The sequence below is a fragment of the Ruegeria sp. CE8 genome (assembly GCF_056537465.1).
Genome location: NZ_JBQFRP010000010.1, coordinates 173,015 through 218,749, shown reverse-complemented (window position 1 = coordinate 218,749; position 45,735 = coordinate 173,015). Strand labels below are relative to the sequence as shown.

Annotated in this window: 41 protein-coding genes and 2 pseudogenes (1 of these 43 running past the window's edge); 23 read left to right on the top strand and 20 right to left on the bottom strand. The window is 56.8% G+C overall.

The features are described 5' to 3' along the window. Positions 1–121 (top strand): annotated as a pseudogene (locus ACR0AA_RS16735) (transposase); the annotation flags it as partial. 149 nt (positions 122–270) lie between these two features. Here ACR0AA_RS16735 and ACR0AA_RS16730 read toward each other — a convergent pair. Further along, positions 271–609 carry an acyl-CoA thioesterase gene (locus ACR0AA_RS16730; protein WP_480756470.1) on the bottom strand — a complete coding sequence of 113 codons (339 nt, stop codon included), beginning with the start codon at positions 607–609 and terminating at the stop codon, positions 271–273. A gap of 162 nt (positions 610–771) precedes the next feature. After that, positions 772–2,721, bottom strand: a complete 1,950-nt coding sequence (locus ACR0AA_RS16725) for a 3-hydroxyacyl-CoA dehydrogenase NAD-binding domain-containing protein (RefSeq protein ID WP_480666215.1) — start codon at positions 2,719–2,721, stop codon at positions 772–774. A gap of 248 nt (positions 2,722–2,969) precedes the next feature. Between ACR0AA_RS16725 and ACR0AA_RS16720 the strand changes: the two genes are divergently transcribed. The 10 genes from ACR0AA_RS16720 to ACR0AA_RS16675 all read left to right on the top strand — a co-directional run bounded on the left by ACR0AA_RS16720 (position 2,970) and on the right by ACR0AA_RS16675 (position 16,573). Next, complete coding sequence (locus ACR0AA_RS16720) at positions 2,970–4,514, top strand: class I adenylate-forming enzyme family protein (RefSeq protein WP_480666216.1); 1,545 nt, start codon at positions 2,970–2,972, stop codon at positions 4,512–4,514. A gap of 2 nt (positions 4,515–4,516) precedes the next feature. Beyond that, positions 4,517–5,734: an acyl-CoA dehydrogenase family protein gene (locus tag ACR0AA_RS16715; protein WP_480666217.1), complete on the top strand. Its 1,218-nt coding sequence runs from the start codon at positions 4,517–4,519 to the stop codon at positions 5,732–5,734. Continuing rightward, complete coding sequence (locus ACR0AA_RS16710; protein WP_480666218.1) at positions 5,731–6,903, top strand: CaiB/BaiF CoA transferase family protein; 1,173 nt, start codon at positions 5,731–5,733, stop codon at positions 6,901–6,903. The genes ACR0AA_RS16715 and ACR0AA_RS16710 overlap by 4 nt, the downstream gene beginning before the upstream one ends. Next, complete coding sequence (gene pcaF / locus ACR0AA_RS16705) at positions 6,903–8,108, top strand: 3-oxoadipyl-CoA thiolase (protein WP_480756469.1); 1,206 nt, start codon at positions 6,903–6,905, stop codon at positions 8,106–8,108. Before ACR0AA_RS16710 ends, pcaF begins: the two co-directional genes overlap by 1 nt. A 174-nt stretch (positions 8,109–8,282) precedes the next feature. Further along, positions 8,283–9,239 carry a tripartite tricarboxylate transporter substrate binding protein gene (locus ACR0AA_RS16700; protein ID WP_480666220.1) on the top strand — a complete coding sequence of 319 codons (957 nt, stop codon included), beginning with the start codon at positions 8,283–8,285 and terminating at the stop codon, positions 9,237–9,239. After that, the gene (locus ACR0AA_RS16695; RefSeq protein ID WP_480666221.1) at positions 9,236–9,757 is read left to right on the top strand and encodes a tripartite tricarboxylate transporter TctB family protein; all 522 of its coding nucleotides are present in this window, start codon (positions 9,236–9,238) and stop codon (positions 9,755–9,757) included. The genes ACR0AA_RS16700 and ACR0AA_RS16695 overlap by 4 nt, the downstream gene beginning before the upstream one ends. A gap of 13 nt (positions 9,758–9,770) precedes the next feature. Then, positions 9,771–11,285 (top strand): tripartite tricarboxylate transporter permease, encoded by a 1,515-nt coding sequence (locus tag ACR0AA_RS16690; protein WP_480666222.1) that lies wholly within the window; start codon positions 9,771–9,773, stop codon positions 11,283–11,285. A gap of 61 nt (positions 11,286–11,346) precedes the next feature. Next, entirely contained in the window at positions 11,347–14,238 is a 2,892-nt protein-coding gene (locus ACR0AA_RS16685) for an FAD-binding and (Fe-S)-binding domain-containing protein (RefSeq protein WP_480666223.1), read from the top strand. Further along, complete coding sequence (locus tag ACR0AA_RS16680) at positions 14,235–15,695, top strand: sulfatase family protein (RefSeq protein WP_480756468.1); 1,461 nt, start codon at positions 14,235–14,237, stop codon at positions 15,693–15,695. The genes ACR0AA_RS16685 and ACR0AA_RS16680 overlap by 4 nt, the downstream gene beginning before the upstream one ends. Continuing rightward, entirely contained in the window at positions 15,692–16,573 is an 882-nt protein-coding gene (locus ACR0AA_RS16675; protein ID WP_480666225.1) for an amidohydrolase family protein, read from the top strand. Before ACR0AA_RS16680 ends, ACR0AA_RS16675 begins: the two co-directional genes overlap by 4 nt. Here the strand turns inward: ACR0AA_RS16675 and ACR0AA_RS16670 are convergent. Together ACR0AA_RS16670 and ACR0AA_RS16665 are read right to left on the bottom strand one after the other, a co-directional pair. Next, the gene (locus ACR0AA_RS16670) at positions 16,561–17,520 is read right to left on the bottom strand and encodes a LysR substrate-binding domain-containing protein (protein ID WP_480666226.1); all 960 of its coding nucleotides are present in this window, start codon (positions 17,518–17,520) and stop codon (positions 16,561–16,563) included. The genes ACR0AA_RS16675 and ACR0AA_RS16670 overlap by 13 nt on opposite strands. 73 nt (positions 17,521–17,593) lie before the next feature. Continuing rightward, complete coding sequence (locus ACR0AA_RS16665) at positions 17,594–17,980, bottom strand: hypothetical protein (RefSeq protein ID WP_480666227.1); 387 nt, start codon at positions 17,978–17,980, stop codon at positions 17,594–17,596. A 556-nt stretch (positions 17,981–18,536) separates the two neighbouring features. On the opposite strand from ACR0AA_RS16665, the gene ACR0AA_RS16660 reads away from it, so the two are divergent. Continuing rightward, a complete protein-coding gene (locus ACR0AA_RS16660; protein ID WP_480756467.1) occupies positions 18,537–19,457 on the top strand; it encodes an ABC transporter transmembrane domain-containing protein in 921 nt (306 codons plus the stop codon). Between the two features lie 316 nt (positions 19,458–19,773). Here ACR0AA_RS16660 and ACR0AA_RS16655 read toward each other — a convergent pair whose 3' ends face one another. Together ACR0AA_RS16655 and ACR0AA_RS16650 are read right to left on the bottom strand one after the other, a co-directional pair. Continuing rightward, the gene (locus ACR0AA_RS16655) at positions 19,774–20,163 is read right to left on the bottom strand and encodes an ectoine synthase (protein WP_480756466.1); all 390 of its coding nucleotides are present in this window, start codon (positions 20,161–20,163) and stop codon (positions 19,774–19,776) included. Between the two features lie 466 nt (positions 20,164–20,629). Further along, positions 20,630–20,932, bottom strand: a complete 303-nt coding sequence (locus ACR0AA_RS16650) for an SDR family NAD(P)-dependent oxidoreductase (protein WP_480666231.1) — start codon at positions 20,930–20,932, stop codon at positions 20,630–20,632. A gap of 118 nt (positions 20,933–21,050) precedes the next feature. Here ACR0AA_RS16650 and ACR0AA_RS16645 point away from each other — a divergent pair, with 118 nt between their 5' ends. Beyond that, positions 21,051–21,929, top strand: coding sequence for a LysR substrate-binding domain-containing protein (locus ACR0AA_RS16645; RefSeq protein WP_480666232.1), 879 nt, complete (start codon positions 21,051–21,053; stop codon positions 21,927–21,929). 563 nt (positions 21,930–22,492) lie between these two features. Then, positions 22,493–23,284 (top strand): inositol monophosphatase family protein, encoded by a 792-nt coding sequence (locus ACR0AA_RS16640; RefSeq protein ID WP_480666233.1) that lies wholly within the window; start codon positions 22,493–22,495, stop codon positions 23,282–23,284. A gap of 3 nt (positions 23,285–23,287) precedes the next feature. Here the strand turns inward: ACR0AA_RS16640 and ACR0AA_RS16635 are convergent, their stop codons facing one another. The 5 genes from ACR0AA_RS16635 to ACR0AA_RS16615 are packed head-to-tail and all read right to left on the bottom strand — an operon-like array spanning position 23,288 to position 28,686. Further along, positions 23,288–23,854: a histidine phosphatase family protein gene (locus ACR0AA_RS16635; protein WP_480756465.1), complete on the bottom strand. Its 567-nt coding sequence runs from the start codon at positions 23,852–23,854 to the stop codon at positions 23,288–23,290. After that, the gene (locus tag ACR0AA_RS16630) at positions 23,855–24,925 is read right to left on the bottom strand and encodes an ABC transporter ATP-binding protein (RefSeq protein ID WP_480666235.1); all 1,071 of its coding nucleotides are present in this window, start codon (positions 24,923–24,925) and stop codon (positions 23,855–23,857) included. After that, positions 24,922–27,138 (bottom strand): ABC transporter permease, encoded by a 2,217-nt coding sequence (locus ACR0AA_RS16625; RefSeq protein ID WP_480756464.1) that lies wholly within the window; start codon positions 27,136–27,138, stop codon positions 24,922–24,924. The genes ACR0AA_RS16630 and ACR0AA_RS16625 overlap by 4 nt, the downstream gene beginning before the upstream one ends. After that, positions 27,139–28,164, bottom strand: a complete 1,026-nt coding sequence (locus tag ACR0AA_RS16620) for an ABC transporter substrate-binding protein (RefSeq protein WP_170774139.1) — start codon at positions 28,162–28,164, stop codon at positions 27,139–27,141. A 57-nt stretch (positions 28,165–28,221) separates the two neighbouring features. After that, entirely contained in the window at positions 28,222–28,686 is a 465-nt protein-coding gene (locus ACR0AA_RS16615) for an NUDIX hydrolase (RefSeq protein ID WP_480756463.1), read from the bottom strand. A 245-nt stretch (positions 28,687–28,931) separates the two neighbouring features. On the opposite strand from ACR0AA_RS16615, the gene ACR0AA_RS16610 reads away from it, so the two are divergent. From ACR0AA_RS16610 to ACR0AA_RS16585, 6 genes are all read left to right on the top strand, one after another. After that, positions 28,932–29,741: a DeoR/GlpR family DNA-binding transcription regulator gene (locus ACR0AA_RS16610; protein WP_480594731.1), complete on the top strand. Its 810-nt coding sequence runs from the start codon at positions 28,932–28,934 to the stop codon at positions 29,739–29,741. A 61-nt stretch (positions 29,742–29,802) separates the two neighbouring features. Beyond that, positions 29,803–30,777 (top strand): phosphate/phosphite/phosphonate ABC transporter substrate-binding protein, encoded by a 975-nt coding sequence (gene phnD, locus ACR0AA_RS16605; RefSeq protein WP_480594730.1) that lies wholly within the window; start codon positions 29,803–29,805, stop codon positions 30,775–30,777. 57 nt (positions 30,778–30,834) lie between these two features. Continuing rightward, positions 30,835–31,629, top strand: coding sequence for a phosphonate ABC transporter ATP-binding protein (phnC, locus tag ACR0AA_RS16600; protein WP_480666238.1), 795 nt, complete (start codon positions 30,835–30,837; stop codon positions 31,627–31,629). Then, entirely contained in the window at positions 31,626–32,441 is an 816-nt protein-coding gene (phnE, locus tag ACR0AA_RS16595) for a phosphonate ABC transporter, permease protein PhnE (RefSeq protein WP_480594728.1), read from the top strand. The genes phnC and phnE (ACR0AA_RS16595) overlap by 4 nt, the downstream gene beginning before the upstream one ends. Next, a complete protein-coding gene (gene phnE / locus ACR0AA_RS16590) occupies positions 32,441–33,256 on the top strand; it encodes a phosphonate ABC transporter, permease protein PhnE (RefSeq protein WP_480642013.1) in 816 nt (271 codons plus the stop codon). Before phnE (ACR0AA_RS16595) ends, phnE (ACR0AA_RS16590) begins: the two co-directional genes overlap by 1 nt. Next, complete coding sequence (locus ACR0AA_RS16585) at positions 33,220–34,158, top strand: HAD-IIA family hydrolase (RefSeq protein ID WP_480756462.1); 939 nt, start codon at positions 33,220–33,222, stop codon at positions 34,156–34,158. The genes phnE (ACR0AA_RS16590) and ACR0AA_RS16585 overlap by 37 nt, the downstream gene beginning before the upstream one ends. Before the next feature lie 339 nt (positions 34,159–34,497). Here ACR0AA_RS16585 and ACR0AA_RS16580 read toward each other — a convergent pair whose 3' ends face one another. From ACR0AA_RS16580 to ACR0AA_RS16550, 7 genes are all read right to left on the bottom strand, one after another. Beyond that, complete coding sequence (locus ACR0AA_RS16580) at positions 34,498–35,946, bottom strand: NAD-dependent succinate-semialdehyde dehydrogenase (protein WP_480666240.1); 1,449 nt, start codon at positions 35,944–35,946, stop codon at positions 34,498–34,500. A 70-nt stretch (positions 35,947–36,016) separates the two neighbouring features. Then, positions 36,017–37,687 carry a BCCT family transporter gene (locus tag ACR0AA_RS16575; protein ID WP_480666241.1) on the bottom strand — a complete coding sequence of 557 codons (1,671 nt, stop codon included), beginning with the start codon at positions 37,685–37,687 and terminating at the stop codon, positions 36,017–36,019. 66 nt (positions 37,688–37,753) lie between these two features. Further along, entirely contained in the window at positions 37,754–39,217 is a 1,464-nt protein-coding gene (locus ACR0AA_RS16570) for an aldehyde dehydrogenase (RefSeq protein ID WP_480666242.1), read from the bottom strand. A 14-nt stretch (positions 39,218–39,231) separates the two neighbouring features. Beyond that, complete coding sequence (locus ACR0AA_RS16565; protein WP_480666243.1) at positions 39,232–40,269, bottom strand: LLM class flavin-dependent oxidoreductase; 1,038 nt, start codon at positions 40,267–40,269, stop codon at positions 39,232–39,234. Between the two features lie 6 nt (positions 40,270–40,275). Continuing rightward, on the bottom strand, positions 40,276–41,211 hold the full coding sequence (locus ACR0AA_RS16560) for a flavin reductase (RefSeq protein ID WP_480666244.1): 936 nt from the start codon (positions 41,209–41,211) through the stop codon (positions 40,276–40,278). Further along, the gene (locus ACR0AA_RS16555; RefSeq protein WP_480666245.1) at positions 41,208–42,035 is read right to left on the bottom strand and encodes an alpha/beta fold hydrolase; all 828 of its coding nucleotides are present in this window, start codon (positions 42,033–42,035) and stop codon (positions 41,208–41,210) included. Before ACR0AA_RS16555 ends, ACR0AA_RS16560 begins: the two co-directional genes overlap by 4 nt. After that, positions 42,007–42,609 carry an amino acid synthesis family protein gene (locus tag ACR0AA_RS16550; RefSeq protein WP_480666246.1) on the bottom strand — a complete coding sequence of 201 codons (603 nt, stop codon included), beginning with the start codon at positions 42,607–42,609 and terminating at the stop codon, positions 42,007–42,009. Before ACR0AA_RS16550 ends, ACR0AA_RS16555 begins: the two co-directional genes overlap by 29 nt. A 103-nt stretch (positions 42,610–42,712) precedes the next feature. On the opposite strand from ACR0AA_RS16550, the gene ACR0AA_RS16545 reads away from it, so the two are divergent. Next, positions 42,713–43,405 (top strand): GntR family transcriptional regulator, encoded by a 693-nt coding sequence (locus ACR0AA_RS16545; RefSeq protein ID WP_480666247.1) that lies wholly within the window; start codon positions 42,713–42,715, stop codon positions 43,403–43,405. After that, positions 43,398–43,691: a DUF1330 domain-containing protein gene (locus ACR0AA_RS16540; RefSeq protein WP_480666248.1), complete on the top strand. Its 294-nt coding sequence runs from the start codon at positions 43,398–43,400 to the stop codon at positions 43,689–43,691. The genes ACR0AA_RS16545 and ACR0AA_RS16540 overlap by 8 nt, the downstream gene beginning before the upstream one ends. A 180-nt stretch (positions 43,692–43,871) precedes the next feature. Here the strand turns inward: ACR0AA_RS16540 and ACR0AA_RS16535 are convergent. Both ACR0AA_RS16535 and ACR0AA_RS16530 read right to left on the bottom strand, forming a co-directional pair. Continuing rightward, positions 43,872–44,609 (bottom strand): annotated as a pseudogene (locus tag ACR0AA_RS16535) (IS5 family transposase); the annotation flags it as partial. 62 nt (positions 44,610–44,671) lie between these two features. Then, entirely contained in the window at positions 44,672–45,544 is an 873-nt protein-coding gene (locus ACR0AA_RS16530; protein ID WP_480756461.1) for a LysR substrate-binding domain-containing protein, read from the bottom strand. 176 nt (positions 45,545–45,720) lie between these two features. On the opposite strand from ACR0AA_RS16530, the gene ACR0AA_RS16525 reads away from it, so the two are divergent. Then, positions 45,721–45,735: the 5' portion of a GcvT family protein gene (locus tag ACR0AA_RS16525; RefSeq protein ID WP_480756460.1), read on the top strand. 2,439 nt of this gene lie beyond the right edge of the window; the window shows 15 of its 2,454 coding nt (coding positions 1–15); it begins with the start codon at positions 45,721–45,723; the stop codon falls past the right edge of the window.

Sequence of the window (45,735 nt, the reverse complement as noted above, 5' to 3'; positions counted from 1 at the left end):
CCGGATCGAGATCATGTTTGGCAGGCTCAAGGATTGGCGCCGTGTGGCAACCCGGTACGACAGGTGCCCGAAGGTCTTCCTCGCAGCAATCGCCCTCGCAGCTCTCGTCATCTATTGGCTATGTGTCCTGACCCTAGCGACGTGCTTCACGGTTGCCACTCGCCAGTATTTCAGCGCGCGTTTAAATCATCTGCAATCGTCCGACTCGGTGATCTCTTGCGTGGCAAACCCTTAAGCGCAAGAACAACCGACACTCTTGGGCACACAAGTTTACTGGTCATCGAAAACCGGTCGCGGCGAACCTTCTTTGTCCAGCGCAACAAATACGAAATCCGCATCCGTCACTTTCTCGGCCTTCCCCGAGTATCTTGGCCTTGCCCAAGCGTCCACGTGAATCCGCATCGAAGTCCGCCCTACCGCTTGTAGTGTCGCGTAAAGCGTGACTTCGTCGCCGACTTTGACCGGCCTGAGAAACTTCATGGCTTCGACGGCCACCGTGGCACCACGCCCTTGCGACACCCGACCCGCTATGTTGCCCGCCGCCAGATCCATTTGAGACATAAGCCATCCCCCGAAGATATCGCCCGAAGGATTGGTATCTGCCGGCATGGCTATCGTGCGGATAACCAGCACGCCTTCGTCTTGCTGCCTGCCATGAGTCGCGAGGTCTAGCCCCCGCGCCAGAGCCGCTTCATAATCATCATTCATGTCTGACCTCTCCCGTTTCGGCACTTGGGCCAAGCATTATTGATCTATCACATGACCCGAAGGCTAACCGCTGCAGTGATGCATCGGGCCGCCTTTATAGCGCGGAAAGCCGTAGCCATTGACAAAAACCACATCGATGTCTCCGGGTTTCTCGGCGATACCTTCGCGCAAAATGGCGGTGCCTTCCTGATGCAGGGCGTGTATGCAACGCTCGGCAATATCGTGGTCAGATTGCACGCGATGCGCAATCCCGGCCTTTTCGGCGACGCTTTGAATCAGCGACTTAACGTCCTCGTCCAGTGTGACGTCACCCCCGTCGTAGCGGTAGAATCCGGCCTGTGTTTTACGGCCTTTGCGTCCCATTTCGACCAGCTGGTCATGCACCTGAAACGCGTGCGGATGCACTGCGCCCTCAGGCAGCGATTTACGCATCAGATAGCCGATATCAATCCCCGAAAGGTCCAGCACCTGAAAAGGCCCCATCGCCATACCGAGCCGGCGCAGCGCGGCGTCCACCACCTCGGGGGAGCCGCATTCCAGCATGAGAAGACCCGCCTCGCGCTGATAAGCCTGATACATGCGGTTGCCGATGAACCCGTGGCACACCCCGGCGATGACGCCAATTTTGCCCAGCTTTTTCATGACTGCAGCCAAAGTAGCCGTGACTTCGGGGGCCGTGCGGTCGGTACGAATGACCTCGACCAGTTTCATGATCTGCGCCGGGCTGAAGAAATGCAGACCCGCCACCCGGTCCGGGCGCGCTGTGGCCGATGCGATCTCGTTAATGTCCAGATACGAAGTGTTCGTGGCCAGAATGGCAGTCGGGTGGCAGACCTGATCCAGCCGTTCGAAGATCTTCTTTTTGATCGCCATATCCTCGACGGCGGCTTCGATCACCAGATCGGTATGTGCCAAATCTTGGTAGTCTGTGGTGAGGGTGACTTTTGCCAGAATGATCTCGGCCTGCGCGCGATCCAGTTTGCCGCGTTTGACGGCCTGTTCCAGGTTGTCACGAACACGCTCGATTCCGGCCTGAGCGGCTTCATCCGATATTTCGACCAACGTGACCGGGATGTTTTGCGACGCGAAGACTTGCGCGATCCCTGCCCCCATGGTGCCCGCGCCGATAACGGCCACACTATTGACTTCGGCGGCCTGCGACAGGTCCAGACCTTCGACCTTGTGGGTTGCACGCTCGGCAAAGAAGATATGGCGCAGAGCGGTGGATTGCGAGCTTTTGCGCAACTCCAGCGACAGGGCGCGTTCGGCATCAAGTCCGGCCCGAAAATCCGTGCCCGTGGCCGCCTGAACCGCATCGATGACGGCCAGAGGCGCGTCCAGCCCGCGTTTGCGCTTGCCACACATGGCGCGCCATTGATCGAAAACACCGGGATCAAAGCTGTCGGGAGCAATGGGCCGCTTCAGCTTGAAAGGGGTCGGGTCCATCCCTGTCAACGTTGCCGCAAAACTCAATGCGTCATGTTCGAGATCGTCGGCAATTGCATTGATCAAGCCGCTTTCCAGTGCTTTTTGCGCGCTGACCGGTTTGCCCTCAACCGCCATTTCCAGCGCGGGTTCGACCCCGATCAGGCGCGGCAGTCGCTGCGTGCCACCCGCGCCGGGGACAAAGCCCAGATTGACCTCGGGCAGGCCCAATCGCGCGTCCGCCGTCGCGATCCGATGCGAACAGGCCAGCGCAATTTCCAGCCCACCGCCAAGCGCCTGACCATGGATCGCTGCGACAACCGGCTTGGGGCAGGATTCGATGAACAGCACCAGATCGTTCAGGTGCGGCGGCACCGGCGGCTTACCCAATTCCGAGGCATCTGCCCCCGCCATAAAGGTTCGGCCAGCACAGATCAGCACCACTACGGCAACCTGGGGATCGGTCGAGACAGCCTGAAACGCATCCCACAACCCCTGACGCACAGCCTGCGAAATGGCGTTGACCGGTGGAGCATCCACCCGGATCAGCGCAACCTGTTCCGTTCGCGTCACTTTTACGGCGCTCATGCCTTGTCCTCCGGCTTGTGTGATGGGTTGCGGGTATCTGTACAGAAATTTCGGCGGATCGGGGTATAGAGAGTTTCGATCTCTGCCAGAGGCAAACCCTATAGGCACAAAGATCCCGTCTATATTTTTTTCGTATGGACAGCAGTTAAAAATGATATTTTTATTATCGCAAGACGCTCTCTACCCTGACCAGCAATCAGAGAAGGCCCCACTCCAGGTCGGGCCGGAACAGGAATTGCGAGGTTGTTATGACAAATCTGGGATATCTCGTAACCCGTGCCGCCCGTTTCTGGGCAGACAGGGTTGCTCTTAAGGACGAACGCGTCACACTGAGCTACGCACAGGTGGACGACCGCACGAACCGCTTGGCCACCGCGTTGACCGGGTTGGGCGTTGTACAAGGCGACCGGGTCGCGGTACTGGCCTGGAACCGGGTTGAGATTGCCGAGGCTGAGGTGGCGCTGTTGAAGGGTGGCTTCATCCGTGTGCCAATCAACGCCCGGCTTTCGGCGGATGAAGTGGTGCATGTTTGTGCCGACAGTCAGGTGCGCGTTCTGATCACGGATGAGGCGCATCTGCCCGCCGCCCAGCGCGCACTGACGGAAAACCCCGAACTGCAGACACTGCTGGTCATGGGTGATGGCGGAAGCTACGAAGACGCGCTCGCACAGGCCGATCCCAGCCCGGTCAGTGTTGAAACCGACCCCAAGGACATTGCCGTACACCACTATACCTCGGGTTCCTCTGGGGTTCTGAAGGCCGCGATGCATTCAGTGCGCAACCGCCGCGCGATCCTGCGCAAAATCACGTTTCGGTCGCGCCTGTACCCTGATCAACCTGAAACCTTTCTACACGTGGGGCCCATAACCCATGTGTCGGGGATGGCATTGCTGCCCATGCTTTCGCAGGGGCATACCAATATCATCCTGTCGCGGTTTGACGTGGACAATTACCTTTCGACGCTGGAGCGCGAAAAGGTAACTCAGACCTATCTGGTCCCGACCATGATCAACCGCATCCTCGCCGCACCGAACCGGAGCGCTTACGACCTCTCCTCTCTCAAACTGCTGCGGTACGGTGCGGCACCCATTTCTCCCACCCGTTTGCGCGAAGCGGTCGAGTTCTTCGGCCCGATCCTGAACCAGGGTTATGGCGCAGGCGAGGTCTGCTCCTCGGTCACGCTGCTGACCGAAGCGGACCATAAGCTGGCACTCGACACCCGACCCGAGCTGTTCCAATCCTGCGGCCGCCCGCTGTTCGAGACTGAGGTCAAGGTGGTTGATGAAACAGGCGCAGAAATGCCCGCCGGAGTGGCAGGCGAACTGGTGGTGCGGGGCGAAGACGTCATGCAGGGCTATTACAACGCCCCTGAACTGACTGCGCCAGTTCTGAAGAACGAATATTACCACACCGGTGACATCGCCTATATGGACGAGACCGGCTATATCTTCATCGTCGACCGCAAGAAGGACATGATCGTTACCGGCGGGTTCAATGTTTACCCCAATGAGGTCGAACACGCCCTGTTCGAGCGTCCCGAAGTATATGAAGCCTGCGTCGTTGGCGTGCCCGACCCGGATCTGGGCGAGGCCGTGAAGGCCGTGATCGTTCCGCGAAAAGGTGCTTCGGTTGACGCTGATGCTCTGATCACGCATTGCATTGAAAAACTTGGGAAATTCAAAAAGCCGCATTCAGTGGATTTTGTGGATGAACTGCCCAAGAACGACGCCGGCAAGATTCTGCGGAGGCAGGTGCGCGACGGATATTGGGCCAACTCAGATCGGAAGGTGTGACCATGAACCAAGGGTTGAACCGCGCCACATCCGGGCTTGAGGCCGGAGCTTTCGCCAACTTGCGCGCGAAGGTAAATGATCTGCTGTATGATGAGATGATCCCGTTCGAACGCGAAAACGGTCTGAGTCATGAAACCCGGTTCGAACGTTCGCAACTGGAAGAATGGTGGAAACGCTCGCGCGCGCTTGGCATCTATGGCTGCAACCTGCCAGAGGAGTTCGGCGGGCTCGGCCTTTCGATCGACCAGCTTTGCACCCTCAAGGCCGACTGCACACGATCCAACGCGGCGCTTTATGGCTGTGTTCTGGGCGAAAACGGCGGTCCGATGCGGATCGGATACATCATCACCCGTGCCGCGGATGAGCAGAACGAAGAGTTCTTCTATCCCGCCGCGCGCGGCGAACGTGCCGGGTGTTTCGCGCTGAGCGAACCCAATGCAGGGTCGGATGCCATGCGTATCGAAACCACCGCCGTGAAGGATGGCGACGATTACATCATCAACGGGCACAAGCGCTATATCACCGCCTCACGCACCGCAGATTTTGCCATCGTGATGTGCGTTACCGACCCTGATGCGGGCGCGGATGGGGTGACTGCCTTTCTCATCAATGCGGCCTCACCCGGTTACCGGGTCGAAGGGCACTACCTGCCGATGTCCGGACAGCATATCGACAATGACATTATTCTGGAAAACGTCCGGGTTCCTGCGCGCAATATTCTGGGCGGGTTGGGCAACGGGTTTAAACTGGGAATGGAGCGGATCAACATCAACCGCCTGCTGCAATGCCCAACCATGTTGGGCCACGCCCAGTTCGCGTTGGAACAGGCGGTCGACTATGCCAACCGTCGAGTGCAGTTCAAACAACCCATCGCCAACTTCCAGGCGATCCAGCACATGCTGGCCGATATGAAAACCGCGAATTTTGCCGCTCATTCGATGATCCACGCCGCCGCCGCCAAGGCTGATCGGGGCGAGAACATTCGGACCGAGGCGGCCATGTGCAAGGTTTTTGTCGCCGAAAACGCCTTTCAAGTGGCCGACAAAGCGATCCAGATCCATGGCGCAACCGGCATGACCAAGAACCACCCCGTCGAATGGGTATTCCGACGCCTGCGCATGTTCCGCGTGTTGACGGGCAGTTCAGAGATTCAGCGCAACACCATAGGCAAAGGCATCCAGAAAGAATGGCAAAAGGCACATCCGGAGGCGGCGCAATGACGAATGACTGGTCATTTCTGAACGGGATGCGCATCGTCGATCTGTCGCGTCTGTTGCCGGGGCCCTTTGCCACCCAGACACTGGCCGATCTGGGGGCCGAGGTCATCAAAATCGAAGAACCCAAGCACGGCGATCCGGGACGTCGGCTGGGCAAGGACATGTTCGCGCGACTGAACCGTAACAAGAAATCCCTTACGTTGGATCTGAAGTCGGACGAGGGCAAGGCGGTTCTGACCGACTTGCTGAAGGGCGCTGATGCGGTGATCGAAAGCTTCCGACCCGGCGTGATGGATCGGCTTGGTTTCGGCTACAAGGACGTGCGCGCACTGAACCCGGCCATCGTCTACTGCTCGCTCTCGGGTTTCGGTCAGACCGGCCCTTATCGCCAGCGCGCCGGGCATGACATCGATTTTCTGGCGCTGTCGGGCTATTTCGCCGTCCCCAGTCAAGTCAATGATAAGCTGGCCCGCCCAAAGATCCGCCTGTCGGACTACGCTGGAGCGATGTATGGCGCGCTATCGCTGGCGGTAGCCATGGCGTCGGCCAAAATAAGTGGCAAAGGCCAGTATCTGGATGTTGCGATTACGGACGCCATGGCCAACTGGTCCGCGCCTTTGGTGCGCATCGCGCATGAACTGTGCGGCGGGGACTCAGACAAAATGTCCTTTGTCATGCCCGACAATGACATCTTTGAAACCAGTGACGGCAGGTACATTGCGATCGGGTTGTTCGAAAACAAGTTCTGGGTGCAACTGGCTACAATGATGGACAGCGAATTCCCGCAGCTTGGTCGCACCGAATACGCCACCAACCAATTGCGCAACCAGCGCAAGCGCGAGGTGCATGCGATGATGTCTGAGATGTTTGCCTCAAAAACGCTGGCCGAGTGGGAGGCACTGTTTCGGCCGACCGATCTGCCCTGGGCCGTTGTCTATCAGGACATGCGCCTGTTCGATGACCCGCATTTGCAGGATCGCGGCATGTTCGGAGAGCTTGGCGAGGGCGAAAACAAGAGCTTTCAGGCCGGATACCCGACCAAGTTTTCCGCTGGCCTGAACGAGTTCAATCGCCCGCCGCCGGGCAAAGGACAAGATACTGACGAGATTCTGCGCGGGCTGGGCCATGACGATGCCGCCATTCAGGCGATGCGCGACGCAGGAGTGATCTGATGACCGAGGCTTTTATCTGCGATGCAATCCGAACACCCATCGGTCGGTATGGTGGAGGGCTATCCTCGGTCCGCGCTGACGATTTGGGTGCGATACCATTGCGCGCACTGATGGAACGCAATCCACAAGTGGACTGGACAGCGGTCGACGACGTTCTCTTCGGCTGCGCCAATCAGGCGGGCGAGGACAACCGCAATGTGGCGCGCATGTCGTCGCTGTTGGCCGGGCTGCCGGACACTGTGTCCGGGACCACGCTGAACCGGCTGTGCGGGTCGGGGCTCGATGCGGTCAGTTACGGCGCGCGCGCGATCAAGGCCGGGGATGCCGATCTGATCATCGCAGGCGGTGTCGAAAGCATGAGCCGGTCGCCCTTTGTAATGCCCAAAGCAACCTCTGCCTTTTCCCGCGCGGCTGAGATACATGACACAACCATTGGCTGGCGTTTTGTGAACCCGTTGATGAAAGCGCAACACGGTGTCGACTCGATGCCGGAAACCGCCGAAAACGTGGCCGAGGACTTCGATATCAGCCGCGAAGATCAGGACGCCTTCGCCCTGCGCTCGCAACAGCGCGCAGCCGCCGCGCAGGCTGCTGGTGTTTTCGCCGAAGAAATCACGCCCGTGACGATCCCGCAGCGCAAAGGCGATCCGCTGGTCATCGACACGGACGAACATCCCCGTCCCGATACCACACTGGCGGGCCTGGCCAACCTGAGGGCCCCGTTCCGCGCAGGCGGGTCGGTGACGGCGGGCAATGCTTCGGGCGTCAATGATGGCGCGGCGGCGCTGATCATCGCCAGCGAAGACGCCGCCAAACGCCATGGCCTGACGCCCCGCGCACGCATCGTCAGTGCCGCGGCAGCCGGGGTCGCCCCACGCATAATGGGGTTCGGTCCGGCACCAGCCACGCAAAAGCTGCTGGCGCGCACGGGGCTGCAGATCGACCAGATTGATGTGATCGAATTGAATGAGGCCTTTGCCGCACAAGCATTGGCCGTAACCCGCGCACTGGGGCTGTCCGACGATTCGCCACAGGTGAACCCAAACGGCGGCGCGATCGCTCTGGGCCATCCTTTGGGCATGTCCGGCGCGAGATTGGCACTGACGGCGACACATCAGCTGCAGCGGACCGGAGCGGCCCGCGCGATCTGCACTATGTGCATCGGCGTCGGTCAGGGAATTTCACTTTTGTTGGAACGGGTTTGACCGCATGAGCACAGGTCGGGCCAACGAAACCAGGGCTATAGGGTGAGATCATATGATTTTCCTATGACGAAAATCGAAAGATAATATTACCCTAATGGCCTTAAGCGACGATAGCCTTTGAAAATGGATTTTCAGGCAATGGCGCATTGCCACGAACTCGATGGGAGGAGAACCATGACAAAACTAGGATGGATGAAGAGCCTGGCCGCAGGTGCGGCGCTGGTTCTGAGTGGGACACTGGCGCAGGCCGCCGATTTCCCAGAGCGCCCGATCGACATGGTCGTCGGCTTTAAGGCCGGCGGCGGAACCGACACTTATGCGCGCGCACTGGCCAGCGCAGCCGAGGCATATACTGGTGGTCAGCCGGTAGTCGTGGTCAACAAGCCAGGCGGCGGTGGTCTGGTTGGCGGACGCTTTGTAGCGGATCAGCCGCCCACCGGTTACACCCTGTACCTGGCCTCGGCAGGATCGATCGTCCTTAAGAACCTGATCAAACCGCAGGTCGTTTCGACCGATGACTTCAAAATGGTCGGCACCATCGGTGAACTGACTGCGGGTATCTTCGTACCTGCCAGCTCGCCCATTCAGTCGCTGGATGAGCTGATCGAAGCCGGCAAATCATCAGACACAGCATTGCGCTGGGGGCATACCGGTCGCGGCAACGTCTGGCACATGGCCGGCCTGGGCGTGCTGAAGCCGAATGACGTCAAAGCCAAGGACGTACCGTTCAAGGGTGGTTCCGGCGTCCGTGCCGCGCTGGCCAGTTCCGAGGTCGACTTTGGCGTGATGGGCGCGCATCTGGGCCGTGGTTTCGAGGATGAGGTCCGTCTGCTTGCGGTTCTGTCCAACAACCGCCATCCCGCCGCACCCGACGCACCGACGGCCAAAGATCTGGGAGTAGAGTTCATTCCGGTATCCTCTCCCATGATCGTAATGGCTCCAGCAAGAACTCCTGATGAGGTCGTTGCGCAACTTTCGGACGCAATCGTGGCAATAACTCAGGATGAAGCGTTTCTTGAAACACTGACGACCGCAGGTTTGCCGACCGCAAGTATCAACGGTCCGGACACCGCCGCCAATATCGAGACGTCCAAGGCTGATTGGAGCAAGCTGTTGGAAGGTCTGGAATGACCCAGAACATTGATATCGACGTGGCGCGCAAGACAGCGCGCCACAACATCGTGACAGGCGCAGTGCTGACCGTTCTGGCCGCCTTCTTTTTCTGGAAATCCTTCAACATCTCGTTGGATTTTGTTGACGAGGAAGGCGTTGGCCCCCGGTTCTTCCCACAGGCCATTTGCGTGGCACTTGGACTGATCGGGGTGACCCTGGCGGTGTTCGGCATCAGGGGGCAGGTCGCACCGGCTGACAAAAGCAGTTTTGACGCGAAACGGTTCTTTTCCGACGCTGTCCCGCTGTTCCTGCTCGGTCTCGCCTTTGTCTGGATGTTCGGCGCCTTCGGCTACATCGTTGCTTGTTTCGTACTGCTTCTGATCGCGTCACTGCTGTTTGCCGTGCGTCCCCCGGCCCTGATCCTTCTGCCGGTCATCGGTACGATCATTCTGTACCTGCTGTTCTTCAAGCTGATGACTGTGTTCGAACCAGCCGCAACAATCTTCAACCCCCTGTCCCTGCTCGGGCTGAAGTGAGGTAAGCGACGACATGGAACTTCTGCACGGATTCTATACCATCTTCACCACGCCCGAGACCCTGATGTTCGTGGTTTTGGGCGCAATCCTAGGCGTGATCGTGGGTGCGGTGCCCGGTCTGACGGCCTCGGCTGCCATCGCGATGCTGGTGCCCATCACCTACTACATTGACCCTCTGTCGGCGCTGGCATTCCTTTATGTCATCGGCAAGGCCGGGCGGTTTGGCGGGTCCATCTCGGCCATTCTTTTCAATACGCCCGGTACGACGGCCGCTGCTGCCACGGTCATCGACGGGCATGCTCTGACCAAGAAAGGTCAGGCAGGGAAGGCCCTGAAAACCGCCACGACTGCGTCGGTCATCGGTGACTATATCGGTGAGTTCATGCTGATTTTCGGCGCGCTGACCATCGCGCAGCTGACCCGTGAACTGGGGCCGCCAGATTATTTTGCCATTTATGTCTGTGCCTTCCTGATCATCGGATCGGTGATCTCGGACTCGGTTCTCAAGGGCATCGCTTCGACTCTGTTCGGTGCAACGTTGGCGATGATCGGGCTGGATCCCATCACATCCGAGCCACGCTACAGCTTTGGAATGGTTGAACTGTATAACGGGTTCTCACTTGTACCTCTGCTGATTGGTATGTTCGTGATTTCCGAAGTGTTCGCGCAGGTTCAGGCCGCCCGGTCCGGACAATCGCATCATGACGAGATCGCCGCCCGCAAGCCCGAAGATGATCAGCTCAGCTGGGTCGAGTTCCTTCGCTGCCTGCCCTTCATAGGCCGTGGATCTGCCATCGGCGCACTGGTGGGTCTGATCCCCGGCGTCGGATCGGCTGTGGCCTGTTTCGTGGCTTATGGTTCATCCAAGGCCAAAGCCAAGAACAAGGACGAATGGGGCAAAGGCGCCATCGAAGGCGTGGCCGCGCCCGAAGCCGCCAACAACGCCGTGTCAGGACCATCCATGATCCCGCTTCTGGCGCTTGGCGTGCCCGGTTCGACCATCGCGGCGATGCTGATGGGTGTTTTCCTGATCCACGGCATTCAGGTAGGTCCGAAGATCTTCGAGACCTCGGGCGACATCGTCTATGGCCTGTTTGCCGCCGGCCTGATCGGCATTGCGCTGTATGGGTTGATCGGCTGGTTCCTGGGACCGCTGATCGGTCGCGTCATCGACAAGGTGCCGCAGCAGCTGATCTACCCGACCATTCTGGCTGTGGCCCTGATCTCAGCCTACACCGCGCGGTCTTCGATGTTCGACGTGCTGGTCGCCTGTATCTTTGGCCTGATTGGGTATTTCATGCGGACGCTGAACTTCAGCCCTGCCGCCGCGATCATCGCCTTTGTGCTGGCTCCTGGGGCCGAGCAGGCGCTGCGCCAGTCGGTTCTGCTGACCGACGACGGGTTTGGTATCTTCCTGCACCGCCCCGTGGCGCTGGTCTTCTTTGCCATCCCCGTAATCGCAATCGGTATTCGCATCATCGGCCGGATGCGCGCCCGCAAGGCCACCCGGACCGAGTTGCAGACCTGACAAACCCCTGCCCGAGCGCCTCAAAAGGGTGCTCGGGCAAAACAACAGGGATTCTGAGGATATGCTGGACGACACCAACTCTAATCTACAGCAATATCTGAACGCCCTGCGCGCAGATGGCTTTGGCGGCGATATCGCCGATGACGAGGCCGCTCGGCTGGTCGGGGCGACCGACAACAGCATCTATCACATCGAACCGCAGGCAATCCTGTTTCCCAAGGAAGCTACCGATGTGGTGCGGGCCGCGACACTTGCGGATCGGTTTGGCATCGCGTTGACCGCCCGTGGCGGCGGGACCGGCACCAACGGTCAGTCACTGAATGACGGCGTGGTGGTCGACATGTCGCGCCACATGACCGGCATCCTGTCGTTGAATACGGATGCGGGCACAGTCACGGTCGAACCCGGCGTGGTGCTGGATCAGCTCAACGCATATCTAAAGCCGCACGGCTATTTCTTTGCCCCCACAGTTTCCACGTCCTCTCGGGCGACAGTTGGCGGCATGTTCGCCACCGATGCCAGCGGCAAAGGCAGTCGGATCTATGGCCGCATGTCGGATCATGTCCTCGCCGCCGAAATCACTTTGGCCAATGGGCGTCGAGTTTCAGTCACCACTCACGGTAGTTTGGATGAAGAATTGAGTCGCACTGCGACTGCAATCCGCGCTGACCTGGACTCTCACGCTCAAGAGATCGCCCGCCGGTTTCCCGTCATGAACAGGGGCCTGACCGGCTATAATCTGGACGAGGCGCGCGGAAACGCGGGCGATCTCAACCTCATCAAACTACTGGCCGGGTCCGAGGGCACACTGGCCCTGACTACCCATCTGACACTGCACATCACGCCGATCCCAAAAACGCGCGCCCTGACGGTATTGGCCTATGACAACTGCGTCGCGGCACTGGACCACGTTCCATTTTTGGTCAAATCCGAACCAGCGGCGATCGAGTTTCTGGACGACAAAATCCTTGCCCTTGCCGCTGCCTCTCCGATGTGGAGCGAGGTGGAAAGTGTATTGGGCCAAATCGGCGAGGCCGGCGGTCTTCTGTTCGTGGAATTTACCGGCGACAGCAATGACGAAGTGCGCGCGGGTCAGGACCGTTTGGCCCATATTCTTGATCAGAACCTTATCCATCTCGCTGCTCAGGTGACCACCGCTGCTCCGACCGAGATGTCGGCGCTGTGGGAGATGCGCAAACGCGCGGTGGGTCTGTTGGCCGCGGTGGAAACCAGCCGAATAGGCCTGCCCTTTGTCGAGGACGCCGCTGTTCCACCGGAAAACCTGTCGGCCTTCGTTTCCGAGTTCGGTCAGTTGCTGGATTCCCGAGGTCTGACCTTCGGAATGTTCGGCCACGCAGATGTGGGCTGTGTCCACGTGCGCCCGATGTTGAACATGCGCGACCCGGCGGATCGGGATCAAATCCGCCCGATCTCGGACGCGGTGTCGGCGCTGTGCCAAAAACACGGCGGCCTGATCTGGGGCGAGCATGGCAAGGGAATGCGAGGAGAGTACGTCGAAACCTACGTGGGCCCCGACCTTTATTCGGTGATGCGCCGGATCAAGGCCGCTTTCGACCCCGACAACCGCCTGAACCCCGGCAAGCTGGTGACGGCAGATGCCAGCGAACTGACGGTGACGAGGCTGGATGACGTTCCGATACGCGGCGCACGAGACGCCCAGATTGACGAAACCGTCCATGCCGCATTTGACCGTGCTATTGCGTGCAACGGCAACGGTGCCTGCCATAACTGGGCGCCCGACGACCCGATGTGCCCGTCCTACAAGGTCACGCGTGACAAAGTGCAGGCCCCCAAGGGTCGCGCCAGCCTGTTTCGCGAATGGGCGGGGCTGCGTTCGACCGATCAGGATGTCGGGCCTGTGGAAGAGGCACTGAAATCCAGCCTGGACACCTGCTTGTCCTGCAAGTCCTGCACAGGTCAATGTCCGGTGCGGGTGGATATCCCGGCGATGAAATCCGCCTTTCTGCACGAGTATTTCAAATCCCGGGCGCGCCCTGCCCGTGACCTCCTGCTGCGTCATATGGAAGGGCTGTCGCTGATCCTGCGTAAGTTGCCGCGTCTGGCTAATCTGGCGCTTGGCAATCCGTTAACGCGCGCGGCTCTGAACCGTGGCTTTGGCCTGGTCGATATCCCGACTTATGCGCCGCTGACCGCCGAACAGGCGGTACACCAGGGCAAAGGACGTCTGATCGATCCCCTGAACCTGCCATCGGATTGGGGTCAGAGCCCGGTCGTGCTGGTTCTAGACAGTTTCACCGGCGCGTTCGACACCAATGTAATCGCACAATCGGCGACACTGCTGAACCGGCTTGGCTTCTCCGTCTGGTCCCTCCCCCCAGTAGCAAATGGTAAGGCGCGGCAAGTGCGTGGCATGTTGGACGCGTTTGAAGCGCAGCGCCACAAGACCGGCGCGCTGTTGTCACGGATCAAGATGGATGCACTACCTCTGATCAGCCTCGAACCCGCCGTTACCGATCTGCTGAACAAGGACTACAACCTGGGCAAACAAACCGTTCTCTCGCTGGACCGGTTCCTGTCCGAAAATCTGGACTTGCTGCCCCAATTGGCTGCCGAAGACACCCAGTTCACTCTGTTTTCTCATTGCACCGAGAAAACCGCCGACCCGGCAACACCCCGGCGTTGGCAAACGGTGTTTCGCCGCTTCGGGCTGACGCTTGAAATCGCCGACACCGGGTGCTGCGGCATGGCGGGCCTGTTCGGCCACGAAACCGAGCATCGCGACATGTCCCGTGATCTATTTGACTTGTCCTGGCGCGCGCCCTTGAAAACGGCCGATGCCGGAGCGCTGGCTACCGGGTTTTCCTGCCGGTCTCAGGCCGAACGCTTTGGCTCGGCCAAACCCGCACACCCCAGCGCTGCGCTTTTGGCGCGGCTTGAACCGAAACCTCAAAAAGAAACGAGGCTCTCATGACCGCCAACAACATGATCGTCCTGATGTCCGATGAACATGCTTCCAACATCATGGGTTGCGCCGGACATCCCTTCATCAAGACCCCCAATCTGGATCGGCTGGCAGCGCGGGGCACCCTGTTCGACAGCGCCTATACCAATGCACCGATCTGCGTGCCCGCACGAGCCAGCTTCGCCACCGGCAAATATGGCCATCAGACCGGCCATTGGGACAACGCCACCCCTTACACCGGCGAGCCGAAATCCTGGGGTCATTACCTGCAGAAAAACGGCAACCCGGTGGGGTCAATCGGTAAGTTGCATTACCGCAATGCATCCGATCCGGTCGGATTGGATTTCCAGCAGATTCCGATGCATCTGGTCAACGGCGTCGGAGACGTTCTGGGCTGCGTGCGTGAACCGATGCCGCGCCGCTGGAAAGCACGCGATCTGGCAGACAGCGCTGGCCCGGGCGAGACGTCGTACACCACCTATGACCGCAACATCACCGATGCGGCCTGCAACTGGATCGCGGAGCGCGGACGCGAACCGGCAGGCGACAAGCCTTGGACCGTGTTCATCTCGATGGTCGCGCCGCATTTCCCGCTGACCGCGCCGCAGGAGTTCTATGACCTGTACAAGGATATGGACCTCAAACCCTCGAAACCCGCGCGCGAGGATGACCACCCGTGGCTCAAGGCGTTGCGCCACTGCTTTGTCTACGACAACTTCAACGAAGAACGCACGCAGGCCGCGCTGACCGGGTATTTCGGTCTGGTCAGTTTCATGGATTCCAATGTGGGCCGCATTCTGGACGCGATCGAGGCGGCAGGGCTAAACGACACGACCAACATCATCTACGTAAGCGACCACGGCGATAATATGGGCGAGCGCGGTATGTGGGGCAAATCCAACATGTACGAAGAAGCCGCGGCCATTCCGATGATCATGGCCGGACCGGATGTGCCGGGCGGAAAAGTCAGCAAGACACCGGTATCGTTGGCAGATGTCTTCCCCACGGTTCTGGAATGCGCCGGTCTGATTGCCGATGACCCCGAGCTGCCGGGCCGCTCGTTGTTCCAGATCGCTGCCGAAGACGATTGTCCCAACCGTGCCGTATTCTCAGAGTATCACGCCGCTGGTGCGATGTCCGGGGCTTTCATGATCCGCAAGGGGCCGTGGAAGTATATCTACTACACCGGTCTTGCACCGCAGCTGTTCAACCTGGACAAAGACCCCGAAGAGATCGACGATCTGGGCACCGCGCCCGACTTCGAGGCCATCCGCGCCGACTTGCATGCCGAGCTTCTCAAGGTCTGCGACCCGGACGCGGTGGACCGTCAGGCAAAGGCCGATCAGGCAGTGATCATCGCAAAACACGGCGGGGTCGAGGCGGTGCTGGAACGGGGCGGTTTCGGCGCGACACCAGCGCCTGGCGCGAAGGCAGACTTCGTCGCTTCGAAAGATGCCGCCACATGAGCGGGACCAATAGGCAGATCCCGGTTTGTGCGGGGCCCGATCCGACGCCAAAAGCGCCGCGATTGGCCATGCCACCGCTGGCTTGCGACTGTCACGCGCATGTGTTTGGGCCGGACGCGCAGTTTTCAATGGTGCCGGACCGGCTTTACACGCCGCCCGAAGCACCATTGGGCGCGTACGAGTATTTGCTGGCCACGCTGGGATTACAGCGCGCCGTCATTGTGCAGCCCAGTATTTATGGCACGGACAACCGGGTCACTCTGCAAGCGGCCGAGACGGATTTGACCAGATACCGAGCGGTGGTGGTCGTGGACAGCTCGACAACCGAAGCCCAGTTGCAAAGGATGCACGATCGGGGCGCGCGCGGCGTTCGGGCCAACCTGCTGTTCAGCGGTGAAAAGGCCATGGCCGAGGTTCGCACCATTGCCGACAGGATCGAACCGTTGGGATGGCACCTGCAGGTACTGCTGGATATCAGCACATTCCCCGACCCATACGCCTATTTTTCAACCCTTCCGGTGCAGACGGTCTTTGACCACATGGGCCATTTCCCTGTGGCAAAAGGGATCGCAACCGAGGGTTTTCAGGCTCTGTTGCGCCTAATGCACGAGGGCAAAGCCTGGACGAAACTGTCCGGCGCGTACCGGATCACCGGCCAGACTGCGCCGCCATATGAAGATGTCACACCCATCGCAAAGGCCTTGATTGCGGCGAACCCAGATCAGGTGGTCTATGGCACCGACTGGCCGCATCCGCACATTCCTGTGGCAATGCCAAATGACGGTGATCTGTTGGATCAACTGGCCGATTGGGCCCTTGATGCGACTGCAATCAAGGCAATACTGACAGACAACCCCGCCCGTCTTTATGGTTTTTGATCGTCGGTCCTGACATGCCTGAAGGTGCCGCGGATCACGCCGCGATCAAACAGCTCATGGCAGATGTCCAGCATCTCCTGCCGAACGGCTCGTGAAGCTGCGTTTAGTGGCTGGTTGCGTGGCCAAGCGAGATAGATGTCTCGGATCAGGTCGGGATTAACCAGCCGTTTTGCCGAAATCTCTCCGCGACGCCAAAGCGCGTCAAGGGATGGCCATGGCAGCACTCCGGACGTCACGCCGCTGCGAATGTAGCTTAGTCTCAACCGTGCGGATTCAGTCGTCACACGCAAATTAAGGGCACGTCCCTTCTTTTCCGCGACATCTTCAACGATTTCACGCACGGCATGTGTCTGCTGGCTCAGCACCAGCGGCACTGTAAACAGGGCTTCAACATCCACCGTCTCGGATCCCGAGCACGGTTTTTCGCCCGCGCGATGGCGCGATACCAGATACAAAGGTTCAGTATAGAGATGCAGATATTCAGCCCTGGTCGTTTTCTCACGAGTGGCCAGTATCCCTAGATCAACGCGACCGTTTTCGATCATCTCTTTCACGGTCAGCGCCAACTCTTCCATGATCCGAAGCTCGACCTCTGGGTACTTTTCGGCAACCCGTTCCAACAAAAGCGGCGCGACGTGGACACCCAGCATCGGCGGCAGAACAATCGAGACCTCACCGCGGGGCGTGTCCGCCTCTTTTCGTACATCGTCGGTCGCCTGCTTCAACTGCGCCACTATCTTGCGGGCATGATGATATAAAACCTCTCCCGCCTTGGTCGGCTTGACCCCGCGCGACGAGCGCACCAGCAATTCGGTCGTCAATTCCTCTTCCAGATTGGCGATGTGTTGGCTTAGCGCAGGCTGGGCGATATGCAAAACCCGCGCTGCGCTGGACACACTGCCCTGATCGACAATCGAAATGAAGTAGCGAAGTTGGCGAATATTCATCACACACTCGGGCAAGACCTGAAGACAAATCCATTATAGCTCGGCGACCAGCAGAAGAAAATGTGATTGCAGGTCAGCGCAGATCCTGCGCAAAGGACGACCGCATCTGTGCCGCCCAGACACCATTGATCCGAGTGACCACCCAAAGCGACCGGAATGAGACCAGTGGCTGGCCTGCCTTGTCGAACCGGTCCACCATCACGTCCAGATGAACTTTGTTTTCGTCGGATTGCAGTACATTCAGATGGCCCCATTCCGTGTGCCCCCAATCCCCCCCTGCCCGAGCGTGAAAATCGCCAAGATAGCTGTCAGGCGTATCCCAGATTTTGACCGTCTCGCCAGCCAGACGATAATGGGGGAAGTGAAGTGTTTCAGCGATGGCTTTGGGATCTCGTGCGTTCAAAGCCTCAACGTGGCGCCGCATGACTTCCATGGCTGACTGGACGGCATCTTCGGACATACTTTATTCCCTTGAAAAATAGGTGTTGCAACGCAATTCCAGTATATATCAAGCCTTTAACGTAACATAGGCCTCTTCGGCCTCTCAGCTGCAAGTTTTGCCGCTAACCCTCGCAAAAAATCGCAATATTGCCATCCAAACTGACCTGTCAGGTGTTGGAAACCACCTATTCAGGCAGCTTACAAAGCCGAGCGCCTAGTCACCGCAAATTCCGGACAAATCAAACAAAGAAACAAGCGATCAGATCGTGCTTTCTTCGCCGTTACTCTGTAGTGACAGTTGGTCCGAAATAACCTGTTTCAGACCGTCTACAGGTCACGCACCATTAGGTTTCGAACCGCATCTGGTGCGACTGTGCGCTTGCAGAGCTGAAGCCCCGGAATCTTGCCGCCAAAATCGCGAAATCAAGTCATCATATCCAAACCCCAAACCTAACCGTGCAGAACCGGAGGAGAGACATTTATCTATCTGAATTAGATTTAGTGTTAGAGTATCAAGGCTACAAGTTGCCCGCATCGTTCAGCATTGGTGGCGCAAGAAATTGGGGGAAAGTGACGTGTTTGAGTTTTACAACGCAATCTGGAAAACAACTGGACGCCATCAAATAGTGAACATACTGCTTTCGCTTTCAATTGCCGCGTTAGCCGCTTTTCCTTTGAATTATCAGAAGAATATCGTGAACGGGCTGACCGAAAAAGACATAGACCCCGGCCAGCTTCTAGTGCTTGGCGCAGCAATGGGTGGTGTCATACTTCTGAGCCTCGCACTGAAATGGATACTGGGATATCTTTCAAGTGTTCTGGGCGAGGATATGATCCGCAAACTACGCAAACGCATTTGCGTTCTGTCGCGCGAACGTCCAGCAGGGTCCGATAAAATTGCCTACGGCGCAAAGGCGACAATGGTGTCGGCGGAAGCCGAACAAGTGGGAAAATTCACGGGAAGTGCCTTGTCCGAACCACTCGTTCAGGCCGGAACTCTTGTCGTGGTCGTGGGTTATATTGCTGCCAATCAACCGTCTCTGGGGTTGATCGCGATTGGTATGATCGTACCTCAGATCTTTATTGTCCTCATCGTTCAGACCCGCGTGAACTCGCTGGTCTCGGATCGTGTACACACACTGCGCGATGCCACAAACATGCTCGTAGATGCAGATCGGTCGGCTGCGGAAATAACGCCCCGCTTTGACCAAATCTACGAGACACGCTCTCGAATTTTTGTTTGGAAATTATCCTCTAAATTTGTTCTCAGCGCGATTAATGGAATCGGAACGGTAGGGGTTCTTGTCGTCGGTGGTTGGCAGGTTCTCGAGGGCAATACCGATGTCGGCACCGTCGTTGCCGCGACAGTTGGCTTGACCCGTCTTCAGGGGCCGACGAGGCAGTTGATTGCGTTCTATCGACAAGTCAGCGCGACCGCTGTGAAATTTGACCTTCTGCGTGAAGCAGGCGTCGACATGTATGTCGCCGCCGCTTGAGCTTTGCGCGCGTGATTGAGGTTAGTCGTTTGTTATAAAGGTACTTTCATATGACGAATGAAGCCGGTTTTGTCTTTGTTCTGATCGCCGTCGCCGGCGTATAAAAATAAGGTTCGCCATGACTTTGCCGCCTTGATGGTTGTTCTTGCGCTTCGTAGCTATCTGCATAGGCACTCGCGGTGACCTAAACGGATGGTTGCGTAGGGCACAAAGAGACAGCCGAGGCACACCGCAGTGAATGGCGGGCAGGAGCCGACTTCCCCCCTTCCTGCACGCCACATGTACAGGCGGTTGCTATAGGACATCGCCGTGCTCATCAGGAAGAAGTTGGGGCATAGCTTCCGTCTTGACGGTGCACTTCGCGGCCGCTGAGCGGCGGATTGAAGACGCAAACAAGCCGCAGGTCAGCGTTCGTCGACCGCACTAAGTGACGGTCATGCCGATCCAGAGCGTAGAGGGTAAACGGCTCAAGAGAATGCCAGATTTCATCGTCAGCCGCCCTGATCTGACCCTTGCCCTCAATACAATAACACGCCTCTAAGTGGTGGGTGTATTCAAGCTCAAGCTCCGCACCCTTTTTTATGATCGTATCCGTGAGCGAAAAGCCCAGACCATCAGACGCCAGCAATAACCGCCTGCTGTTCCACCCCGGCCCAGAAACGTCCCGATCCGTTCCAAGGATGTCCTTAAGTTCCTTAATGATCATACTGCACCGCCTCTTTCCTATCGTACCGCGCGGTTCATTCCGCCGTCGGACAGTATACTCTGACCGTTAATTTATCGAGCTCCATCGCTGGCGAGAAACACGCACGCCTGTCCGATTTCCTCGAATGTTGCAGGCCGCTGCGCCGGGACCTCCAAGCGGGCCCGTTAGGGCAGGTTCACGTTTTCACAGAACCCGGGGAGCAAGTTGTTCATGCGAATGTTGTGCCGCGCATAACGATCCCCGTAAAGCTTTTGAGAAACTGTGCAGCGCGCCGCGAAGAATACTCATGGTATAGGGCGCACGTGGTTCGACTGCATTCATGGACGAGATGTTTACGAAAGCACCCCCGCCTTGTTCGATCAGTATGGGCGTGACGATGCCAGCAATCTTCACAACGTTCAAAACGTACATGTCCAAGTTTTCGTGCCACAACTCGTCACTGAGTTCCAAAAGCGGCCCGTCAAAGTCAGGATCGATGCCTACTGTTTTTGATGGCCTCAGGCACCCCTCCACCGTGACCCATATTGCTGACGATTGCATCAATCCATCCGTACTTGCTCATGGTGTCGTCGATCATTGCCTGCAAATCATCGACATCCAGCACAGAGCCCCGGCGGCCAATGCCCCCAAGCTCCTCTGCCAGTTCAACTGAGCGATTGGAGGGGGACATCAGTGAGACCTTATAGCCTGCCTTTGCCATCTCAATGGTGCAGCCCCGGCCAATTCCCTGACCATTTCCGGTCATCAGAGCGACTTTGATATCGGGCATGGCATCTCCTTTCCACAGGTGCAAAGTGTGTGAAATCTATCGAGTAGAAGTCAGTGTAACCTCACGGATTGGGTGGCGCCTATCGAGTTTTCTGGACATTGCTGTCAGGTTTTCTCACATGGTAGAAAACCTCAGACATCTTAGGGCGCTTCAGGCCTTTGATGAAACCGCAACCCACTCAAGCCTCACCAAGGCAGCGGATGTTCTGAACGTCACCCACGAGGCAATCAGTCGGCAAATCAAGTTGCTGGAACTGCATCTTGGCGTGACGCTCTTTCATCGCTGTCCCAATGGCGTTGAACTGACCAAGGCCGGGGAACGACTGTCTCAGTTAACACGCGAGGCTTTTTCGGCACTGCAATTGGGCGTGATGGAGGTAAAGCGATTACATCACCGCCAGTCGATTACAGTGTCCTTGTCCACATCACTGGCACTCAGATGGCTTGTCCCGTTACTGAGTTCGTTTCAGCAAAAGAATCCGGGTATCGCATTATTGCTTGATACGAACGATACCTATGCAAATTTCAACACATCCGAGGTCGAAGTCGCTCTGCGGTTTGGAGAGCCCGGCTGGGACGGATTGTATCATGAGCAAATAAGGCGCGAGGAATTGATTGTCGTAGCCGCGCCGTCCTTTATTAAAAATACACATTCACCAATGCGCGCTGAAGACGTGGCTGATCTCCTATTGTTGCACGATGCTTTCAACGTCGGCTGGGAAAGCTGGGCGACGCAGGTCGGGCTGGGTGCTGATCGGATCAATTCACAAAACATCAAATTTGTGGACAGTGCCGTTCTTTTGGAGGCCGCGATTGACGGACAAGGCGTGGCGTTGGCAAGACACCTATTGGCGGAGAGGGACCTAAAACTCGGTCGGCTGATCCGTTTGGGTGAAAGCAGTATTCCGCTGGATCGCGGACTATACTTCGTCTGCCGACCTGGCGACCAGGAGCGGGTCTCGGTGAGAATTTTCAAGAAGTGGCTCATGGCGATTTGAGCTTTGGGCTCCAATCGACGACCTGCGAAAGCGGTCGTTGGAACACTTGCCGCCAAAGGCAGTCGGATGCGCTCCCCTACGAGCCCATTGCCGCCCCTGATCCCAATTCCATCTTTCACTCATTGAGCAAACCGCACATTCCGGACGTTCAGAGCCAGGCGGCAAATGGCAGGTGAGCGGACAAAGCTGCCGTCCACTCAGCGCAAGGCAATGCCCGCACCCGGCCTACAGCGGACACTTCAGATCTGCGGTTCGAATGGAGAGCCGACCTTTGTTGCGCACACAGACCAAATTGAACGCCGGCAAGTAAGCCGACATTCAAAGGGTGGGTGTCTCAGGATCTTAGCTGCGCTACCGCAAGTCGGTTCTACATCCAATCCAAACAGAAATTAGAGAACCATCGATCGGGAGATTTATCGCGGAGAAGATTGTAGACTCTAGTAACTCAAGGTTTGTGGAGCCAATATTGGCACCTGAAGCAAGCGAGAAGACTATGTGGTTGCCCAGTCTTCGCTTGGCCTACAGTGTTGTTGGGAAAATCTCCAACCGAAAAAGGAGCACCTATGTCTCGACTTTCAGAACGCAGAGACTTTGCCACCGAAGTCTGCGAGGAGGCTGGGCTACTTGCCAAAAAGTTCTTTGCAGATCGGGTCAATCTTATAGTTGATCAAAAAGGCGCTCAGGACTGGGTGAGCGAGGCGGACAAGAACGTCGAGACTTTCATTCGTCAAAGGATCGCGGAGGCGTGGCCCAACGATGGCGTATACGGTGAAGAGCATGGCGCGGTTGCGGGAGAGAGTGGCTTTGACTGGGTTATTGATCCAATTGATGGGACCACGAATTTCGTGAACGGTATTCCTGCATGGACCATTGTTCTGGCTGGTGTCACTGAGGGTCAAACGGAGATTGGTGTGATCCACGATCCAAACGTGGATGAAACTTTTGTCGCAACTCGCGGAGAAACTGCGACACTTAACGGATCACCGATAAGCGTCGCGTTAGGAGTGCCGTTGCAAGATGGAACAGTGGCTGTGGGATACTCGAACCGGATTGAGAGCCGTCATGTCTTACCTGTTATCGAGGATCTGATCGAGCACGGGGCGATGTTTCACAGAAACGCCAGCGGAGCGCTTTCATTGGCTTACGTCGCTGCCGGGCGCCTTTTGGGTTACGTGGAGGAGCACATGAATGCATGGGATTGTCTGGCTGGGCAATTGCTGGTCTCGGAAGCGGGTGGCGTTGTCGAGGATCAGGACGTTGATGAGATGATCCGAGACGGCGGGCGCGTGATCGTGGGGACACCAGATGTGTTCGAGACGTTGCGTGAGATCGCAGAGAACGCTTGGAACGCTTAGCTCCTACGTCAAAGAGACCCAACATGAATCAGGCTTGAGCGTAGCTAAATCTGCCTGCCAGAAATGGCCTTGTGAGGGTTGGTCGTGCTTGCGGTCTATCGAACAATTCGAGAGTGCGCACCAAAGCAATGTGCCCACTGCTCCGTGCGTCACAATTGCAAGATCCCCGGCATCATGCGACCGGATAATCTTAGTGACTGTCCGATGAATGCGCATCTGTGCTTCGATCGCTGGTTCCCAACCGCGATAGCTACTTTCCGGCTGAGCAAAGAAAGCATCGGCCGCGGCTTCGAAATCTTTCAGCGGCAAGTAACCGGTTGCGCTGCGGTCATTCTCACCAAGATCCAAGTTGCATTTCACGGATAGCTTTCGTGGTGCAGCAAGAATCTCGCCTGTTTCGCGGGCCTTCCGCTCGTCGCTGGTCCATATCTGAGTGACGTTGGACAAGATTCCACTGGATGCAAATTCAGTAGCGCGCTTACGGCCCACAGCATTCAAGCCCCACTCAGTTATCGGGACGGCCGGATCGATAGAGACCTCAGGGTGAGTGATGATAATGAGTTTCGGCATTTAATCCGGCAGAAGAACGGGCCCTTTGTCAGCAAAACCCACTCTGATTTCGGTGCCGGGATCAAGCGGCGCATCGACGTCATCGTGTACGGCAAAAACCTGACCGAATGTACCGATCAGCGTATATTCCATTCGAACGCCAACATAGGTCGCCTTAGCCACCGTGGCTGGAATTCCCTGACCTGAACCGATCACCAGACGTGAGGGTCGCACTGCAATGGTTGCGGTCCCTTCGGACAAACCGCGGCGGGGCAGCGTGTGGCGGTAGCCTTCTATTTCTATCGTTGCCGCGTCGCCATTGATTTCGACGATTTGGCAATCCAATAGGTTTGCCTCACCTATGAAATCGGCGACAAAACGATCGTTCGGGGCATCGTAAAGCTGGCGTGGTGTGCCCATTTGGGCGATCGCTGCGTTGCGCATAACGACAATTTCATCCGAGACTGCCAGTGCCTCCTCCTGATCGTGGGTCACGTAAACAACTGTCAAACCAAGATCTTGCTGGATTGCCCGAATATCCTCTCGCACCTGACGGCGAAGCTTGGCATCGAGATTGGACAGCGGCTCGTCGAACAGCAGAACCTGCGGCTCAAGAACCAGCGCGCGGGCGACGGCAACACGTTGTTGTTGGCCCCCTGACAGTTCCGAGGGAAGACGGTTGTCGAACCCCTGCAGGCCAACCAGTTCCAATCCATACAGAGCGCGGCTGCGGGCTTCGTCCTTTGCAAAGCCTGAGAATGTGAGGCCATACATCACGTTTTCCAGCACGCTCATGTGAGGGAAAAGCGCGTATGACTGGAAAACCATGGATACGTCGCGGTCGGTGGCAGGCAATTTGGTCACGTCCTGATCACCAATTAGGATCTTGCCGGAGCTTGCCATTTCCAACCCGGCAATCATGCGCAGAGTCGTTGTTTTCCCACAGCCTGACGGACCAAGCAGTGTGACGAGTTTTCCTGCATCGACATGCAGGTTGATGTTGTCGACGGCGACGACGTCTTTACCGAATACTTTCGACACGTTCTCAAAGCGCACCGGGGCGGCCTTGGAACCGATTTTGGCGTCGGTCATCGCGATGCCTCCGTTCCGTGTTGCGTGCGTCGACCAATCTGGACCCGGCCAACGAGTAGTTGCAGTAAACCGACCGCCGCGAGCATCACAAAGATCAGCGTCGTCGAATAGGCGATCGCAAGGCCATAGTCATTATTCTCGACCCGACCGATAATGTAGCTGGTCGCCATGTCGTATTCTGCGCTGACCAGAAAGATGACAGCCGAGATCGCCGTCATGGCACGGACAAAACTGTAAACAAGCGCAGCAAGTATCGCAGGGCGCAATAGCGGCAGGATGACGCTTCGGAACGTCTGCCACGAGTTTGCACCAAGGGTCAGCGAGGATTCATCAAGGCTGCGGTCAAGCTGCGACATGCTCGCGATCCCCGCACGAACGCCAACCGGCATATTACGGAAGATGAAGCTGACAACAAGTATGACACCCGTACCAGTGATTTCGATTGGCGGAACGTTGAAGGCCAGAATGTAGCTAACGCCAATTACAGTGCCGGGGATGGCGAAGGACAGCATGGTGCCGAATTCAAAGGCGTTCTTGCCCGCAAAGCTCTGTCTGGTCAGCAAATAGGCCGTTACCAGCCCAACGGCGGCGGTTAATGGCGCTGCAATGGCGGCGATAGTGATAGTGGTCCAGAAGCTGTCCCAAGCGGCCCCGGTCCAGCGTATGCCCTCTTCTTCAAAACGGACTGAGAACGCGGTGATGTAGTGCTTGATTGTCAGCGAGTTATCGACCCCCCACAACTCCACCAAACTGCCGTAAATGATCATCGCATAAACAACAATTGTGAACAGCGCCCAGCCCAGAGCAATGAGCAGCACAGGAACCGAGAGACCATTCGGCATCAGCGGATGCACCCCAGCATCCCCTTTGCCAGTGACTGTTGTATAGCTTTTCTTCCCCAGCCAGACACGCTGCGCATAAAAGGCGGAAAGAGTAAAGAACAGCAGCACCATGGCCAGAACTGCGGCCCTGCCTTGATCGTATTGAGCGCCAACGATGGCAAAGAATATTTCGGTCGAAAGCACGTCGAAATTGCCGCCCAGTACAAGTGGGTTGCCAAAATCGGCCATGCTTTCGATGAAGCCCAGAAGAAACGCGTTCGCAAGACCGGGCCGCATCAGGGGCAAGGAAACCGTCTTGAAAGTCTGCCATCTGCTGGCGCGGAGCGTTTGGGCCGCTTCTTCCATCGACGGAGAGACGCCCTCAACCACACCGATCAGAACAAGAAACGCAATTGGCGTGAACGCGAGTGTCTGCGCGATCAGGATGCCTGGCATTCCATAAAGCCAGCGTGTCGGCTGGGTGCCGAAAAGTTCGGCAAAGAACCGGGTGACCGACCCGGACAGGCCAAAAAGCAAGATAAGCGCCAGGCCGATCACGAAAGGCGGGGTGATTATTGGCAGAACGGTCAGAGCTCGCAGCGCGCGTTTATGGCGAAAGCCTGAGCGCGTCACGACCAGTGCAAAGCAAAGCCCCAGGACCGTGGTGATGACGCCAACTAAGATGGCTAGGAACAGTGAATTCCAAGCGGCACCACAACGCGCGCCCTGAAAACACCCCAAACCCCACAGTCGATCATCGAAAAACTTCGAGAAGAATACCGCGATGGAGTACGCGCCTTCTTCGGTGATGAAGGCAGCGAATAGCATCTTCGCGATGGGAAAAAAGACAAAAGCGGTGACAATTGTAATAATGCCACCGATGGCGCTTACGACAAAGACGTCACCGTTAATGGCACCCCTTGCCGCGATCCCCTGAGTAAGCAGGAACAGAAAGCTTGAGGCACATATCATCGCGCCGTAACCCATTCCGAACTGACGGTCGCCGAGTTCGCCAAACATCGCCTCCAACCAATGGAAGTTGAAGCCTCTGATGCCAATGCTGAACCCCTGAGCGATCAGCCAGCCAAAGCCAAGCGCCCCTGACAGGATCAGTATTCTGGCGTAAAGTGAATCAGATTTGGGGCACTTCAACACAATAAGCGGCAGGGCGAGTGCGATCAGGAGCGGAGCGAGCCAAAGTTTTTCACCCTGTCCAATCAGAAACGCAGCGGGTGCATAATCCTCATCGAATGGGTAGCCGTCCAAAAGCCACTCGAACGACCAAAGGCCACCGTCGACCATATACCAAGGCAACAGGCAGAATCCGACCCACCCGGCCGTGATCCAGAAGATCAGGACCGGATGGGTCGTTTTTGAAGTCCGGTCAGTCATTTACTGCGGCAGAGTCGAAACCTCTTCGTCCCATTTCTGCAACAGACGCTTCCGTTCGTCTGACGAACCATACTTTTTGAAGTCATAGTCAATCAGCTTGATCTGACTCATGTCTGGCGCGCTATCCGAAGTTTCCGCGCTCTTATTCGAAGGTACCTGAAACGCGTTGACCTGAAGAGCAAGGTTCTGGGCTTCGGGTGACAGTGCCCAGTCATAGAACTTTTTCGCTTCTTCTTCGTTGCGGGCCCCTTCAATAATCGACATCGAGCCAATTTCGTATCCTGTGCCCTCGCACGGTGCGACGACCTTAATCGGGAATCCTGAAACGGCCTGCTTCACAGCGTCATGCATGAAGACGATACCAATGGTGTTCTCACCTCGACCGGCGGCCTTGATCGGCGCAGAACCAGACTTTGTATATTGGTTGATGTTCGAATGCAGACCTTTCATGAACTCAAAGCCTTCATCTTCGCCAAAGATCTGCACCATCGATGCCAGCGTGGTATAGGCCGTACCTGATGAGTTCGGGTTCGCCATCTGAACGTGGCCCTTGTATTCGGGCTTCAGCAGGTCTTTCCAACAGGCTGGTTCGGGTAGGTTATTGGCAGCGATGAGATCGGCATTGTAGCCATAACCGAGTGCGCCTGAATAGATGCCGATCGTCTTGTTGCCCGCGCTTTCTGCTTGGGATATCGCCCAATCATGAAGCTGGTCGCGCACTGGCGACATGTATTCCATCGTCAAGCCTTCTTCGGCGGCCTGCAAATGCGGATCACCCGTACCGCCCCACCAAACGTCTCCTTTCGGGTTCGAGCTTTCGGCGCGGATTTGTGCAAAGGTTTCACCTGATGACTTCCGGGTCATGTTGACGTCGATGCCCGTCGCGTCTTCAAAGCTGCGCGCCATGAGTTGGCACCAATCTTCTTGCGCCGAACAATAGAGTGTCAGCTTATCGGCCTGTGCCGCCGACAGTGACGCAGCCAGGGCAATCACCGATCCAACCGCAGTGGATGTCAATTTCCTCATTTTTTCCTCCCTTTGAGCTTAGTGCGTCCGGGTTTCCCGGTTCTTTCATGCCCTTCCTCATGCAGCCTTTCGAAGTTTCTTTATGACAATTTTGACTTCTGGATCGTCCGTTAGATTATGCAGCAAATCAGACAGGTCTCTTTCTTGAACCAACTTTGCGGCCTTTGCCGGTGAGAACCAATGACGCGTTCGTTCACCTTCTTCCTTCCAGCGTCGCTTCAACTTTTCGACGACCAGAGGATAAAGGGTAACGCGGCAGCGAACGCTGCTTCGCCCCTCGTATCGTTTATCATAGAAAAAATGACCGATTGGCCGTTTCGATATGGTGCCGACTGCGCCTGCTTCTTCCTGAGCTTCTATTTCTGCTGCATGCCATGGCTTTTTGCCATCCATTAGCCATCCCTTTGGGATAACCCACCGGCCGGTATCCCGCGAAGTGACCATCAGAACACGCAACTTGCCAGTCTTGTCCCAGCGCATCGGAAGCGCCGCAATCTGATCTGCTGTTTCGCTGTCGCTCATTCTGTCCCTCAATGCCGCACGATCAAAAAACAAAAGGAAGCTGTCTTATTAGCAAGTTGGCCAGTTAAAACACTCCCTCGATTTTGCTTCTGAATTTGATCAGCCTGTGCATCTTTTGCTCTGCGCTTTGAAACACTTGGAATTTCTCGAATTCTCACAACCTTCCGAGGGTTATGCAACAAAAATTATTGCAAAATGCCCGAAAGCCCACAAAGGTAGGTTTCGAAACCTAGTCGGGTTGTCGGATGTCCAAAACCAAAACGCGCGGCAAAATGTTTGAAAAGAACCAGAGCCGGGTCAAGAAATCCGATCGGCGCCAACAGATACTGTTGGAGTTGAAGCTGCGCCCGCACGTTCGCATCAACGAACTGGCACAGCGGTTTAACGTCTCTAACGAGACGGTGCGCAGGGATTTCGACGCCCTGTCGAACGACGGTTTGATCGCGCGTGCACACGGGGGGGCGTCAGCCCCTGCGCAAGGACACTTTCCAGGCTTGGATGAACGGACAAACGCACAGGTTGAGGAACGTGAGCGGATAGGTGTTAGCGCGGCAGAACTAATTCAGGGCGGTGAAACGGTCATGATTGACTCCGGTTCAACCACCATCGAGATGGCACGTGCACTGGCTTATCTCGGCACCCACTGCACGGTGATCACCAATTCAATTCCAGTTGCGATGACCCTTGGCCATGGAGCTGCGCAAGTCCTGTTATGCCCAGGGGAATACTTGGCAACTGAATCTGCAACGATCGGAACCGAGACGCTGGAATTTCTGTCCCGTTTCAATGTCGACAGGTGCATGATCGGTTCCTCAGGGTTCTCAACCGAAGGTCCTTCAGAGACAGTGCAGGGTTTTGCTGCAGTAAAAAGGATGATGCTGACACGTGCCGAGAAGCGGCATCTTCTTATTGCTTCCGGCAAGTTCGGTCGCAAAGGCCTGTCTCAAGTGGGCGACCTTAGCGGCCTGGATTCCATAGTTACCGACAAAAAACCAACAGGAGAATTGCGGAACGCTATTGAGGGCGCCGAGGTCGATGTTCTCGTCGCCGGGTAGGCATGCCATGATTGATTGACAGCGGATCGAAAAAAGGGCCGCGCATAACTGGGAGGAAAACATGAAGGTCGATTTCAAACTATTGGTTGGGGCATCCGCAATTGCGCTCATGTCGCTGAGTGGGACGGTGTCGGCGCAGGATTGTCCGCGCGGTGATTTGGACGAGCGTTTTTGTGACGCCGACGGAGATCTGATCGCGGATATTCCTACTGATCCTAGTGAGTGGATTGATCCCGACACGTTGATATTTGCTTATACTCCGGTCGAGGACCCGGCGGTTTATCGGGACGCATGGGTGGAATTCATCGACCATCTTGAAGAAGTTACCGGTAAAAAGGCCGAGATATTTCCGGTTCAATCGAACGCAGCACAGATCGAAGCTATGCGGTCCGGCCGTTTGCATATCTCTGGTTTCAATACTGGATCGAACCCGCTGGCTGTAAACTGCGCGGGGTTCCGGCCATTCACGATCATGGCTTCGGAAGACGGACATTTCGGCTATGAGATGGAGTTGATTACTTTTCCGGGATCAGGGGTCGAGGCGGTCGAAGACATTAAGGGCGGTAAGCTTGCATTCTCGTCACCTACGTCAAATTCTGGGTTCAAGGCACCCTCCGCCATCCTGAAGGGCGACTATGACATGGTTGCGGATCGTGATTTTGAACCGGTCTTCTCGGGTAAGCACGACAACACGGTGCTGGGCGTTGCAAATAAAGATTATCCTGCAGGTGCGGTGGCCAATTCTGTCATGAAACGGATGATCGCTAGGGACGTGATCGATGCCGATCAGGTCGTGTCTATCTACAAATCGCAGACCTTCCCAACCACTGGCTTTGGTACCGTTTACAACCTTCCGCCTGATCTTCAGGACAAAATCAGAGAAGCGTTTTTCACATTCGACTGGGAAGGAACAGCACTTCAAGCAGAGTTCTCTAAGTCCAACGAGGCTCAGTTTATTGAAATGAACTACAAAGATTTCTGGGATGTCATTCGCAAGATCGACGCAGCAAATGGCGTTTCCTACGCTTGCCAGTGACACACGGATAATCGGCGGGCCTGAACGGCCCGCCTACAGCCTATACAGGGACAATTTATGCTGCGTCTTCAGGAGCTAACAAAAACATACAAGACCGGGGATCAGGCGCTGAAAGCGGTTGATTTGGAGGTTCCCAAGGGGCAGGTGCTTGCGTTGATTGGTCCTTCAGGCGCGGGCAAATCGACCATGATCCGGTGCATTAACCGGTTGGTTGAACCCACAAGCGGTGGTGTCCTTTTGGGTGACGTGGACCTGACCAAACTCGGATCGGGCTCTTTGCGTAAAGCGCGCCGCGAAATGGGCATGATCTTTCAGGAATATGCCTTGGTCGAACGCCTCACGGTGATGGAAAACGTGTTGTCGGGACGGCTGGGATATGTTGGGTTCTGGCGCAGCTTTCTGCGGCGGTATCCGCAATCGGATATCGACGAGGCCTTCCGCCTGCTTGATCGGGTGGGGCTTTTACATATGGCCGACAAACGGGCGGATGAACTGTCGGGTGGTCAACGCCAAAGGGTCGGCATCTGCCGCGCCTTGATTCAAAACCCGAAACTGTTGCTGGTCGATGAGCCGACTGCATCGCTGGACCCAAAGACCAGTCGCCAGATTATGCGCCTGATCACCGAGCTGTGTCAGGAACGCGGACTGGCGGCCATTATCAATATCCATGATGTGGCGCTTGCCCAAATGTTCGTTCCGCGCGTCGTGGGCCTCCGCTTTGGCGAAATCGTCTATGATGGTCTTCCAACAGGCCTTACCCCCGAGAAGTTGACCGAGATCTATGGGGAGGAAGACTGGGAAGCGACCATCGAAAGAGTCGACGAAGATGAAGATGTCGAGGCTGCGGAATGAGCCATCGAGAACTGGATGACATGCTTGGAAAAGGCTGGCGTAAGCCTGCCTTTGTCAAAAACCCATTGCTCCGTTGGGCATTGATCCTTGGCTTTCTCGCCTACCTGATTGCGGCTTTCATGACCATCGATGTTGACTGGGGGCGGGTCTATGAAGGGCTGGACCGGGGATGGGCGTTTGTACTCGCGTTTACCAGCCCGGACTTCATTTCGCGGTGGTCAGATATTTGGAGCGGCCTTCTGGAGAGTATCGTGATGACCGTGGCCGCGTCGGTCGTGGGCATCCTGATTTCAATCCCGATTGGATTGGGAGCAGCACGCAATATCGCCCCACTGCCAATCTACATGATTTGTCGAGGCATTGTCGCGATAAGCCGGGCTTTGCAAGAGATCATCGTCGCCATTCTGCTCGTGGCTATCTTCGGTTTTGGTCCGCTGGCCGGATTTCTGACGCTTTCCTTCGCCACCATCGGGTTTCTGTCCAAACTTCTGGCCGAAGATATCGAAGCCATGGACAAGGTGCAGGCCGAGGCGATCAAAGCCTCAGGCGCACGTTGGCCACAATGGATCAACTATGGCGTTCAGCCACAGGTGATGCCGCGACTTGTGGGGCTTTCCATGTATCGGATTGACATCAATTTCCGAGAAAGCGCAATTCTTGGGCTCGTGGGGGCAGGCGGTATCGGGGCAACATTGAACACTGCGTTTGATCGTTATGAATACGACACAGCAGCTGCCATTCTAATCCTTATCATCGGGATCGTCATGGCACTTGAATACCTTTCGGGAATTATCCGGGCGAGGGTTCAGTAATGCCGGTGCTTGAACGCGACGATACGCAAATCTGGCGTCGGCGGACGACGGGCCAGAGTCTGGTTCGCTGGTTCGGCTGGCTGTTGGGCGTGGCGATATTTGTTTACTGCTGGCAACTCATATCGGAATCGACGACTTGGTTTTTCGTCTGGGATGCGCCCCGCATCGCCAACGATATCTGGACCCGTGCAACGCCTCCTAAGTGGGACTACATCACCCAACTGGGCCGCCCGATTTGGGATACTCTGAACATCGCTACATTGGGTACGATCATCGCCCTGTGCATGGCAGTGCCGGTTGCCTTTTTGGCGGCCCGCAACACCACGCCATCGGCCTTGTTCATCCGGCCCATTGCCCTGTTGGTCATCGTTTCGACCCGCTCAATCAACTCGTTGATCTGGGCGCTTCTTCTGATTGCGATTATTGGTCCCGGCGTCTTTGCCGGTGTCATAGCAATCGCCATCCGTTCCATCGGGTTTTGCGCAAAGCTTCTTTACGAAGCGATTGAGGAAATTGATCACACGCAGGTCGAAGCAATCACGGCGACCGGAGCTTCACGCTGGCAGGTCATGGCTTACGGAATCGTTCCGCAAATCCTGCCCGCTTTCGCCGGCATTGCCGTCTTCCGTTGGGATATCAACATCCGCGAATCCACGGTGCTCGGGCTGGTTGGAGCCGGGGGTATCGGGTTGCAATTGTCGGCTTCGCTCAACGTACTGGCTTGGCCGCAAGTTAGTCTGATCCTGATTGTAATTCTTGTTGCGGTCATGATCAGTGAATGGGTTTCGGCGAAAGTAAGAGGGGCCATCATTTGACCGGTTTCTCTGCGCAAGAGGCATTTGACGCCTACGAGGCTGTAAGACATCGCCTTCCGCAAACCAGATCTATTGAAGTGAGCTATCGTCGGGCGGACACACTGGAGGACATAGCTCACGAGTTTGACGTGTTCCTCCTCGATGCCTTCGGGGTTCTCAATATTGGTGATACGGCAATCCCAGATACACCAGATCGGGTCAGGTCGCTGACAGCCGCCGGCAAACGTGTTCTGGTCGTATCGAATGCCGCAGGGTTTCCCCACGCAACTCTTATCGAGAAATACAATAGGCTTGGTTACAACTTCGCGCCACAAGACGTGATCACCAGTCGGGCCACGTTGTTGTCTGAACTAAACGGCCAAAGTGAGTTACATTGGGGATTGATGGCAACTCCAAGTGCCGGCCTTCGCGATCTGGAGGAATTGAAACTATCCTATCTGGAGGATGACCCGAAGCCCTACGAAACCGTCGACGGATTTTTGATGATTGGGTCAGCTGTTTGGAATGAAACGCGACAAGCCATGTTAGAGGCCGCTTTGCTGGAACGTCCCCGCCCGGTATTGGTCGGCAATCCTGACATTGTCGCTCCGCGCGAGTACGGTTTCTCTAAGGAACCCGGTCTTTATGCGCACCGGCTAGCAGACCGGACAGGCGTCCCCCCTCAGTTCTTTGGAAAACCTTTCGCCAACATCTATAATCTTGCATTCAATCGTCTGGGGCACATCGACAAGTCCCGGGTTCTGATGGTTGGCGACAGCCTGCACACCGACATTCTAGGTGCACGAAAGGCTGGCATAGCTTCCGCGCTCATCTCTGGATTCGGTTTCTTCGCAGGGCATGATGTTGAAGCAGCGATCATGAAGGCAGGGATAGTACCGAACTTTGTTTTAAACCGGCCTTGATATTAGGGCGTTCCGCTTGGATACGTCTTTCTGTTTACTCGAATGTCGGTTGATCCTGCGTTGCGAACATGCCGACCATGTGAACGAAGCGCCGCGCGTGAACGGCAGCTTTGGAGAACCCTCCGCAACAAATGAACTCTGAACTCATGTCCGGCTTGGGCCGCATTCCGAACTATGCAAAGCCCGCTTTCTGCGCATAGCCGTCGTCGGTTGAACGCGCCGCATCGTTCACTAAGGGCTCGAACCAGTCATTCGCTGCGCGGGTTCAGGCTGGTAGTTTGAGCCCCAACCGGACATTCCAGCTAATGGATCTCACCATCAAACCGTGGGAGCAAACGCCTAGACACTCAGACAGCAGTATTTGAGTTCGAGATAGTCTTCGATCCCGTACTTTGATCCTTCACGTCCCAGTCCACTTTCCTTGATGCCACCAAATGGTGCCACTTCGGTAGAGATCAGGCCGGTGTTCACACCGACCATGCCATATTCAAGCTGTTCCATGAATTGCCAGACCTGCGACAGGTTTTGGGTGTAGACGTATGATGCCAGCCCAAATTCGGTATCGTTTGCGGCGGCAATCGCGTCTCCAATCTCCGAGAACCTGAACACTGGCGCCAGCGGACCAAAGGTTTCTTCCCGTGCAACTGCCATGTCTTGCGTCGCACCAGTGATGACGGTCGGTTGAAAGAAGGTCCCGCCCAACGCATGCTCTGAACCACCGGTGGAGATTTCTCCGCCTTTATCCACCGCATCAGCAATGTGCTCACGGATTTTGGAAACGGCTGCCGGTGTGATCAGCGGCCCAATTGCCGAACCGTCTGCAAACCCATCCCCAACCGGCAGCGCAGCGACCGCCTGCGTCAGCTTCTCGACAAAGGCGTCATGGATGCCATCCTGCACATAGAACCGATTGGTGCAGACGCAGGTTTGCCCGGCATTGCGGAATTTCGAGATCATCGCGCCTTCGACGGCCTTATCCAGATCAGCATCGTCACACACGATGAATGGCGCGTTGCCGCCCAATTCCAGTGACAACTTTTTGACCTGATCAGCACCCTGCTGCATCAGGATTTTTCCGACCCGGGTCGATCCGGTAAAGCTGATTTTGCGCATCACAGGGTTTTCGCTGAACGCTTTGCCGATACCGATGCTGTCGGTGGATGTCACCACAGAGAACACTCCGGGTGGGATGCCCGCCTCTTCTCCTAGTTTCGCCATCGCCAGAGCAGACAAAGGCGTTTCAGCTGCAGGCTTGACCACCATGGCACAGCCAGCCGCAAGCGCGGGGGCCACTTTGCGCGCGATCATCGCGTTGGGGAAGTTCCAAGGGGTGATGGCACCCACGACACCAACGGGTTGTTTCATAACCACAATACGCTTGTCGCGCTGATGGCCCGGGATCGTATCACCGTAGACACGTTTGGCCTCTTCGCCGAACCATTCGACAAAGCTGGCACCATACATGATTTCGCCCTTGGCCTCGGCCAGTGGTTTGCCCATTTCAGCAGTCAGGATTGCACCCAGATCATCCACGTTGGCGACCATCAGGTCGAACCACTTGCGCAAGATTGCGGCACGTTCCTTGCCCGTCAGTGCGGCCCAGTCCTTTTGGGCAAATCGCGCGGCATCGATGGCCGCATTCGCGTCAGAAACCGAGCAATCCGTGACCTGCGCAATAACCTCTCCGGTCGAAGGGTTCGTGACATCGAACCCGGTATCGCGCGCCACCCATTCTCCGTTCAGATAGGCCGCTTCAATCAAAAGATCGGCACGCTTCAAAGTCAGCATTGGTGTCTCCTGTGTGATTGCAAACGGGCGAGGTTTTCCCCGCCCGCTTGAGTTAGTTGGTGAAGCCGGTTCAGGCGTGCAGATCACCGTCGAGCGCGGTTCCATCCGGTGCTAGGCCCGACGGCACTTTCGTGGCCGAGCTGTCCTCGAAGAGGGACTTGATGACACCCCATGCCATCAGGACCACAAGGATCGAGATCGGAAGCGCGGCTGCGATGGCGGCGGTTTGCAGGGCCGACAAGCCACCGGCGATCAGCAGTACGGCTGCAACCAGACCCTGTGCAGCGCCCCAAACGACACGGTGCAGTTTCGGCGGGTGCGCATTGCCCATGGACAGGATCGTGGTGACGACCAGAGTGCCCGAGTCCGAACTGGTGATGAACCACGTCGCCAGCAAGAAGGTAGCCAGTGCCGAGATCAACCACGACAACGTGCCGTTTGACGCCAGCAGGTCAATTGTGCCGTAAAGCGTGCCACCCAGGTTCCAGTTGTTGACCATTTCGATCAGGCCGGCGGAGCCGACGCCATCTGCGGCGTTCATTTCGATGAACAGCGCGTTGCCGCTGAAGATCGAAATCCAGATGAAGGCCATGGTGGTGGGAACGAACATGGCGCCCAGCATGAACTCACGGATCGTACGCCCTTTGGATATACGCGCCACGAACATGCCCACAAATGGTGCCCAGCTCAACCACCAACCCCAGTAGAACATGGTCCAGGCACCTTGCCAGGCAACATCGCCGGGCTCGGATGCAGTCCAGAAACCCATCGACCACAGACCAGTGGCATAGTCACCCATGGCGTTCATAAAGAAGCCGATCAGCCACTGGGTCGGACCAGCGAACAAGAAGAACAGAACCAGCAGGATCGACAGAATGATGTTCCATTCCGACAGAATTCGGATGCCTTTTCCGATCCCCGAAACAGCCGACAGTGTGGCTACAATCGAGATTCCAATGACCAGACCAACTTTGAGCATCGTGCTCGTGCCCGTGTTGAACAGAACGTTCAGACCTTCGGCCATTTGCGTAACACCCAGACCCATAGAGGTTGCGATACCGAACACTGTGCCGAACACCGCCAACAGATCCACAGCGTGCCCGGCCGGTCCGTATATGCGGTCGCCCAGGATCGGATACAGCGCCGAACGGAAGGTCAGCGGCAGCTTTTTACGGAAGGCAAAATACCCCAATGCAAGGCCCGTCATCGTATAGATCGCCCAGCCATGCAGACCCCAATGGAAGTTCGTGACGACCACCGCATCCACAGCCCGCTGCATGTTCATTTCGGTGTGCCCGGCAGCGTCAGCAAACGGGTTGTTTGGATAACCCCAGCCCGCCGCATTGTCGAAATAGAACAACGGCTCGGCGATACCGAAGAACAGGATGCCGATCGAGACCCCTGCCGAGAAAAGCATGGCGAACCACGAAAAATTGCTGAACTCCGGACGGCTGTCATCGTCGCCCAGACGGATGGAACCGAACCGGCTGAACATCAGATAGAGACAGACAAAGAACAGAATGACGACCGAACTGATATAGTACCAGCTCAGCGCGCCCTCGACCCAGGACCGGACGCCTTTGTAGACGCCGCTGGCGAAGTCGACGTTGAGAATTGTGAACAGCACAAAGGCCGCCACCATCGCTTTGGAAGCGATGCTCATCCCGTTGTGCAACCCTTTGAACATCCCCTTGTCAGAGACCAGATGGTCACCACTTTTGGGGGGCTGAATGTCAGCCATGTTGGTATTCCTCCCATTGATAGATAGACGCACCGCTTGCCCTTACTCGCGGTGAAGAGTTTCAGATCAGCGCATGACAAACGGATCCGGGATCGGATCGTCGCTGGTGCGCAGCCAGACCGATTTGATCTTGGTGTAGTCCAGCGCAGCCTGCAGACCGCCCTCGCGCCCATGACCCGAAAGTCCATGACCTCCGAACGGAGCGATGGGGCTGACGGCGCGGTACGTGTTGACCCAGACAATGCCAGCCCGAATGGCGCGGATCATGCGATGTGCGCGGGTCAGGTTCTGGGTGAAGAGGCCCGAGGCCAACCCGAATTTCGTGTCATTTGCGATAGCGATCGCTTCTTCCTCTGTCTCAAATGTGGTCACTGACAGAACAGGCCCAAAGAACTCATTGGTCAGGCTGTCCGCATCTGGTACGTCCGAGCAATCCAGAATGGTTGGTGGAAAAAAGAACCCGTCCCGGTCGATTGGATTGCCGCCAGTCACCAGCTTGGCGCCTTGAGCGACGGACCGTTCAATCAGATCAACTGCGACGTCCCGCTGACGCTTTGTACAAAGCGGCCCGACCTCGGTCGCCATATCATCGGGCGCGCCGATGATCACTGCCTCGGCTTTGTCCTTGAGCCGCGCCAGAAAGGCGTCCTTGATCGAGGCCTGCACTACGAGGCGCGAGCCTGCGACGCAGCTCTGGCCGGTGGCAGCAAAGATTCCCGACACCTGCGCATTCACGGCGCTTTCGATGTCGGCATCCTCAAAGACAATGAACGGGGATTTGCCGCCCAGTTCCAGTGAGGTCGAAGCCAGATTTTCAGCCGAGTTGCGCACGATGTGACGCGCTGTTTCTGGCCCGCCCGTAAAGGCGACATGGGCAACTTTCGGATGGCTGGTTAACGTGGCCCCCGCCACAGGACCACCGGTGATGATGTTCAATACGCCCTTGGGAAACCCGGCCTGATCGAAGATGCGGGCGAATTCCAGCATCGGCGCGGGCCCTTCTTCCGAGGCTTTCAGGACGACCGTGCATCCCGCTGCCAGAGCCGGGCCAATTTTGACAGCCGACAGGAAGAGCTGAGAGTTCCACGGCACAATAGCGGCCACAACTCCAATTGGCTCACGGCGCAGCCACACCTCCATGTCCGGCTTGTCGATCGGCAGATGCGCGCCTTCGATCTTGTCGGCCAGCCCCGCATAGTACCGGTAGTATTCAGCAACATAGGCAATCTGGGCCGATGTCTCGCGGATGATCTTGCCGGTATCCCGGGTCTCCAACTCAGCCAGACGCGGCGCGTTTTCCGCTATCAGGTCAGCCAGGCGGTACAGCAGCTTACCGCGTGCCGTTGCAGTCATCCCTGCCCATTCAGGCGAGAAGAATGCCTGCTCAGCAGCTTCAACAGCCTGGTTGACGTCGTCGGCACCCGCGTCGGGCATCCGGGCCCAGACCGCGCCTTTGGCCGGGTCCAGACTATCGAACTGACCTGAACCATCCGAGAATGTGCCGCCGATATACTGTTGAAACTGCTGCATTTTACGCCAATCCCTTACTGAAACGCCGGCATGACGTCTTTGATGAACCGCTCCAACGAGGCTTTCTTGCGCTCGAACGGCATACTTGAATCGATCCAGAACGAGTATTCATCGTATCCAAGCGCTTCGCTTTTGCGGAGGCGGTCGATGACGGTATCGGCGGTGCCGATGACCAGATCACGCTCCATGTTTTCCGGTGTATAGAATGGGTGCGCGGCGATATCTTCGTCGCTCAGCGGGTCGATCAGACCTTGCGTGATATCCCGTTTGTTCATGAACCAAGCCCCGAAATAGCAATAGAAGCGGTTCAGCTCGATCGCTGCCTGTTTCACGTCCGCCTCATCCACGGCCACATAGGTGTGACGCAGCAGCATGATTTTCGGTCGCGCAATATCCGGGAATTTCTCGCAAGCCGCATTGAATTTGGACATGAGGTCTTCCACCTCACCATCGCCATTCCAAAGCGGTGTCACCTGAACGTTGCAGCCATTCTGGACCGCGAACTCGTGACTGTTCGGATCACGGGCCGCAACCCAGATCGGGGGACCATCCTGTTGCAATGGCAACGGAGCAGAGGTCGTTTTCGGGAACTGGTGGAACTCACCCTCATGCGCGTAATCACCCTGCCACAGCTTCTGAACGGCGGGAATAAGCTCGCGCATGCGCTGACCGGCCTCCCACGCGTCCATGCTAGGCATTAGGCGCTCGTACTCAAAACTGTAGGCGCCGCGCGCGACACCCAAATCCAGACGCCCGTCGGTGATGATATCGGCCATCGCCGCTTCACCCGCCAGTCGGATCGGGTGCCAGAACGGAGCGATCACCGTGCCGGTTCCCAGTCGCACGTTCTTGGTGTGGCGCGCGACATCGACCAGATTCAGAAACGGGTTCGGCGCGATGGTAAAGTTCATCCCGTGATGTTCACCGGTCCAGACCGCGTGCATTCCGCCTTCGTCGGCGATTTTGCACAGCTGAATGAACTCATCATACAGCTGCTTCTGGTCCTGATCCGGAGAGATCCGTTCCATATGCGCAAAGAGTGAGAATTTCATGCCAAGTTAGCTCCCCGCAGTGAGTGGTTTGACTTCGCCACTCACCTCATTTCCGTAATACACCCCGAAATTCCCGATGCGGCTTTCTTTGGCGAACCGCTCGAGCATGGTGCAGATGGCCGGATCGGCGATATCCATCAGAGTGGACTCGCTGATCTCGGTGAAAACACCATTTTCCGGATCGCCATCATCGGCCTGACACAGGAACGAGATGTGTTGAAGTTTGCGCGCTTCATCCTGATAAACTGAGTAGATAAACCCCGGCTCCGCCTGCACGCCGCTCTCGCTGATGAGACGGCTCAGGGCGGCGTTGGCACCATCGGCAACATCATCGGTGGACGGGATTGTCAGGCGGCCATTGCCGTCACCCTGCAGCAGGATTTTCCCATCCCGTTCGATCAGGGCGGACACAACCAATCCTGTCCGTTTGCTCAGGGCCTTGGCTTCGGCAGCGGGGGTTACATAAGCACCCCGGGCATAGCCCAGCCCGGGTGCGATATTGTGATCAAAGGCTTTGACTTCGCCAACTAGGATCAGATGGTCGCCTGCATCAACGGTTCTGGACATGTCACAGTCGAACCAAGCCGAGACGTCATCTAGGATCGGTGACCCGTTGGGGCCGGGCTGCCAGTCAACTGTCGCAAACCGGTCCTCGACTGGGCGGGCAAAGGTGTTCGACACCTCGATCTGGCCTTCGGACAGAATGTTGATCGCGAATTTCGACGTGTTCGCGAAGGTTTCATAGTTGCTTGAGGTGTTCGCAAGGCACACCAGCACCAGAGGCGGCTCTAGCGAAACCGAAGCAAAGGAATTTGCGGTAAAGCCCAGCGGGTTTCCGCTCTCATCATGCGCGGTCACGACGGTGACGCCGGTCATGTAGGTGCCAAACGCATTGCGCAGGGCGCGCGGGTTGTTCAGCATGCGCGGGTCGAATTCGATCATTTTTGGTCAACCTCTTCCGATGGGGTTTGCAACCAGGCATCCAAAGCTGCATTAACGGTCTCAGGCGCAGTCAGATTCACCATATGCCGGTGATTTTCGATCACGATGGCTGTCCCGTTCGGCGCAGCCTCTGCCATTGCGTAGGACATGGCCGGGGTCGAATTTGGGTCGCCGTCTCCGGTCAACGCCAGCAGCGGGCAGGTAATTGTACCAAACCCTTTCGCATAAAGAGCATCGCCGCGTGCGAAAGCGTTATAGGCGGTCGCGTAGCCTTCGATGTTAACGGCTGAAAGCCATGCCGCAACATCATCTCGCGCGGCCTGTTCGACAGGCGTGTCGCCAAACCACCGCCGCAGCGGGGTTTCTACATCGAAAGTTCCGGTGCCGATCAGCTTGGCCCGCTCGATCACGGACTGACTTGAGGCCGCGTCCCGACAGAATACTCCGTTCAGCAAGGCGACTCGCTCAACCCGGTTCGGGTTGCGGACAGCAAATCCGCCTGCAATCAATGCACCCATCGAATGGCCGGCAAGGTTGACGCGTTGCAGCTTCAGCGCATCCAGAACCGCCAGCAGCCAATCCAGAAACACTGGCAGTTCGGAGCCTGCGGGGATCTGATCGCTGCCACCGTGTCCTGGCATGTCCAGCGCAATCACATGATGCGTCTGTGCTAGGTACTCGATCTGAGGACCCCAGGCCGCCGATTGCATACCTACGCCATGGATCAGCACGACGGGGGCAGCTTTCCCGGCATGGGAAAACCCCGCTTCGCGATAGGCGGCTGCGCCAAAGGGTTCAGACAGCTGCAGGGTTGTCGACGTCATGGCCCAGTTCCTTGAGGTCTTGATAACGGTCGCCGATGCGGTGATGCGGACGGCCACCGATCGAGGCACCGAGCGCTATCATGATCTCGTCGGGAGCGGGCGCGTCTGCCACTTGCAACTGGATGGTCAGGTAATGGCTGCGCCGACCGCCGTCGTTCTTGTCCATCAGCGGAATCTGCATCGCTGCATTTGCCGGGCCGCGCGTGTTGGTGAACGCCAGATACGACTTTGCGCCAACTGCCTCGCGATAAAAGTTACCAAAGCGCAGGGTGTGAATCAGCGCCGATCCATGCTCGACCTCGCCGTTGACACCGACGATCGCAGCCTTGCCATACCCTTCGACCTTGTCTCCGCCACCGGCGGCATCCAGCACCATATCAGTCAGCAAGCTGCCGAGGCCCGGCGCACAATCATGAATCTCGGGCTTCAAATCGTCAACAAAACCACGATCGGCCCAAGGATTCCGGATCACCGCAATCGCTGCAATCATCTTCAACGGTTGCTCTGCGACCTTCCCCCCTTCGATCAGGGTGTTTTCTACGTGCAGCAGTGTTTTGCGAATTTCGGCGGGCATAACGGTATTCCTTGCGATTCGTTGCGCTGTAGGATGGTATACCATAATACCATCTGTCAATCATACCTTGTGCAAAAAACACCAAACCGATAGCGTCGCCGCCATGAGCACACCAAAACTAACGAAAATAGATCACCCGCCAGCCACCCTGCGAGACATGGTTCAGGAACGCATGCGCGAGGCGATCATCGAAGGATTGTTCGAGCCCGGCCAAAGGCTTGTCGAACGCCCGCTATGCGATCAGCTGGGTGTCAGCAGAACTGTGATCCGCGAGACCATCCGCTATCTCGAGGCCGAAGGGCTGGTTGAAATTCTACCGGGTCGCGGGCCCATCGTGGCCACCATGAGCCGCGAAGACGCCCGCCAGATCTACGACATTCGCCGTATGCTCGAGACAGCCGCAGCCGAAAACTGTGCCCGCAAGATCACGCCCGAACGAGCTCGGTCCCTCAAAGACGCTTTGAAACGTCTCAAACAGGGGTTCTCTGACCGGACCCCCGGGGCACTGTTTCGTGCCACCGCCGATTTCTATTCCGAGATCTTTGACGGCGCGGGGCACTACATCGCCTGGGATGTCGTCCAGCGCCTGAACGGCCGTATCAGCCGGCTGCGCATGATGACCCTGTCGGCCACCGACCGTGACCGCCCTGGCATCGCGCATATGGAACGGATCTGCGAGGCCATCATTTCCGGTAATCCGGACGCCGCGCGGATCGCTGTTGAAATGCACCTGGATGATACAACCTCAATCGCCGATCGGTTGCTTGCCGAAGAAGAGAAGAACAGCAATGACTAAAACGCCCAAAGGCTACTGGATCGCCAATGTGACCGTAACGGATCCTGATGCCTATCAGAACTATCAGGCGATTGCCCCCGAGGCCTTCCGCAAATTCGGCGCGCGGTTCCTGGCGCGCGGTGAGGCGGAAACACTCGAAGGTCAAAAGTGGCAAAGACGGGTCATCATCGAGTTTGACACCATAGAACAGGCGCGCGCCTGCTACGTTTCGGATGAATACCGGGCCGCGCGAGCGAAACGTTGCGGGGCGTGCCAGGCTGACATTGCTTTGATCGAAGGTGTATAAACTGAATTGACGGATCGGTTCTGCCGCAATTTCTTTGGCGGCAGCATCGATAAAGTCAGTGAGCCAATTATCTTCCACAAGCAGATATTGCATGTCACCGCCTGACCCGACTCCGATCGAAAACGAATTCAGGTGTCTGACGTCAGCGCCAATGGGACAGTTTAGGGTCAGGACTGATCGCCAATAAATGACGAGAGCTGCGAGGGCGATTGCTGCGAGGAAGACCTTCGGGCACCTGTCGTACCGGGTTGCCACACGGCGCCAATCCTTGAGCCTGCCAAACATGATCTCGATCCGGTTGCGGCTTTTGTATCGGCGCTTGTCGTACTTCACCGTTGTCTTGCGCTGCTTCCGACCGCGGATACAAGCGCGTATCCCTCTGTCTTGTAACGCTTCTCGGAACCAATCGGCATCGTATCCGCGATCTCCGAGTAGCCAATCGACATCGGTATGCCGCTGAACAGAGCCCGAGCACCGATGTAGTCGGCGGTTATAAACAGGTTCAGCGTGCGTCCCTGACTGTCGCAGATGGCGTGCAGTTTGGTGTTCATGCCGCCCTTGGTTCGGCCAATCAGGCGTCCACGCCCCCCTTTTTGACGCCCATGCTGGTCGCTGTCCGGTGAGCCTTCAGACAGGTCGCGCGATCATCACAGTCTTCTGTTCGCCGTGCCCGGCGGCCAGGCCAGCCATCATTCGCGCGAAGATGCCCTTGTCGCTCCACCGTTTCCATCGATGGTACAGCGTCTTGTGCGGTCCATGGGCAGCAGGGGCATCCCGCCACCGCAAACCATTGCGATTAATGAAGATAATCCCGCTCACCACACGCCTGTCATCGACGCGCGGCTTGCCGTGGGGCTTCGGGAAGAAGGGCTCCAGACGCGCCATTTGCGCATCCGAAAGCCAGAAAAGATCAGACACGTTCACCGCTCGTTTTTGAACCGTGAATCACGCCGCAAAACGGAAATCAATGGGTCCCGACGCTAGTTATTCGAAAGCCACTCGATCACCCGATCCACCTGACTTGAATCGTGGTTGTGACGCGCGACATAGAAATCCAATGGCGACAATAGGGTCTCGGGCAGCAAACGGACCAAGGTGCCGGCTTCAGTGAGGCCGGCCGTCAACCCCTCCCAACCCAGAACTGCACCCATCCCATCGCGCGCGGCCTGCAGAGCGATGACATAATTGTTTACGAAATGCGACATCCGCAACGGTCCGCAATAGCCCAGCGCTTCGGCCCACTGTTCCCAAGTGGTCCAATGGTTTTCCGCCCGGCGAAGTTGAATGAGGGGCACCGAAGCCAGATCGGACACCGAAGAAACCGGATGCTTACGAGCAAACTCCGGGCTGGCCAGCGCACTGATCCGATCATTGAAAAGCCGCCTGCACTCAGCGCTTTCGCTGGACATATCACCGTAATGGATACTCAGATCACAGGTTCCTTCGTTTCGATCCGTGTCACTGACCACCTGCGAGACAGAGACATCAGGGTTTGACTTCCAGAACTCCGCAAGTCGGGGAGTCAACCAGAGAGAACTTACAGCAGTAGTGGAGTGGATCGTGACAGCACTACGGCTTTGGCGAGACTTCAACTGATCCATGGCCTGACTGACCTGATCCAACCCACCCTGAATGGCAACTAGCAGATACGCGCCCTTTTCTGTCAGCTCAACGCGACGGTGCAATCGTTGAAATAGGTTTCCACGCACCTCACGTTCAAGCGCTTTGATCTGGTGACTGATGGCGGCCGGGGTGACATTGAGTTCGGCCGCAGCACCCTTGAAACTTTCATGTCGTGCAGCCGCTTCAAAGCTGATCAGGGCGCGCATCGGCAGATGGGAATAGCCAGACACGGGTAAAATCCATTCAGTTGTGACGAGTTCAACAAGGATAAAAACCACAATCCCCGTCGAGATTCGGATTACTACACCTAATCCAAAGAAAATTTTATTGCAATTGAAAGGACGGCAATCCGGCAGTTTAACGACCATTAGTCTCGACAAGTCAGCACAGAATCGGAGAGTGTCCAATGAAGTCCCATGCA

Excerpts from the sequence above, each read along its gene's own strand:
- ACR0AA_RS16730 (WP_480756470.1), bottom strand. The coding sequence starts at position 609 with ATGCCGGCAGATACCAATCCTTCGGGCGATATCTTCGGGGGATGGCTT.
- ACR0AA_RS16725 (WP_480666215.1), bottom strand. The coding sequence starts at position 2,721 with ATGAGCGCCGTAAAAGTGACGCGAACGGAACAGGTTGCGCTGATCCGG.
- ACR0AA_RS16720 (WP_480666216.1), top strand. The coding sequence starts at position 2,970 with ATGACAAATCTGGGATATCTCGTAACCCGTGCCGCCCGTTTCTGGGCA.
- ACR0AA_RS16715 (WP_480666217.1), top strand. The coding sequence starts at position 4,517 with ATGAACCAAGGGTTGAACCGCGCCACATCCGGGCTTGAGGCCGGAGCT.
- ACR0AA_RS16710 (WP_480666218.1), top strand. The coding sequence starts at position 5,731 with ATGACGAATGACTGGTCATTTCTGAACGGGATGCGCATCGTCGATCTG.
- pcaF (WP_480756469.1), top strand. The coding sequence starts at position 6,903 with ATGACCGAGGCTTTTATCTGCGATGCAATCCGAACACCCATCGGTCGG.
- ACR0AA_RS16700 (WP_480666220.1), top strand. The coding sequence starts at position 8,283 with ATGACAAAACTAGGATGGATGAAGAGCCTGGCCGCAGGTGCGGCGCTG.
- ACR0AA_RS16695 (WP_480666221.1), top strand. The coding sequence starts at position 9,236 with ATGACCCAGAACATTGATATCGACGTGGCGCGCAAGACAGCGCGCCAC.
- ACR0AA_RS16690 (WP_480666222.1), top strand. The coding sequence starts at position 9,771 with ATGGAACTTCTGCACGGATTCTATACCATCTTCACCACGCCCGAGACC.
- ACR0AA_RS16685 (WP_480666223.1), top strand. The coding sequence starts at position 11,347 with ATGCTGGACGACACCAACTCTAATCTACAGCAATATCTGAACGCCCTG.
- ACR0AA_RS16680 (WP_480756468.1), top strand. The coding sequence starts at position 14,235 with ATGACCGCCAACAACATGATCGTCCTGATGTCCGATGAACATGCTTCC.
- ACR0AA_RS16675 (WP_480666225.1), top strand. The coding sequence starts at position 15,692 with ATGAGCGGGACCAATAGGCAGATCCCGGTTTGTGCGGGGCCCGATCCG.
- ACR0AA_RS16670 (WP_480666226.1), bottom strand. The coding sequence starts at position 17,520 with ATGAATATTCGCCAACTTCGCTACTTCATTTCGATTGTCGATCAGGGC.
- ACR0AA_RS16665 (WP_480666227.1), bottom strand. The coding sequence starts at position 17,980 with ATGTCCGAAGATGCCGTCCAGTCAGCCATGGAAGTCATGCGGCGCCAC.
- ACR0AA_RS16655 (WP_480756466.1), bottom strand. The coding sequence starts at position 20,163 with ATGATCATTAAGGAACTTAAGGACATCCTTGGAACGGATCGGGACGTT.
- ACR0AA_RS16650 (WP_480666231.1), bottom strand. The coding sequence starts at position 20,932 with ATGCCCGATATCAAAGTCGCTCTGATGACCGGAAATGGTCAGGGAATT.
- ACR0AA_RS16645 (WP_480666232.1), top strand. The coding sequence starts at position 21,051 with ATGGTAGAAAACCTCAGACATCTTAGGGCGCTTCAGGCCTTTGATGAA.
- ACR0AA_RS16640 (WP_480666233.1), top strand. The coding sequence starts at position 22,493 with ATGTCTCGACTTTCAGAACGCAGAGACTTTGCCACCGAAGTCTGCGAG.
- ACR0AA_RS16635 (WP_480756465.1), bottom strand. The coding sequence starts at position 23,854 with ATGCCGAAACTCATTATCATCACTCACCCTGAGGTCTCTATCGATCCG.
- ACR0AA_RS16630 (WP_480666235.1), bottom strand. The coding sequence starts at position 24,925 with ATGACCGACGCCAAAATCGGTTCCAAGGCCGCCCCGGTGCGCTTTGAG.
- ACR0AA_RS16625 (WP_480756464.1), bottom strand. The coding sequence starts at position 27,138 with ATGACTGACCGGACTTCAAAAACGACCCATCCGGTCCTGATCTTCTGG.
- ACR0AA_RS16620 (WP_170774139.1), bottom strand. The coding sequence starts at position 28,164 with ATGAGGAAATTGACATCCACTGCGGTTGGATCGGTGATTGCCCTGGCT.
- ACR0AA_RS16615 (WP_480756463.1), bottom strand. The coding sequence starts at position 28,686 with ATGAGCGACAGCGAAACAGCAGATCAGATTGCGGCGCTTCCGATGCGC.
- ACR0AA_RS16610 (WP_480594731.1), top strand. The coding sequence starts at position 28,932 with ATGTCCAAAACCAAAACGCGCGGCAAAATGTTTGAAAAGAACCAGAGC.
- phnD (WP_480594730.1), top strand. The coding sequence starts at position 29,803 with ATGAAGGTCGATTTCAAACTATTGGTTGGGGCATCCGCAATTGCGCTC.
- phnC (WP_480666238.1), top strand. The coding sequence starts at position 30,835 with ATGCTGCGTCTTCAGGAGCTAACAAAAACATACAAGACCGGGGATCAG.
- phnE (WP_480594728.1), top strand. The coding sequence starts at position 31,626 with ATGAGCCATCGAGAACTGGATGACATGCTTGGAAAAGGCTGGCGTAAG.
- phnE (WP_480642013.1), top strand. The coding sequence starts at position 32,441 with ATGCCGGTGCTTGAACGCGACGATACGCAAATCTGGCGTCGGCGGACG.
- ACR0AA_RS16585 (WP_480756462.1), top strand. The coding sequence starts at position 33,220 with ATGGGTTTCGGCGAAAGTAAGAGGGGCCATCATTTGACCGGTTTCTCT.
- ACR0AA_RS16580 (WP_480666240.1), bottom strand. The coding sequence starts at position 35,946 with ATGCTGACTTTGAAGCGTGCCGATCTTTTGATTGAAGCGGCCTATCTG.
- ACR0AA_RS16575 (WP_480666241.1), bottom strand. The coding sequence starts at position 37,687 with ATGGCTGACATTCAGCCCCCCAAAAGTGGTGACCATCTGGTCTCTGAC.
- ACR0AA_RS16570 (WP_480666242.1), bottom strand. The coding sequence starts at position 39,217 with ATGCAGCAGTTTCAACAGTATATCGGCGGCACATTCTCGGATGGTTCA.
- ACR0AA_RS16565 (WP_480666243.1), bottom strand. The coding sequence starts at position 40,269 with ATGAAATTCTCACTCTTTGCGCATATGGAACGGATCTCTCCGGATCAG.
- ACR0AA_RS16560 (WP_480666244.1), bottom strand. The coding sequence starts at position 41,211 with ATGATCGAATTCGACCCGCGCATGCTGAACAACCCGCGCGCCCTGCGC.
- ACR0AA_RS16555 (WP_480666245.1), bottom strand. The coding sequence starts at position 42,035 with ATGACGTCGACAACCCTGCAGCTGTCTGAACCCTTTGGCGCAGCCGCC.
- ACR0AA_RS16550 (WP_480666246.1), bottom strand. The coding sequence starts at position 42,609 with ATGCCCGCCGAAATTCGCAAAACACTGCTGCACGTAGAAAACACCCTG.
- ACR0AA_RS16545 (WP_480666247.1), top strand. The coding sequence starts at position 42,713 with ATGAGCACACCAAAACTAACGAAAATAGATCACCCGCCAGCCACCCTG.
- ACR0AA_RS16540 (WP_480666248.1), top strand. The coding sequence starts at position 43,398 with ATGACTAAAACGCCCAAAGGCTACTGGATCGCCAATGTGACCGTAACG.